The organism is Paraburkholderia terricola (genome assembly GCF_003330825.1).
Taxonomy (GTDB): Bacteria; Pseudomonadota; Gammaproteobacteria; order Burkholderiales; family Burkholderiaceae; genus Paraburkholderia; species Paraburkholderia terricola.
In genome coordinates, this window is record NZ_CP024942.1 from 1,548,548 (window position 1) to 1,605,915 (window position 57,368).

Genomic DNA, 57,368 nt, shown 5'->3' on the forward strand with positions numbered 1-57,368 from the left:
GTCGCGAAGCGCGGCTCGGCTGGCAGATCCGGGCGGCCGAGCACCTCGCACAGCGTGATGAACTGCTTGTCGCTCACCGCGCCGATGAAAAGCTGCTCGCCGTCCGCCAGCGTGAACACGTCGTAGACGCTCCACGCCGACACGCGCGCAGGCATTGGCGGCGGCGGCTCGCGGGTCATCGCGTATTGCTGCATGTGCTGCGCGCAGAGGAACACGCAGTTCTCGAAGAGTGCGCTCTGTACTTCCTGGCCTTGGCCGGTGCGTTCACGCTCGCGCAACGCGGCGAGCACGCCGATCGCGCCGAACATGCCGCCCATGATGTCGTTCACCGACGTCCCCGCGCGCAGCGGCCGACCGATCGGGCCCGTCATGTAGGAGAGGCCGCCCATCATCTGCACGACTTCATCGAGCGCGAGGCGCTTCTCGTACGGCCCTGGCAGAAAGCCCTTGTGCGACACGTAGATGAGGCCGGGGTATGGCTTCGACAGCGTGACGTAGTCGAGGCCCAGCTTTGTCATCAAACCGGGGCGGAAGTTTTCGAGCATCACGTCGCAGGTGCCGATCAGTTCCACCGCCGCTTCCTTGCCCTCCGGCGTGTTGATGTCGAGCACGACGCTCTTCTTGTTGCGGTTGAACGAGCGAAAGAAGCCGATCCCCAGACCCGGCAGCTTGCGGGTCTTGTCGCCGCCGGGCGGCTCGATCTTGATGACCTCGGCGCCGAGATCGGCGAGGATCATGCCGCACGTCGGCCCCATGACCATGTGCGTGAATTCGATGACGCGCACGCCGTCGAGGGGAAGTCGGGTGTCGTTGCTCATGATGTCCTCAAGCGTTGAGCGCAGCCGGAACCGCGAAGGTTTTGGGCAGTCCGGCGAGCCACAACGCGCCGTGAAGCGTTTCGCCTTCGAGCCATCGCGCGACCTTCGCGCGCAGTGCCAGCAAGGCGGGAATATCGATGCCGGTTTCGATGCCCATGTCGGCGAGCATGAACGCCAGGTCCTCGCTCGACGCGTTGCCGCTCGCGCCCGGCGCATGCGGACAACCGCCGATGCCGGCGAGCGTCGCATCGAAGCGTGCGACGCCGGTTTCGAGCGCCGCGTACACGTTGGCGAGCGCGAGGCCGCGCGTGTCGTGGAAGTGGCCGCACCAGAAGCGCTCGCCCGCAACCTTGCGGGCCTTCTCGAACAGATCGCGCACGGCGGCGGGTCCGGCGTAGCCGACCGTATCGGCGATGCTCACGCGATCCGCGCCTGCATCGAGCAAGGCCTGCATGCAGCGCAGCACCTCGGCCTGATCGACGCGGCCCTGGATCGTGCAGCCGAACGCCGTGCCGATGCCGCCTTCGATCAGCGTCTTCGAACCGGCGGCATCGCGTGCGGCCCGGATGCGCGCCACTTCGGCGACGACTTCATCGGGTGTCTTGCGCAGATTGGCGAGGCTGTGCTCGTGGCTCGCGGAGAGCGGCACGAGCAGCACGTCGGCTTCGCTATCGATGGCGCGCTCGGCGCCCTTGAGGTTCGGCACGAGCACCGAGACTACGAGGCCCGGCAGCGTCTTCGCGTAGGCGACGAGTTCAGCGGTGTCGGCGAGTTGCGGCAAAAGCCGCGCCGGCACGAACGAGCCGACTTCGATTTCGCGCTGGCCGGCGGCGTAGGCGTCGCCGATCCATTCGATCTTGTGTTTCGTGGGAAGCATCGTCTGGATGCTTTGCAGGCCGTCGCGCAGACCGACTTCGCGAATGACGACGTTCGTGGGGAACGAGGGCATTGAGTGCTGTCTCCGTTTGTCTCGTGCCGGTCGTCGGGTTGCCGGCGTTGTGCTAACTTTAGACATTCCAACGAAACCTTAAAGCGGTATTTTGGAACGGTTGGCGTTCCAATCGGGAATGTCTGAGCGAGCGACCTGGAGACTGCGAATGCGCGACATCGACCTCAAGACGCTGCGGCTTTTCGTGGCCGTGTGCGATCACCGCAATATCGCGCGGGCGGCGGACGAGGCGCACATCGAGCCGTCCGCGATCAGCAAGCGCATCGCGCAACTTGAGAGCGAACTGGGCGTGCCGCTGCTGTCGCGCTCGCGGCGCGGCGTCCAGCCAACGGCGGCGGGCATCGCCTTGCTCGAACACGCGCGCAACGTGCTCTTCACGATGGAGCGCATCGCAAGCGACGTCGCCGCATTCGGCGGCGGGTTGAAAGGACGCGTGAGCGTGTGCGCGTCGGCCTCCGCGATCGCGGAGGCGCTGCTCGACGACATCGCTTCATTCATGCGCGAACCCGAGTATCAGAACATCCGGGTCGATGTCGAGGAACGACTGTCGTCCGATCTCGTGCGGCAGTTACGCGAAGGCGCGGCGAGCATCGGCGTGTGCTGGGATAACGTCGACCTGCAAGGGCTTCAGCATCGTCCGTATCGGCAGGACCGGCTCGCGCTCGCGGTCCATCGCGATCATCCGCTCGCTGGCGAGGCGTCGCTGCGCTTCGATCAGACCTTGCAGTACGAGCATGTCGGATTGCTGCCGTCGACGGCCGTTCATACGATGCTGCAGCGCGCGGCGGCGAGCGCGGGCACGACCGTGTCCTACCGGGTGATCGTATCGAGCTTCGATGCGGCGTTTCGCGTGGTCGCGGCCGGGCTCGGGATCAGCGTCGTGCCGGTGGAGGTGGCCGAGACGTATCGGCCGGCGCTTGGAATCAGGATCATTCCTCTCACCGATGCCTGGGCACATCGCCGTTTCGTCGTGTGCTTCAAGAGTTTCGATGCGTTGCAGCCGGCCGCACAGCGCATGGTTGACTATCTGGTGAGCCGGGTCGAACGTCCGTCGACGGTGAAGTCCTGAGAGCCGCGACGATTGCGGTTCGAGATCGCATCGTGATGCCACGGCCCGTGCGCTGTAAATGAAACGATGTTGGAACGATGTTGCTCAGACGATCTCAAGCGCCAGCGCCGTGGCCTCGCCGCCACCGATGCACAGGCTCGCCACGCCGCGCCTCGCGCCGCGCTGGCGAAGCGCGCCCAGCAGCGTCACGATGAGGCGCGCGCCCGTTGCGCCGATCGGATGACCCAGCGCGCAGGCGCCGCCATGCACGTTCACGCGCTCGTGCGGCAGCGACAGTTCACGCATCGCGGCCATGACGACCACGGCGAATGCCTCGTTGATTTCCCACAGGTCCACGTCGCCCACCTGCCAGCCCACCTTGGCGAGCAACTTCTGGATCGCGCCCACGGGCGCAGTGGTGAACCAGGCCGGCTCCTGTGACTGTGTGGCGTGCCCACGGATGAGCGCCAGCGGTGCCAAACCACGCGCGCGCGCGGTGGACTGGCGCATCAGCACCAGGGCCGCCGCCCCATCCGCGATCGAACTGGAGTTCGCCGCCGTGACCGTGCCGTCCCTGGCGAAGGCGGGCTTGAGGGTGGGGATCTTGTCCAGTTGCGCCTTCGCTGGCGCCTCGTCGTCATCGATGCGTTTCTCGCCGCAGCGACCCGGCACGGTCACGGGCGTGATTTCCCAGCGGAACAGGCCGTCGCGCTGCGCCTGCTGCGCGCGCAGCGTGGAGGTGGAAGCATAGACGTCCTGCTCCTCACGCGTGAAACCGAAACGGCGCGCGCAGTCCTCGGCGAAGGTGCCCATCAGGCGGCCGTCGGAGGCGGCGCCGTAGTGATCCTCCAGGCCGTCGAAGAACATGTGGTCCAGCATCTGGCCGTGCCCCAGGCGCTGGCCCGAGCGGGCCTTGGGCAGCAGGTAGGGCGCGTTGCTCATGGATTCCATGCCGCCGGCCACGATCAGTTGTTGACTCCCTCCCAGCAGCAGGTCGTGCGCCAGCATGGTTGCCTTCATCCCCGAGCCGCAGACCTTGTTGATCGTGGTGCAGCCCGCCGAGACCGGCAAGCCCGCCGCCAGCGCCGCTTGACGGGCGGGCGCCTGGCCGAGGCCGGCGGGCAGCACGCAGCCCATGAGCACCTCGTCCACGGCCTCCGGCTGGAGCCCGGCCCGATGCACGGCGGCACGGATGGCGTTGGCGCCCAGTTGGGGCGCTGTCAGCGAGGCGAAGTTGCCCTGGAAACCACCCAGCGGCGTGCGGGTGGCGGCGACGATGACGACGGGATCATGGGAAGTCGAAAAGGCAGGCATGCGAGTCTCCATCCGCCGCTCGATGGCGGCGTTGCAAGGGGTGAGGAAAGTTTGGTGGTCGATGAATCAACTGACCCAATCCGGATTCGGCGAGTCGGGTTAACTGGAGCCGACCGAAGCCAACGAAAGCCAACGGAAGCAAGGCGGCAGCAGCAATCGCCATGCGTACGCCAGAGGCTGAATTCATCTGGCCGCCATGCGAATGGCGCCGTCAAGGCGAATCACCTCGCCGTTGAGGTAGGTGTTGTCGAGGATGTGCAGCACAAGGCCCGCAAACTCATCCGGCCGTCCAAGGCGCGCGGGAAAGGGGACCATCTTGCCGAGGGCGTCTTGTACCTCCGTGGGCATGCCTTTGAGCATCGGCGTCCCCATGATGCCGGGCGCGATGGTGACCACCCGAATGCCATGGCGGGCCAATTCGCGCGCGATAGGCAGCGTCATCGCCACGACGCCGCCTTTGGAGGCGGCGTAGCCCGCTTGCCCGATCTGACCATCGAAGGCCGCGACTGAAGCGGTATTGATGATGACCCCGCGCTCGCCATCGGTCTCCGGCATGTTCCCGGCCATGCAGGCCGCGGCCAGCCGCACCATGTTGAAGGCGCCGATCAGGTTGATCTGAACGGTGCGCGCGAAACTTTCTAGCGCGTGCGGGCCTTCACGTCCGAGCACTTTCTCGGCGGGTGCGACGCCTGCGCAATTGATCAGGCCATGCAGCGTGCCGAAGGTGTCGCGGAATGCGGCCAACGCACTCTCCGCGCTGGCTGCGTCGGATATGTCGGCCTTGGCGAAGCAAGCATGGCTGCCCAGTTCCGCCGCCAGGGCGGTCCCGGCGTCGTGGTTCAGGTCCACGAGCAGCACGCGGGCGCCGCCCGCCACCAGACGGCGCGCCGTGGCGGCGCCGAGCCCTGAGCCGCCGCCTGTGACGACGAAACCTTTATGTTGAATCCGCACTTCTGTCTCCCGGGAGTGAGCACACGTTCGCGACGATCTACTGGCTGGTGATGCTAAGCGTCAGGCGAGAGTAAGCCCATGCCCATGGACCTCTTCATGCATGAGCCTTTCGGACATGTCGTGGGATTCGATTGCCGCGATGCTCGTCGGCCGATGACTGGTGGCGCCCAGTCGTGGCAGGTTTCGCTGGCGCCCGGCAGCGATTAACATCAGTGCACTTCTGTGGGTGGAACCTGACCATGAATGACGCTCAAGACAAGGGCACAACGTCTATCGGCCTGGTGCGTGAAGCGATTCTGGTCGCCACGCAACGTAATCTGGATGTGCCGGCCGCACTGCAGCACGCCGGCATCGCGGCGGAATTGTTGAATGCCCCGAGAGCCCGCGTGCCCGCGTTAGCTTTTTCGCGCCTATGGGCGGCGCTGGCCGAATTGATGGACGACGAGTTTTTCGGTCTGGACAGCCATCCATTGCGCCGGGGCAGTTACGCGCTGATGTGCCACGCGGTTCTGCATGCCGAGAACCTGGAACACGCGTTGCGTCGCATGCTGAAGTTTCTGCGTGCGGTTCTCGACGACATTCATGGGGAGCTACGCTGCGAGGGCGAGCATGCATTGATCATCCTGCATGACGACGGCCTGACGCGCCGCCTGTTTGCCTACGGTACGTGGTTCATCCTCGTGCACGGGCTTGCGTGTTGGCTGGCACGCAGACGGATTCCGCTGATCGAGATGAGGTTTCGCGCTTGTGCGCCAATCGATGACAGCGACTACCGCATGCGCTTCTGCGAGGACGTGACATTCTCCGCCGACGAAACCCTGATCCGGTTCGATCGCAGTTTCCTCGATCTCAAACTGTCCGGGACGGAAACGAGCCTGCATGCGTTCCTGCAGAACGCGCCGGCCAATATCCTGGTTAAATATCGCAACGAATCCAGCACGACTGCCGTGGTAAGGCGCCGTTTGCGAAACCAGGTCCCTGACGAGTGGCCCGACCTCGACGCGCTATCGCAGTTGCTGAATCTGTCCTCGGCCACGCTGCAACGCCGCCTGCTGGCCGAAGGCACGAGCTACCGGCAACTGAAAGACGAATTGCGCCGCGACATCGCCATCGAGCTGTTTTCCAGCAGTTCTCTCACGGTCGCCGAAGTCGCCGCGCGCACCGGATTTCAGGAAACCAGTGCATTTCACCGGGCTTTCAGGAAGTGGACCGGGGCCAGCCCCGGAATGTATCGCCACGGCAGGGCGGCTTCCTCTGATTAGCGCGGCATGTCCAGAGACCTCATTCAAGCTGAAGTGCGCGGACATGGATCGCGAGACCAACCAGGCTGACACTGCGGTTGCAACGGTGCCAACGGTCCAGCCAACAACGACTTATTGCTGAGGATTCAGCGGTTGCCGCTGCGAAGAACGCGACATAACGAGCGTCACGCACGGAGACAACATGACTCTTATCAGCACGACTTCCACCAGTTCGGCAGGCCTGGTACATAAAGGCGCACACAGCGTTGGCCCGAGGGCTTTCGTTCGTTCCCGTCTCATTCCGGCTGCGGCTTGCCTGGTACTCGCGTCCTGTGGCGGTAACGACCTGGCAACCGGGGAGTCGGCAACGACTGCCGAAGCCGCCTGCAACGCGCTTCTGAACAAGCAGTTTGAAGGAGCCACGATCACGAAGGCCGCCCTGGTTCCCGCGGCCGGCTCCGTGCCCGAAGCCTGCGTTGTTCGCGGTGAACTGCCCAAGGAACTCGCCTTCGAAGTCCGAATGCCTACGACATGGAACAACCGTGTGCTTTTCATGGGCGGCGGCGGTTTCGACGGCATCATCTACGAGACGGCATATAGCCCCGGCGTCGCTGAGAAGGGCTACGCCACCATCGCGACGAACCACGGGCACGATGCGGCGAAACATCCCCAAGGCTCCTTCGCGCTCGACGCGCAGATGTTGGAGGACTATGCCTACGCTGCCGTGCCAAAAGTGCTCGCCTCCGCCAAGGCAATTCTGCACAAGCGCTATGGCGGTTCTCTCGACAACACCAGGTTCGTCTATGAGGGATGCTCGGGCGGCGGGCGGCAGGCTTTGATTCAGGCTCAACGCCACCCCGATCTGTTCGACGGCATCATCGCCAGAGCCCCTGCAAATGCGTACACAGGTCAATTTCTCTGGTACCAAAAGATCCTCAGGCAGCTTGCAAAGCCGGGCGCCGCCTTGAGCGTCGGCAAGGTGCGGACTATCGCCAACTTCATGCAATCCCGGTGCGACGAACTGGATGGACTGAAGGACAACATCATCAGCAGGCCGGAGGCCTGCAAGGTCGACCTGACGGCACTGAGGTGCAATGCCGCCGACTCGGACGCTTGTCTCACCGACGCGCAACTCGAGTCCGCCAGAACGTTGTACGAGCCGACAAGCGTCGCGGGCGGGCGATACACGTGGCCCGCTTTCCCCCAAGGAGGCGGGGAGACCGCTGACGACGCTTCATGGCAAGCCGTGGGCGGAACCACCTATCAGATCCTGGGTGGGGACTACATGCGGTATTTCGTTGCGCAGGATCCTTCGGTCGATCCACTGCTCGTGGAGCCCCAGGCATACGCCACGCGGCTCGACTATCTCGCGAACCTGATCGATGCGGTCAACCCCGATCTCGGCGGCTTCAGGGCTCGCAACGGAAAACTGATGCTCTTTCACGGAACGACGGACTGGCTGATCACCCTGAATAACACCACCGACTACTACAACAAGCTCGTTGTTTCGGCGGGCGGGCAATCCGCGGCGGATCAGTTCGTCGAGTACTACGTGCTTCCGGGGAATGATCATTGTGCCGCCACGCCCAACGGTGGCCGTGGACCCGACATGGTCGATCTCGTGAATCCGATGTTCGAGTGGATCGAGAAGGGGGTCAAGCCATCCAGCCGCAAGATCGTCGCCACGCGCAGCGTCGATCCCGGGAAAGGAATGGAGCGGCCGCTCTGCAGGTATCCGCGGTACCCGGCGTACAACGGGTCCGGCGACCCGAACGCAGCGTCCAGTTTTACGTGCGTATCGCCGGATTAGCAGCCAGGTCGCCGCAGGCGGTCGCAACGACGGCCATGTCCATTCGTCACGGGTGAACGCCGGCAACGCCGGTGTTCGGCGACCTCATTCAGATTGAAGTTGATGGACATGGACTGCCAGCCGCGTCCATCTCACACTGATTACAGCCGGGTACCAACGGCCGATCCGAGCCGCGACAAGGCCGCTCATCGAGGGCGCCGTTGGAGCCCGCGTGGACTTCATCCACGACATTAAACCGAAGGAGACGACATGAACCAGATAGACGTGCACTCACTCGCGGGTCAGGCCAGATTCAATGGCTTTCATACCCTTGTCCTGTTCTGGTGTGTGTTGATGCTGATACTCGACGGCTACGATCTTGCCGTCGTGGGTGCGGCACTGCCGTCGATCATGAAGGACATGCGCATCGACGCGACCAGCGCCGGCGTCATGGCCGGCTCGACGCTTTTCGGCGTCATGCTCGGGGCCATTTTCCTTGGCACGCTGGCTGACCGTTTCGGTCGACCCATGATGATGTGCGTGTGCGTGGCCCTGTTCAGTCTTTTCACGGCGGCCGCCGGGCTGACGAGCGATCCCATCAGTTTCAGCGTCACGCGATTCATCGCCGGCCTGGGCATTGGCGGAGTCTTGCCGATCGTCACCGCGCAGATGGCGGAGTTCTCGCCTAACGCGCTGCGTACGCGCTTGGTGACGCTGGTGTTCGCGGGATATTCCATTGGCGGGATTCTGGTGGCGCTGACCGCAAAGCAGCTTATCGGCAGCTATGGCTGGCAATCCGTCTTTTTTGCCGCGGGCCTGCCAGTGCTGCTGATCCCGTTCATCATCAAAACGATGCCGCACTCGATGACCTTCCTGGTCAAAAGCGGCCGGCGCGACGAACTGCGTGCGGTGATGAAGCGGTTGGTGCCCGACTATCCGTTGAGCGGTCAGGAGCAGTTTGCAGGGTCTTCGTCGGACAAAAGCAAGGACGCTTCGGTGCGACGGCTCTTCCAGGATGGCCGCGGCTTCAGTACCACGATGATCTGGGTCGCGTTCATGACGGGCCTCTTCATGGTCTACGCGCTCAGTTCGTGGTTGACCAAGCTGATGGCCATGGCGGGATATAGCCTGGGTTCGGCTTTGAACTTCGTGATCGTCTTCAACGTCGGCGCGATTGCCGGTGCGATCTTCGGCGGTTGGCTCAGCGACAAGGTCAACATCAAGCGGGTGCTGATTGCGTTTTACATCGTCGGGGCGGTTGCGCTGTCACTGATGGGCTACACGAAGTCGACCGTGTCGTTGTTTGCCGTTGTGTTCGTCGTCGGCGCATCGACGCTCGGTACGCAATTGCTGGCCTACGCTTATGCGGGCGACTTCTATCCTCATGCGATCCGCTCTACCGGTGTCGGCTTTGCTTCCGGCGTGGGCCGGGTCGGCGCCATCGTGGCTCCGGTGCTCATTGGTTGGCTCGTCTCCTTGAAGCTGCCGCTCGAACAGAATTTCATGGCAATCGGCGTGGCTGGCCTCATCGGTGCGGCGGCGGTGACGCTGATCAATCAGACACGCGCCGACTCGCATCGCTCGAACAGCGTGCCTGTTGTCGCGGTTCAGGGTAGCGCGGGGCGCTGACGTTTCCGTCCTATGCCGCTTCATGGCCGGGATGCGTGCGAACAACGCGGCTCGTATGGGGCTCTACCCTCGACAAACACGACATGGCTCAGTGCAGATCAACTTTCAATGCCGGCATCGAAATGGACCGTCTATCTCCTTCTCCCTTGAGCTCGCTTGCCGACGTGAACCGGGCCGTCGATTGGGCACTCGTCACGCGGCGCAGCGTCCGTGCTTTCCTGCCCACACCGGTTTCTCGCGGGCAAATCGAGTCCATCCTCGACGTTGCCCGTTTCAGCGCGACCGGCGTGAACATCCAGCCCTGGCATGTGCATGTCGTGACAGGCGCGACGAAGTCGCGCCTGTCTGCCGCCATCAACGAGATCAATGACGATCCTGCGCGCAGTTCCGATCTGGACGAGCCCTACGACTACTACCCACGCGAATGGATCGCACCGTATGTGGATCGCCGGCGTGAGGTCGGTTGGAACCTGTATGGCCTGCTGGGCATCGAGAAGGGCGACAAGGAGCGGATGCATGTGCAGCACGGCCGCAACTACCGCTTCTTCGACGCACCCGTCGGCCTGTTCTTCACGGTCGACCGGGTCATGCGTGAAGGCAGTCTGCTGGACACCGGTATGTTCCTGCAAAGCGTGATGATTGCGGCCCGGGCGCGAGGCCTCGACACCTGCCCGCAGGCGGCTTTCAACAAGTTCCACCGTGTCATCGCCAACGAACTGTCCATTCCCGACAACCACATGTTGGTGTGCGGAATGAGCCTGGGTTATGCGGATCACAACTGCATCGAGAACTCTCTCGTCACGGAGCGCAGTCCGGTCGGCGATTTCACTACTTTCTACCAAGAATGAATGGAGACAAAGTCATGAGTGCAACGGCCTATTCTCGAGGACTCGAGAAGAACGCGGCAAACCACGTTCCATTGACGCCACTGACCTTCCTCGATCGAACCGCCGACGTCTATCCGGATCGAACCGCGATCGTTCATGGCGGCTTCCGGCAGACGTGGGCGAGAACGCGCGAGCGTTGCTATCGCCTCGCGTCGGCGCTCGTTCAGTTGGGGATCGAACCGGGCGATACGGTGTCGATCATCGCGCCGAACACGCCGGCCATGCTCGAGGCACACTTCGGCGTGCCTCTCTCGGGGGCTGTGCTCAACGCCATCAATTGCCGCCTCGATGCCGACGGTGTTGCATTCATTCTGCGCCACGGAGAATGCAAGCTTCTGCTGGTGGACCGCGAACTGGCTCCGCTGGTCGAGAAAGCATTGCAGTCGGTTCCCAATCCGCCGCGTGTGATCGACATCAACGATCACGAAGCGCCTGACGGCCCCGCCATCGGGGAAACTGATTATGAGTCGCTGCTGGCGAGCGGTGATCCGGCATTTGCGGGCCGCCGTCCGCTCGACGAGTGGACGCCCATTGCATTGAACTACACCTCAGGCACAACCGGCGATCCGAAAGGCGTCGTTCCGAGCCACCGCGGCACCTATCTGATGAGCCTGTTGCAGATGACGAACTGGCCGCTCCCGCGTGCGCCGATTTACCTGTGGACGCTTCCCATGTTCCACGCGAACGGCTGGTGCTTCACATGGGCGATTACTGCGGCGGCGGGAACGCACGTCTGTTTGCGCAAGGTGAATGCCGCGAATATTCTCACCGCCATCGCCGAGCACGGGGTCGATCATTTTTGTGCGGCGCCGATCGTGCTCTCAGGCATCGCGAGCATGCCTCAATCGGAACGGCAGCCGCTGCCGCGTCGGGTGCGCGTCCTTACCGCCGGCTCGCCGGCGCCGGCAGCGGTTCTGGAGGCCGTGGGCGCGATGGGATTCGACGTCGACCATGTCTTTGGAATTACCGAGATCTCCGGCACGCCCATCAGCTGTGCCTGGCACGACGAGTGGGATACGTTGTCGCCGGAGCAACAAGGGAAACTGAAAGCGCGGCAAGGGGTACGCGCGGCGGCGTTCGAGAAAATGTCGGTCGCCGATCTCGCGACGCTCGAACCGGTGCCCGCCGATAGCAAGTCTTGCGGTGAAGTTCTGGTCCGGGGGAATACGGTGATGATGGGATACTTCAAGAATGCCGACGCAACGGCGAAAGCTTTCGCCGGCGGTTGGTTCCATACCGGCGATCTTGCTGTCGTTCATTCCGATGGCTATATCCAGATCACCGACCGCTCCAAGGACGTCATCATCTCGGGTGGAGAGAACATTTCGTCCGTCGAGGTGGAGGAGGTCATTTATCGCATCTCGGGCGTCCTGAACGCGGCCGTGGTCGCGCAGCCGGATGACAAATGGGGCGAGACGCCTTGTGCGTTTATCGAACTGAAGCCGGATGCCTCCCACATCACGGAGCAGGATGTCATCTTGTTCTGCCGGGAGCGACTGGCGCATTTCAAATGCCCGCGTCGCGTGATTTTCGGGGAATTGCCCAAGACCGCTACCGGGAAGATCCAGAAGTTTCGTCTGCGCGAGCAAGCGGGCAGCCGGGTAGCGATCACGAGGCTGGCGGGATGAAGCTGTGGGTCCGCTGAGCGCGCCATGCGCTGTAAAGTGCGACTACGGTCGGTCGAGTGCGGCCGTATTCGCGCGTATCGGTGCGGCGTATCGGTGCGGCGTATTGGTGCGCGCGCTGGTCATGATGTTCGAGAGGGAGGTAAAGCGTGCAAAGCTTCTCAGGAACAGCGTTCGATCTCGGCTCCTATGCGTTGGTCGATGAGCCGTTGCCAGAGCCCGAACACGGCCAACTGCGGATTCGCATCGAAGCAACGGCTCTTGGTTTCGTCGACGGGCTGATGATGCAAGGCCGCTATCAGATCAAGCCGCGCTTGCCTTACGTGCCGGGCGGAGAAATTGCCGGCGTGGTCGACGCCGTCGGTTCGGGCGTGACGGGGCAACTTGTCGGTGATCGCGTCGTCACGTGGCAGCTTGGCGGAGGCCTGGCGGAATACGTGGTGGTCGACGCCGCCGACGTGGACGTTGTCCCCGGCGAGCTGCCGATGCCCGTTGCCGCAGCCATGCTGGTGGACTATCAGACGGCACACTATGCGTTGTTCGATCAGGGACGGTTGACGGCCGCCGATACGTTGCTCGTGCTTGGCGCGGGTGGTGCGGTGTCGTCCGCCGCGATTCAGCTTGCCGTGCATGCCGGGGCGCGCGTGATCGCGGCGGCGTCGAGCGAGTTCAAGCGTCAAGCCGCATGCGAGCTGGGTGCAGTGGCTGCGATCGACTACAGCCTTCCGGATTGGCGGGAGGCGCTCAAGCGAGTCGCGCCGGAAGGCGTCGATGTCGTGCTCGACCCGGTCGGCGCAAACATGCTGGAGCCGGCGTTCCGCTCCCTGGCCAAAGGCGGCCGCTATCTCGTGATCGGGTTTGCGGGTGGCGCCATTCCGTCGCTTCCGGTCAACCTGGCGCTTCTCAAGAACGCGACCTTGCATGGCGTCGATATACGGTACTTCCTGGCCAACCGGCCGGAACAGGCGCGGCGTGTACGCACCGCGCTGTTCTCGATGGTTGCCCGCGGCCACCTTCGGCCGCCTGCGACCATCACTTTCGCTCTCGCAAATGCAAGAGACGCTGTGCTGGCAACATTCGACCGCGGCAGGCGCGGGAAAATCGTCGTGCTTCCCGGCGCGGCCGTCGGTGCGAGCGACGCTGGCTGACGCATGCCGCTCGATGCCGGGGGTTTGTTCACCGAGCGCCAGTGACCTGAACCGAACGGGGGCCGGGATGATTCATCGCCCTATCGGCGGACAGCATCACTGAGTTGCCCGATAACGCTCCGCAGCCTCTCCCTGACGGATGTCGGAGAGCAAAACCTGGCGTGCGGAGTCGAGCGCGTCCCAACGCTCGGCGACGTGAAGCGGCGGTATCGTGACCAATTCGCGGCGGTCGAAACCGACCAACGCCGCGTCGACCAGTTCACCCACTTCCATGACTTCGGGCAGCGTGTTGATGTCGATGCCGGCGCGCTCCCATATCTCGGTGCGCGTGGCCGCCGGCAACACGGCTTGAACATAAACGCCCTTGGGCGCCAGTTCCAGGCTCATGCCCTGCGACAGGAACAGCACGTACGCCTTGGTCGCGCCGTAGACCGACATGCCGAACTCCGGCGCGAGACCGACCACCGAGCCGATGTTGACGATCGCGCCTTCGCCGGCCTGCGCGAGGCGCGGGGCGATGGCGGCCGCAAGCCGCGTCAGGGCGGTGATATTGAGCGTCACCAGACGGTCGATGGCGTCGGCGGTCTGCTCGACGAAGCCGCCTGATTGAGCGAGGCCGGCATTGTTGATCAGGATGCGGATACCGGCGTCTTCGCGCAGACGGGATTCGACCGCAGCCAGATCGGACGGCTGCGTCAGGTCGGCCCGGAGCACCTCGACGTCGATTTTCGTTTCGTCGCGCAGGCGGGCAGCCAGTGCATCCAGCCGCGCCTTGTCGCGCGCGACGAGAACGAGAGGATGGCCGCGGCGCGCGAGGCGCTCGGCATAGATCGCGCCGATGCCGGAGGAGGCGCCGGTAATGAGGACAGTGGGGAGGGTGTTCATCTTGTCGGTTCCGTGGGTTGGGTGTGGACCGTCGCCGCCCAGCAATCGGGGCGGCCGTGCCGGTTGATTAACTAGTGCTGGCTTCGGCCAGCGTGGGGTAGTCGATATAGCCTTCGGCGCCGCCGCCGTAGAGTGTGGCCGGGTTCAACGTCGCCAGCGGCGCGCCGGCTTTAAGGCGCCCCACCAGATCCGGATTGCCGATGAACGGGCGGCCAAAGGCGAACAGATCGGCCTTGCCGTCATTGAGGCTGGCGGTGGCGAGGCCGAGGTCGTAGCCGTTGTTGGCGAGATAAGTCTGCTTGAAGCGGCTGCGCAGTGCGGCGTAGTCGAACGGCGCCACGTCGCGTGGGCCGCCGGTGGCCCCCTCGACGACATGCAGGTAGACGACGCCGAGCGCGCTGAGCTGCTCGACGATGTAGTCGTACTGTGGCTGCGGGTCACTGCAGGCGATGCCGTTGGCTGGCGACACCGGCGAGATGCGCACGCCCGTGCGGTCGGCGCCGATTTGCTGAACGACTGCGGCAGTGACTTCCAATAGAAGGCGCGCACGGTTCTCGATGGAACCGCCGTATGCGTCGGTGCGGTGATTCGCCCCGTCCTTGATGAACTGCTCCAGCAGATAGCCGTTGGCGCCGTGAATCTCGACGCCGTCGAAGCCCGCCTCGATCGCGTTGGCTGCGGCCTGGCGGAAGTCGTTCACGATGCCTGGCAGTTCGTCCAGTTGCAGCGCCCGCGGCTCGGAGACATCGGCAAAGCCGTTGTTGACGAAGGTCTTGGTCTCGGCGCGGATGGCCGAGGGCGCGACCGGCGCGGCGCCATCCGGCTGCAGATCGACGTGCGAGATGCGGCCGACATGCCACAACTGCACGAAGATGCGGCCGCCCTGGGCGTGGACCGCCTCGGTGACCTTGCGCCAGCCGTCGATCTGATGCTGGGTGTACAGGCCTGGGGTGTCCTGATAGCCCTGGGCCTGAGCGGAGACTTGGGTGGCCTCGGTGATGATCAGGCCCGCCGAGGCGCGCTGGGCATAGTAGGTGGCGGTCAGATCGGTGGGCACCAGCCCCTGGCCCGCACGATTGCGCGTCAACGGGGCCATGACGATACGGTTGGACAGCGTCAGCGCACCGAGAGTGCAGGAATCGAAGAGCGACTTGTGGGTCATGTCGTGCCTATAGCGTGGATGTCTGGAGAACCCGGGGCGCGGGATGCGCGCACATGTGAGCGCCGGAGTCGTTCTTCCGGCGCCGATAAACGAATGCATCGCCATTCCGATGCGATTCGCTTAATGATGATGCTCGTAATCAAAAATGTCAACGTCTTTGATGATGAGCGACATCAATGTATAGTGAGGACTTTAGCGTGGCGTTAGCCGAAGAGAGAGGCCCTGAACATGAAGGTCACTAAAGCGCAGGCGCAGGCGAACCGGGCGCACATCGTCGAGACCGCTTCGACGCTGTTTCGTGAGCGGGGCTACGACGGGGTGGGCGTGGCGGATTTGATGGCGGCCGCCGGCTTCACCCACGGCGGCTTCTATAAGCACTTCGGCTCCAAGGCCGACCTGATGGCGGAGGCCGCGGCCTGTGGTTTTTCGCAGTCGGCGGCCAAAACCGCGGGCGCCGACATTGCCGCGTTCATCAAGCAGTATTTGTCGCGAGAGCACCGTGACGATGCTGGCACCGGCTGCACGATGGCGGCGTTATCCGCGGACGCCGCGCGTCAGCCGAAGCAGGTCAAGCAAGCCTTTGCCGATGGTATTGAACGGCTGCTGGCGAGTTTTGAAAACGAACATGGCGCCAGGAAGGTGGCGGCTCGGCGAGAAGCGCGAGCGAGAGCAATCGACGCGATTGCGCAGGTCGTGGGCGCGGTCATGCTCTCACGAGCCTGTCCCGATGACTCGCCTCTGGCGGACGAAATTCTCGATGCCTGTCAGTCAGCAGCGCTTTCACGCCTGTGCGCGCCGAAGAAACCCTAGCGCGGTCGCAAGTCGGCAGCCGTGGTCGCTCAGCCGCGCTCCGTTAGAACGGCCTGCAGGTTTGCGGTAAAGCGGAAACCCCGCTTCGAATGATGCGCGTGCCGACCGAAGCACTCAACGAGACGTATGCCGCCGGCTCACAGGCCGTCGGCTCTCACGTTAAGTTCGCCGGTGCTCGAATCCAACCAATCATTGCACATAAGAAAATCAGCGGACGTTCGAATCCTGCTGCTCGCGCAGCGCGAAAAAGGCGCAAACGCGATTGCCGATTTGCATAGTCGAATTCGTCGTTTTGCACGCAGGAACGGCATGGCTACCATGCAAGGCTTCAGCCAAACCGGCAAGGAGGCCGCAGCCTTTTATGTCCACCCAGTCCGATTCGATCGCGGCGCGAGGCGAGGCCGGCGATACGGCTTCACGCGACGTCATCCGCGCCACCCTGATAGCCGGGCTCGCCGCGTTAGCCTGGTTGACCAGCGCGGCGCTGACCGAGTGGTGGCCGAGTCTCGACGACTGGCCGTACACGAACGAATTCATCGCGCTCAAACTGCTGCTCGCGGCATTCGCGGCGGCAACCGCGATCGCGGGATGGCGCGGTCCTTCCGCGACGGCGGCCACGCCCACGCGCATCGGCGCATGGCTTCGCGCGATGCCGTGGCTGCTCGCGCTGGCGCTCGGCGTGAGCGCATGGGAAGCCGTCACGGCGCAACTCGAATGGCTGCCGCGGCCGTTCTTCGCGCCGCCGCAAGCGCTGATCGGCGTGTATGCCGAGGACTATCCGCGGCTCGGCACGAGCGTCGTGCATTCGTTCGGTTTGCTCGCCTACGGCTATGTGCTCGGCGCGGCCGCGGGCTTCGTGACGGGCGTGAGCATCGGCTGGTCGCAGGCGGTGAGTTACTGGGTGCATCCGGTGCTGCGTCTGATCGGTCCGTTGCCGGCCACCGCATGGCTGCCGCTGGCGTTCTTCTTCTTTCCATCGAGCTTTAGCGCGAGCGTGTTCCTGATCGCGCTGGCGACCGCGTTCCCGGTCGCGGTGCTGACCTGGTCGGGCGTGGCCGGGGTGAATCCGGCTTATTACGACATCGCGCGCACGCTCGGCGCGAGACCCGCTTTTCTGATTCTGCGCGTGGCGATTCCGGCCGCGTTGCCATCGGTGTTCGTCGGTCTGTTCATGGGGCTGGGCGCGTCGTTCTCGGTGCTCATCGTCGCGGAAATGATGGGCGTGAAAGCGGGGCTCGGCTGGTATTTGCAGTGGGCTCAGGGCTGGGCCGCGTATTCGAATATGTATGCCGCGCTACTGGTGATGGCGCTGATGTGTTCCGGCCTGATCACGTTGCTGTTCCGTCTGCGTGACCGCTTGCTGGCCTGGCAAAAAGGATTGCTCAAATGGTAGCCGTAGCCGAAGCATTGAATCGGTCCGCCGCTGTCGCGGCTCCGCTCTCCGGCGGCGCGCGCATCGACGTGCGCCACGTCAGTCATCAATTCGCGTTGCGCGGCGCGGCGTTGCCGGTGCTGCACGATGTCAGCTTCACCGTGGAGCCGGGCGAGTTCGTCGCGCTGCTCGGCCCGAGCGGTTGCGGCAAGTCCACCTTGCTGCGGCTCGTGGCCGGACTCGATACGCCGACCCAAGGCAGCGTGCAGGCCGACGGCGCGGCGATCACGGGACCCGATCCGTCGCGCGTGGTGGTGTTCCAGGACCCCACGTTGTACCCGTGGCGCAAGGTACGCGGCAACGTGGGGATCGGTCCGCAGGCACAACGCGCACGCTTTGCATGGCGCGGCGGCGCGCAGGAAGAACAGGCGCAACGGCGCATCGACGCCGCGCTCGAACTGGTCGGTCTCAGCGATTTCGCCGAGGCGTTTCCGCATCAACTGTCGGGCGGCATGGCGCAGCGGGTCGCGCTGGCGCGCGCGCTCGTCAACGATCCGGCGCTGCTGGTGCTGGACGAGCCGTTCGGCAAGCTCGACTCTCTCACGCGCATCCGCATGCAAGGTGAACTGGCGCGGCTCTGGCAGGACGCTCGTTTTTCCGTACTGCTGGTGACGCACGACGTGGAAGAAGCGCTGCTGCTCGCCGCTCGCGTGATCGTCTTCAGCGAGCGGCCGGCGCGTGTGATTGCCGAAGTGCGCAACGACGCGCCGTATCCGCGCCACCGCGACGATCCGAAACTGGTGGCGCTGCGCCGCGAGGTGCTCGCGCAACTCGGACTCGACACCTGAACGGCTACCACAATCGATAAACGACCAGAGGAACAACCCGACCATGAACCACCCCTACGATCGATCTCCGCTCAGTCCGGCCCGCCGCGCATGGTTGCGCAACACGGCCTGGCGCGCGGGCGCGGCGGCACTCGGCGGCGCGTCGCTGAGCCTGTCGAACCCGCTTGCGCTGGCGCAAACGCCGCGGGCTCCGCTCAAGCCGCTCAAGCTCTCGTGGAATGCCGGCGCGATCTGCACCGCGCCGGTGGCCGTCGCGGTGAAGCAGGGCTTTTTCGAGCGGCACGGCTTGCAGGTCGAACTCGTGAACTTCTCGGGCTCCACCGACCAGTTGCTCGAGGCAATCGCGACGGGCAAGTCCGACGCGGGCGTCGGCATGGCGCTGCGCTGGATCAAGCCGCTGGAGCAGGGCTTCGACGTGAAACTCACGGCCGGGATTCATGGCGGCTGCATGCGTTTGCTGGCGACGCGCGCGTCGGGCATCGTGGATCTCGCGGGATTGAAGGGCCGTACGATCGGCGTCAGCGACATGGCGAGCCCGACCAAGAACTTCTTCGCGATCGTGTTGAAGAAGCTCGGCGTCGATCCCGAGCGCGACGTGAACTGGCGTCAGTATCCGGCGAATCTGCTGGGCGAGGCGCTGAAGAAGGGCGAAGTACAGGCCATCGCGGACGGCGATCCGACCATCTGGACGATCCGCGAATCCGATCATCTGCATGAGGTGTCGAACAATCTGTGCGGCGAATACCAGACGCGCTCGTGCTGCGTGCTCGGCGTGCGCGGTTCGCTGGTGCGCAAGGATCGCGCCACCGCGCAGTCGTTGACGCAGGCGTTGCTCGAAGCCACCGAGTGGACCGCCAATCATCCGGACGACGCAGCCGCGATCTTTTCGGCCTACACGCCGTCCGCCGATGTCGGGCAATTGGCTGCTATGCTGAAGAGCCACACCGATCGCCATCATCCGGGAGGCGATGCGTTCAAGAAGGAAATCTCGCTCTATGCCGACGATCTGAAGGCGGTCGGCGTGCTCAACAGCGGAACGGATTCGAATCGTCTGGCGGAGCGGGTGTTCTCGAACGTGCTGGCGTAGCGTCGCGTTTCGAGCGGCATGTTTCATATGCCGCTGTTTGACGTTATGCGTTCCCCTGCTAAGCATAGTTGAAACGCTCGCTTATCCGCGCGGCCCGGCATTGCTACGATCGCAGCTTCATCGTACCCATCAGAGCGGAATTTCGAGCCGTGACATTTTCCATCTTTCGATTGCTCGCGCGAGCGGCGCTGATTTCGCTGCTCGTCGTGGGCGCCGCCCATGCGCAAACCGCCGGCACTGCCGCAACGCCGGTCAAGCTGCGGATCGGCTATCAGAAGTCTTCGACGCTCATCACCATCCTCAAGGCGCGCGGCTCGCTGGAGCAGGCGCTCGCGCCGCTGGGCGTGAGCATTAGCTGGAACGAGTTCGCGAGCGGCTTGCCGCTGACCGAGGCGCTCAACGCGGACGCGGTCGACTTCAGCGCCGACGTGGCCGATACGGTCCCGGTGTTCGCTCAGGCCGCTCACGCAAACTTCGTGTACGTCGCGCAGGAAGCGCCGTCGCCCGGCGCGCAGGCCATCATCGTGAAGCGTGACGGGCCGCTGCATACGCTTGCCGATCTCAAGGGCCGGCGCATCGCGGTGACCAAGGCCGCGGGCAGCCATTACCTGCTGCTCGCCGCGCTCGCCAAGGCGGGTCTCGCACCCGCTGACGCGCGCATCAGCTATCTGACGCCCGCCGACGGACGCGCCGCGTTCGAGCGCGGCAGCGTGGATGCGTGGGTCACCTGGGACCCGTATGTCGCGGCGGTCGATAAAACGCCGGACGTGCGCATTCTCGCAAACGGCGACGGGCTCGCGTCGTATCAGCGGTACTACCTCGCGTCCAGCAGCTTTGCCGCGGCACACCCCGAGGTGATCAGCACCGTGTTCGCGCAGTTGTCGTCGGCGGGAGCCTGGGTTCGCAGCCACCCCGAGGATGCGGCGAAGCTGCTCGCGCCCATCTGGGGCCTGGACGCGGCGACGATCGAGCGTGCGAATGGACGCCGCAGTTATGCGGTGCATGCGGTGGACACGCGGAATTTCGGTGAGCAGCAAAAGATCGCCGACACCTTCTATCGAGCGGGGCTCTTGCCGGCGCCGGTCGAGACGGCCACGGCGCTGCGCTGGAACTTCACCACGAAGCGGGCCGAAGCGGCGGGCGCCGCGGTCACCGCTTCCGGCGGATAGAAGCGCAAGGGAACATAACGCACACGATGCGCTGAGGCGCATCGCACGTCGAGCGATGGAGCGGTGGAGTGTGCCGCGTCGTCAAGCATCCGGCGCGATTAGCGTTCGACAGGTTCTCCGAATAACAATCCACAAAAGCTTGTTTGCGCTCGCGTTTCCGGCTGGCTAGATTCGTTCGCATGGCAATGAATCGACGGAGGCCGCCGTGACCGCACTTTCAGCGACGCTTATCTGGGGCGCGCTTCGACATCCTGTGCGAAGCCTCGCGAAGCACTGGCCGAAGCGAGCGGCCTATACGGTTGCCAAGTCTGAATCATCTTCCGACGTGACAGCCGCGGCCTATCGTTGCCAATTGCCCGAGCGGCCCGAGCGGCCCGAGCGCCTCGAACGCATCGCCGCTTACGCACGCTGCGGCTATTTCCATATGGCGTACATGCCGGGCCTGTTTGTCGTGCCGCTCGAGATTCCGCCGGAGTGACGTGCCATCGGCGGCGGCAGCGTTCGAGCATTTTTCCTTGCTGACGTAACTTTTAGTAAGTTGGGCGGTACTTACGCACGCGACAACTTATTAAAAAGGAAAAACTCATGGCTCTCGTGCGTTCGACGCTATTCAAATTGACCCTATCCGCCGCGCTCGCTGCAAGCCTCGCCGGCTGCGGCGGCGACGGCAATTCCGTTCAACCGGTCGGCTACAAGTCGAGCGTCGTGGTATCGGACGGCGGTGTTCCCGCTTCGAACACCGACGCGAACCTCAAGGACGGCTGGGGGATCGCGTTCAACCCGCAAGGCTTCGTGTGGGTCGCCGACGCGGGCTCGCAAAAGTCCACGCTGTATGACGGCAACGGCGTTCCGCAACAACTGGTCGTTTCGATCCCGGCGGGAACGAACGGCCCGGCAGGACCGACGGGAATCGTGTTCAGCGGGGCGAACAACTTCGCGGTGAGCCAGAACGGCGTGTCGGGAACGAGCGCATTTGTCTTCGCGACGCTCGCGGGCACGATCGCCGCGTGGTCTCCGACAGTCAATCTCACGTCGGCAGTCACCGTCTACGATGACGCGGCCGGCGCAGCCGAGTACACCGGTCTCGCGATCGGCGCCGACAACGGCGCCGGCCGTCTCTACGCTGCCGATTTTCACAACAACAAGATCGACGTGTTCGACAGCGCGTTCAACAAGCTCACGACGAGCGGCCGCTTCGTCGACCCATCGTTGCCCGCCGGTTTCGCACCGTTCGGCATTCAGGCCATCGGCAACAGTCTCTTCGTTGCATACGCGAAGCAGGACAGCAGCGCCAGGAGGTCCGTGCACGCGGCGGGTCAAGGCGTGATCGATGTATATGACATGAGCGGCGCGTTGCAGAAACGTTTCGCAACGGGTGGCGATCTGAACGCACCGTGGGGCATCACGATCGCGCCGTCGAACTTCGGGCCGTTCAGCAACAAGCTGATCGTCGGCAATTTCGGTGACGGCACGCTCCATGCCTTCGATCCGCAGACCGGTGCGGCAGCAGGCGCGTTGACGCAAAGGAGCGGGGCGCCGATCACGATTGCGGGTCTGTGGGGCATCGCCTTCGGCAACGGATTGAACGCTCAACCCACCAATACGCTGTTTTTTGCCGCCGGTCCCAATAGCGGCAGCAACGGCGCTTACGGACGACTCGACGTCGATCAGTAACGCTCGCAAGCATCGGGTTCAAGGTTAGAACCTGGCAGCCGGTCTCGGCGTCGCAGTGCGGGCGCCGGCCGGATCTGAGCTGTTTTGCATAAGCAAACCGACACGCCTAACCTTCGCGGCAAGCACACAAAATTCGCCCGTCCGTTTCGCACAGCGCATTGCGCGCGATACGGTTGGAAGCCTCGACACCCTGTTCAATAACACGGAGGCGTCGATCAGTAGATCGGCGAGCAGAATAAAGTGATTTCGCGGCGGGAATTTGTCAGGAAGTTCGCCTTGGCGGCCTGCGCGGCGCCAGCTTTGGCGCCCTTCGATGCGCGAGCCGACAATGCGGCTAATGCGACGAATGCTGTGCCGACTCTTCTCTGGCTGAGGCGGGGTAGCGAGGAACGGCAGATCGACTATTCGACCGCCGAGGGATATCGCGCGGTTTCCTGGTTGATGCGGGATGTGAAAGCCAACGTGGTCGGCAATCCGGACTGGAGGCTTTTGCAGCAGTGGTCATGGATGCAGGCCTGGCTCGCCGCGTATGGCCATCATGCGCGATTCGACGTCCATTCGGGCCTGCGGACACCGGCCACGAATACTTATTTCGAGGGTAAGCGGGCATCCTTCCATCTGCCTGACAGGAATATGGTTTTTCGCGCAGGCGACTTCAGCACGCCCGCGGCGCCGAGCGAATACATGGGGCGGCTGGCTTACCTTTCGCAACAGGGTGGCGTGGGTTTCTATCAAACGCGTGACTTCATTCACACTGATGTGCGGGGTCGAGTTGTAACGTGGCGCGCCAGGTAGCAATCAAAATCGCGGTTCCCTACCTATGCGTGCACTGCCAGTGGAAAAATGCTGCTACAGTGCCGCGCTATTACTTCGTCATCCCTTCGACGACACATAACGTTCCGACGGATGTTCATGCGCAACCGTGTTGCCCGCTCTCTGCGTGAGCGAGTGCTTCCTTTGATCCATGCGATTGCCGCTGCATGCTGCGCGGCTGCCGCGGCGCCGCTCGCCGCTCACCCGCATGTGTGGATCACTTACGAGAGCGTCGCGCGGATGAATGGCTCATCACTGGACGCCGTGCAGGAGAAATGGACCTTCTCGCAAGGGTTTCCGGTATCGATCGTCGGCGATCTGAAAGATATGCCGAAATCGGGACCGCTCGGCCCGAAGTACATCCGTATCTTCAGGCAGCAGGCGTTTGATTCGCTGAAGGGGGCCGACTATTTCGTGCATGTCTTTATCGACGGCAAGGCCGCGCGTTTCGGCGAGGTCCGCGACTTCGCCGTCTCTATCGAAGGCGGACGGATTGTTTACACGTTTGTGTTGCCGCTCGCGGATAAGGTCGACGTGAAGTTCGCTCAGGTGCAACTCGGCACATGGGACGAAACTTTCTTCGTCGATTTTCAGGCGCCGTCCAGAAACGGGGCGCCCGTCGTCTTCGATGCGACAGCGCAAAAGAACTGCACCGCGCAACCGTTCGAAGACAAGGTTCACACGCTATTCGGCGGCGCGATTTCTCCGCTTTCCACGAGGCTTTCATGCTGATCCCTGACGGGCGCCGCGGTATTCGCCGTGGTGCGTTCGCGCTCATGTTCCTCATGATCACGGTCGTGCAGACCGCGAGTGCTGAGACAGTCGATGTATTTGGCAGGACATCGTCAGGGGCGCCAGGCGCCGCCAATGTACCGGCGCCGATGTCGCACAGAGGCGCTGAGCAGCCTGTCGCGATGCCGGAGCCCGTGCGACGCGCGATTGCGGCAAGTGTCGCGCTGCAAGGCCGCCTGAACGCCCAGCTTCAGGAACAACTCGTCGAGCAGCGCAACGGCGCGAGCATGCTGGCCGCGTGGACCCTCATGCTGCTGTCGTTCGGCTACGGCGTCCTGCATGCGCTCGGACCGGGGCATGGGAAGATAGTCGTGAGCGCGTATCTGATGTCGCATCGCGCTCGCGTTGGGCATGCCATCGCGCTAAGCGTATGGAGCGCCTGCGTGCAGGCGATCTCCGCGATTTGTCTGGTCGGCGGTGCGGCGTGGCTCGCGCGCGAGGGCGTGGGCGGCGTGCTGACGCGAGCGGCGGCGCTGGATCTCGTCAGCTATGTCTCGCTGCTTTGCGTCGGCCTTATCACTGTCTGGTCAATCGTCACGCGTCGCGACTGCTGCGACGAGCGGCGCATCACGCTGATCCCCAAACGTCGCGCGGGCCTGTTTGCAACCAGGCGCGACGATAGCAACCTTCAGCACGGCCGTTACCTTGGTGCAAGTTCGCTGACGAGCCGGCGCGCGCAAGCCTGGACGAATGTCAACGAAAACGCGGGCAACGTCTGGATCGCGCGGCAGATTGTCATGACGGGACTGGCGGTGGGCGTGCGGCCCTGTGTCGGCGCGATCTTTGTACTCATTGCGGCGCTCGCCAACGGCATTTTCATGGTGGGCGTGTTGTCGGCGCTCGCCATGGCCGCAGGGGTTTCGCTAACGGTATTGGCCGTGGGCCTGGCAAGCCTCGGCATCAACCGGGCGGTGTCGAGCCGTAGCCTTGCTCGCAGGCAGGTACTGGAAACGATCCGCACGCGCTTCGCGCTCGCGGGCGCACTGATCATCACGCTGTTCGCTGCATGGCAGGTGTTCGCGTTGCTGTCCGGCTTACAACTGGCTGCGCTCGCCTGAAAATCCGCAGCGCTTGCAGCGCACTCCCCGGTAAAATCCCGGACCTCTAAGCGGAGTAATTCTTGCGGAAACTGCTACCGTCGATCGTGCTGGCTATCTTGACTGCGTCGGCGATGATGTTGGGCCCGGTCGAGGCAGAAGCGCATCCTCACGTCTGGGTGCTGTACGCGCTGAACCTGCAGATGAACCGCGGTTCCGTGACCGCGATCGACGTGGAGTGGATGTTTACGAACGGCTTCCAGGCGCTGCTGCCGATCGACCTCTCCCGCTATCCGAAGAACGGTGTGCTGTCGGCGAAGGACATCGAATCGCTGCGTGCTTCGGCATTCCAGTCGCTCAAGAACGTTGGCTATTTCACGCATGCCTATGTGCAAGGACGCCCGGTTGCGCTTGGCGAGCCGCAACGCTTCAGCATTGCGATGCGCGACGGCAAGCTCGTGTATACGTTCAGGATGATGCTTGCGCAGCCTGTGGACACGACGCGCACGCCACTAGAACTGGGCGTCTGGGACGACGAGTTTTTCGTCGACTTCGAAATGAAAAAGGACGGTGTGAAGCCCGTCGCGGCCAGTGCGGCATGCCGGGTCTTCTATACCCCGGACGCCGATCACGCCGTCTATTACGGCACTTATGCGCCGATGGCCGCGACCGTGGCCTGCTGATCAGGCATCGCGCGTTCGCAAGATATAGCCCAATCCTCGCAAGGTCATGATCTGCGCGGTCGAAACGGACAGATGCTTGCGCAGGCGGTGAATATAAACGTCGATTGCGTCGACGCTCGGCTCATCGTCGAGACTGAATACGTTCTCCATTAGCGTCGCCTTGGATACGGTTTTCCCATGTCTCAGCATCAGCGTTTCGAGAATCGCATGTTCCCGGCGGCGTAATGGCAGCGGTGCGTCGTTATGACGGAATTCGCGGCTATTGAATTGATAGTGCAAATCGCCGCAAACGAGCGACACGTGTCTTTCGGAACACTGCCTTCGCACCAGCGCCTTGATGCGCGCAACGAGCTCGCGCGCATCGAACGGCTTGACGACATAGTCGTCCGCACCGGCTCCAAAGCAGTCGACCTTGTCGTCTATCGATCCATGCGCCGTCAGCATCAGTACAGGGACATTATCGCCGCGCCGTCGCAAACGGGTGAGCAAGTCCTTTCCGCTCATGGCGGGTAAGCGCATGTCGAGCAGCACGACGTCGTAGCTCTGGTTGGCCAATATCGCCTCGGCTCGCTCGGCATCGGGCACGCTGTCCATCACGAAGTTCTCCGCACGCAACAGTTTGACGATCCAATGTGCGAGTTCGGCGTTATCTTCCACGAGCAATAGTTTCATCGCGATGTCCTCAATGGCGCCATGCCGCCCGAGTCGATCGCGCGCGCAAGCTCAGCGTCAATCCAAATCTCCGTTTCATTTCTCGACCTTGATCGCTGAAGATCGCATGCCTCGCGTCCATGGCGCGATTCTATGAGGCCGAACCCTTCTCGATGCTTTCGCATGGCAACGCTTTTCGTACGGGATTTCCATGACGCGGTTTCTTTCATTTAGTAATTGGAATTAATGCTGTCGTTGCGACGCAACCAGAGCCTTGTCACGTCTATCAGTGAAATCACCGAGCGATACAAACGGCGCGGGAAAGGCGGGTGAAGGGTTGGCCTATTTAGGATTGCGCACTGCGATGCCGAGCCGACTATCAGCGGAGCGGCCACACGCAGAGGCCTGAATAAAAAGAGCAGGCTTTCAACGTAGCAATTCGAGGAGACGGACTTGAGGAAAACATACTTCACGCTGGCTGTCGCGGCCACCGTATTCGGGGCGAGCGGCGCGTACGCTCAATCGAGCGTCCAGCTCTATGGTCTGATGGACCTGAGCGTGCCGACTTACCAGTCGCATGCGGACGCGAACGGCAATCATGTCATCGGCATGGGGATCGGCGGCGAACCGTGGTTCAGCGGCAGCCGTTGGGGCCTCAAGGGCGCGGAGGATATCGGCGGCGGCACCAGGATCGTCTTCCGTCTGGAAAGCGAATACGTCGTGGCCAATGGCGAAATGGAAGACCCCGGCCAGATTTTCGATCGCGACGCATGGGTCGGCATTGAAAACGACACGCTCGGCAAGATTACGGCAGGCTTCCAGAATAGCATCGCGCGCGACGCAGCCGCGATCTATGGCGACCCGTACGGCAGCGCGCAGTTGACGACGGAAGAGGGCGGCTGGACGAACGCCAACAACTTCAAGCAGATGATTTTCTACGCGGCCAGCGCGACTGGCACGCGCTATAACAACGGCGTGGCGTGGAAAAAGCTCTTCGGCAATGGCATTTTTGCGAGCGCCGGTTACGCGTTCGGCAATTCGACCAGCTTCGGCGCGAATTCCAACTATCAGGCGGCGCTGGGTTACAACGGCGGCCCGTTCAACGTATCGGGCTTCTACAGTCACGTGAACCGTGCCGGCATAACGAATCAGTCGTTTTCGGTGGGCGGCAACTACACGTTCGGTATTCTGCGCGCCAATGCCGGCTACTTCCGCTATCTCGGCAATCAGGCCGCGCTGGGTCAGCGCCAGGACAACGCATGGACCGCGTCGCTCAAGCTGTCGCCGAAGGGGCCGCTCGATTACGAGCTTGGCTATCAGCAGATGCGCGTGAAAAACGCCGCGTACAACGCCGACGGCGATATTCCGAACGCGAACATCGGCGCCTTCGACCCGAGTTCGGGCTTGCATAACGGTTACAAGGAAACGCTGTACTGGTCCGCGTTCTATCATCTGTCCAGGCGCACGGAGGTGTACCTGGCCGGCGACTATATGAGGCTGCATGGCGGCTATACGGTCGGCGGCACGTTCGGCGCGTCGAACCAGGTTGAGTTGACCACGGGGGTTCGGACACGCTTCTGATCAGGCTTCGCGCGGCGGTGCCGGCGTAGCGTTTCGCTACCTTCGCCAACTCTTCGTCGCGCGAGCGGAAAAGGAAAGACCCGTCCGTCATTGTCATCATCAGACGAAAAAGGCTGGGCGTCCGCTCAGCCCCGGCGGAACCCCGACGCTACCGACACTCGAGGCAGAGTAAGGGTCCCGAATCCCAACTGCTGCCTAACGAGGTGAATGATGAGTCTGCAAATCAGTCCGACCAAGGTCGTCCCCACATCGGAGAACTGGCATTCCAGTGCTTCGAGATCCGGCGGCGCCGGTAACCAGGGGATCGAAGCGATCCTCCAGAAAATTTTGCGCCTTCTCCAGCAATTGGCATCGAATCAGAATGGTGGCAGCCAGTCGGGCGAATCCAATGGAGGCGGAAGCAAGGGGCATCATTCGCACGCATCGCACCACGAACACAAACATGCTCGCGATGCCAATCAGGACGACGCAAGCTCGGGCGACAACGGCAATCGGACGTCCGCGAATAACGGCGCCGCGAATGATCCGAACACCCATTCGAGCAAATCGTCAGCCTCACCAACCGACAACGCGCACGGCAACAAGAACTCGGGCGCGAACGACCGGCGAGTGTCCGCCACTCCCACGACCAGCACCGCCGCGCCGCAATACGTGGCTTCCGGGCCGCAAGCCACGCCGTCCTCCACGGCGGCAAGCTCGGGCGATCATTCGCGCGAAACCCTGGCGGCGGGGCACGGCTGGGGCGCACAGAACGGTGGCGTCACGGGCGGGTCGAAGGCCGATGCGGCGCACGTGTACACGGTGTCGACGCGTGAGCAACTGCTTGCCGCGCTCGGTGGAAACAATGCGACGAACGGCTCCAACGCCACTCCCAAGATCATCCAGATCAAAGGCAACATCGATCTGAACGTCGACAGCAACGGCAAGGAATTGGCTAAGGGCGATTTCGCGAACGAGAAAGCGCAATTGGCGCACGACATGCTGAACGTGGGCTCCAACACCACGATCATCGGCCTGGGCGCCAACGCGGGCATCAGCGGCGGCGGATTCAATCTGAGCAATCAGCACAACATCATCGTGCGCAATCTGGCGATGACCTCGCCATTCGATTTCTTCCCCGGCAAGGACGCTGAAGGCAATCCGCATGGGCGCGTTTACAGCATCGAGGCGAAGGGCACGCAGAACCTGTGGGTCGACCACAACACGTTCAAGGACGGCGCGACGCCATCGGGCGCCATCAGCGGAGATCAACTGGATTTTACGGACGGCGCGAACTATGCAACGGTCTCCTACAACCAGTTCCAGAGCCATAACAAATCAATCCTGATCGGATCGAGCGACGGCATGACGAGCGACCGCGGCAAACTCAACGTCACCATCGATCACAACCTGTTCGCCGGCGTATCGCAGCGCGATCCCCGCGTGCGCTTCGGCAACGTCGAGGTCGCCAACAATCTCTACCAGGACAGCTCATCGCAAGCGAATCGCTTCCAGTACAACCTGGGCGTCGGTGTCGAGTCGAAGATCACGTCGCAGAACAATGCGTTCGAAACGAACGGCGTCAATGAGGAAAATCTCGTGAAGCGCTTTGGCGCCTCGGGCCATCTGACCGATTCGGGTTCGCTGGTGAACGGCCGGTCCGTCAATCTGTCGTCTTCGCCGACTGGAAGCGGCCCGGGAGCAGGATCGATCGCGCATCTCGATCCCACCAACGAGGTTGCGGCAATCGTGTTGGCTCAGTCGGGTGCGGGCAAGATCGACCTTGGAGCATAAGTAAAGATCAGAGCCGCGCGGACACACGCAATGTTTATCCGCGCGGCGTCGCCGCAAAACAACGGCGCACGTCAGTACGGCGATATCCACGGATGCAAATGGCTGATACGCGCGCCTTGGCCGCGCACCCATTCGAGTGCGTACTGGCTCGTGCCGGTGCGCGATTCCTCGACGCCGCGCGTGCTGTTGCGCACGCCGTGGCCGATGGTTCGGCCGTGATGGCACAGCGCGTCGATGCGCCCGCCCGGATAGCCTTGCGCAATCTGCTCGAAGGCTCCACGGTCTTGCGCAAGCAGCGCCGAGCGGGGCTGTTCGATCTCGTGACGCGCGACTTCGGCAATGACACGCAGCACCCCGGCGCGTGAAACGAAGGTGCCCGTGCGCATCACCTTGTTCATCCGCGTGTGCATCTGTTCGGTTGTCTGCCCGACGTGCACCTTGACCACGCGTTCAAGCGCGCCGCGTGAGATCACCTGCAATAGCGCCGGCTCGCGTGTGGCTTTGTCCCAGAGTCGACCGATGCGGTTTTCGAGCTGTTCGCTCTGATTGCTCCGGGCAGCGCGCTCGCGTATTTGTGTCTTGCTTCCTTCGCGCAGATGCTTCAGTGTCTGGTGGTGAGCCGACAGTTGCTGACCGATATCCTCCACTTCATCGGATACGGTCATATGGCGTGCGCTGAGCTTTGCGTAATGCTCGAACTCTTTCTTGTGCTGCTCCGCGTATTGAAGTATTTCGCCTTGCAGACGCCCGATGCGGATTTCCAACTGATCGATATCGACACGGCTCGGACCTGCTCCAACCGTATCGAGCTCATCTGTCTTCGGCTTCGGCGCGCCTTCGCGCGTGAGCCTGTTGCGCTCGGCGTTCACTTCGTTGATCTTGTCTTTGTAGTAGGCGTCGAGCCGGGGCGCCACGCGCTGGCCCAGCGCTTCAATGTCGTCGATGTCGATGATCCCGGCGAAGCGTTTCTCCACCGCCTCGATCATGGCCTGAAACGCCGGGCGATTCGCGGTGAGCGCGGCGGTCACTCTCTCGACCTGCTCCGCCGCGAGCGCGATGTCCGGACCGATCAGGCGCAACTCACCGAACGTCACGCCGGGCGATTGACGTTGCACCGCGGCCTGGAGGTTCTGCTGCGCGTTCCTGAACGAGCGAAGTACCTCGCGTGTCGCGATTTGCGCGGGTGTCACGCCCAGCCAGCGGCGAAACCCATTCATGTAGTCCATTGTCTTGCCTTGCCGCCGCGCAACCGTCGCCACGCGCAAGCAACGGGCGAAGTCCTCCACCAGTAAAGCCTCGACGACGGGATACAACGGCTTGAGCCGCGGATGCAACACGAGCGCCATGAACGCCTGCAACGCTTGTTCCGCGTCGACTTGCGGTTGCGCAGCACCGCTTTGCGCGATGCGATCGAGCGCGGTGGCGAAAGACTCCTCGAACTGGCGCTCGAGATCCACCGGACGGCGCGACCTTCGGCCTTGCGCGGGCTGCAGAGCGTGCAGCCATTCGGTGACCTTGCCCGCAAGTTCGGGACTCACGGTATCGATCATTTCGAAGGCGCCGACGTCCGCCAATGCGCGCAGCGCGTCGCGGCTCGCGACGGCTTGCACTTCATGCGCCGCCTTGCCGCGGCTGCTCTTCAGGAGTTGGGCCTGTTGTCCCAATGCGGCGATGCGTTGCTCGTGCGCGGCGCGCAGCTCGGCGCGGCTCGTGGCGACTGGCGACGGACGAGGTGCGGTGGGCGCGTCGGCGGTACGGGCTTCATGCAATTGTTCGAGGCGGCTCGACTTTTCCTCGAGTGACGCGTTCAGTTTTTCGACGGCCGCACGCGCGTGTTCGCACTGTTTGCCGAGCGTGTCGACCGTGCGCCGCGCAATGTCGCGGCGGGCTTCGAGCCGCGTGATGGCCTGCTGCACGTCGGCTTGCGACATCTCGGGCGCATCGGGCGCATCGGCCGCATCGGCCTGAGGCGGCGCCTTCAAAGCGAGCAATTGAGCCTCGGCTTCGCGGATTTCGTTGGCGAGTGCCAGCACCGCGTCGATATCGCGTTGCCTCGCCGCGAGCACGGTCGCACGGCTCGCAGGCTCCGGCGCTTGCTGCGCGAGGGGCGTCGCGTCGATCGAGGACGATGACGACGCGCCTTCAGCCGCCGGCGCACGCGCCGGCAAGCCGGCGATGAGCGGGTTTGCGCCGGCGCGCAAGCCGCGTCCCCGTGGCGTGGGCTGCCGCGCGCCGGGTTGTGCTCCGCTCGTCGCGGCTTCTTGCTCCGGCACTTCGTGAGGTCGTTGCGGTGATCGAATCGGCTGAACCATATGCATCCTTTCGTCGGGCGGCGGCTCACCGATGCTGCCGCCCGAAAGCAGAGATATCCGCGACGCATGAGCCTATGACGCGCCCATTGTGATGGCCGGCATTCCGCAAGCAACGAAGAGGCGGCGAACAGGCGGCGACGGTGGCGAACCGCCGAGCGAGCATCGGGCGGCATCTTTGCCGACAGCGCAGCCGTACCGCGTCCGCACCAGCACCGAATAACGAACTGCGCACTGGAACTGTCCGCGGCCAATGCGAACGGCATGCCCCGGAATCCAAGGTTTACCTGCGCTGCATGGCCAAGCCGTGAACTGTCACAGGTACAGTTGGCTGTCTGTAGTCGCTAACTGTACCTTTCAAAAGGGTACAAACCACCTATTATTCGCGCATCCACTTCCGGCAGAACGAGAGCACCAGGAGAACGAAGATGATCGCGTATCCGACCCATCCATGTGACGCGCTGTTGGAATCATTCGAGCGGGATCGCGCCAGTTCGGCTCGCCTTCCGCGAAGTCTGCCGGTGCGGGTATGGGGCGTGTGCGCGGTACTGTTGGTGGCCGGCATGGGCGTCTATTGCGTGCGTCTGGAGGAAGTGTCCGCGTGGCCGGTGCGGGCGAGCATTGCTCTGCCGCTCATCGTGATGACTGTTCTCGCGATGAGCGTTGCCACTCTGGCGAGCCTGAAGGTGTCCGAGCTTCTGGACTGTCTGAAGCAGCTCACCGCCGCAATCGAGGCGGAGGATGGCGAGGGTACAGGGGCGGCGCTATCCGAACACGGTCCGCGGGCCGTTGCGGATCTGGCTCGCGCGATCAACCGCTCCGCACGTCATCGCGCGGGGCGACAGGCGGAATTGCTTCAGGTGCTCGCCGCCTACGCGCACGATCAGCGCACACCGCTGACACGGATGGGCATGCGCTGCGAACTGCTCGACGACCCGGCGGCGCGGGAAGCCTTGCAACGCGATCTCGCGGAGTTGGCCGAACTGGTCGAGGCCAGCCTCTCCTGCGCGCGCATGCAGTGCAGCGCTGGAGAAAAGACCCAGCGCGTCGACGCGGACGATCTGCTGGGCGCACTGATCGGCGACTACCAGGACGCGGGCCGCACGGTTGCGCTGGAGGGACGCGTGGGGCGTCCGGTCGTCACCTGCCCGCATGCGTTGCGCCGTGTGCTCATGAATCTGATCGACAACGCGCTGCGCTACGGCGGCGACGCGCGCCTGTGCGTCCGGGTCGAAGCGCGCCGGCTGGTGCTGGCCGTGGTGGACTCGGGACCCGGTATCGTCCCCGCGCAGATGGATGCGGTGTTCGCGCCGTGGTACAGGTCGCCGGAGACCGCCGCGCGTGCGCCGGGTTCGGGATTGGGGCTGGCTATCGCACGGCGTCTGACGCTGGCGATGCGCGGCGAGCTTCAACTGGAAAACCGGCGCACGGGAGGTCTCGAAGCGCGGCTCACCTTGCCGCTGGTCGCCGCCTGAGTGCGCTCGCTTCAATTCTTTTTATCCTGCTTTGTCACGCGATACGTTTCGATACGCCGCGGACATACACGAGATACATGACCCACTTCTAATGGCTACATGGCGTCGGTTTAGCCAGATCGACAACGGCTCCGCGCATTCTCAGCAATATCGATCGGAACAGATAAGGGAGCTTAAACATGAGTGGCAGCAAAACCTGGTTCATCACCGGCTGCTCAGGCGGCTTGGGTCGTCAGCTTGCCGAGGCCGTACTCGCTAGCGGTCATACGCTGGTGGCAACGGCGAGGGACGTGGCGCGTCTGAATAGTCTGGTGGACGCATATGGCGATCGGGTTCGCGTGATTCCATTGGATGTCACCGATCCCGCCGCGGCGCGCGGTGCTCTTAATGTCGCCGTGGAGCAATTCGGCCGCCTCGACGTGCTGGTGAACAACGCGGGCTACGCCGATCTTGCGTCGATAGAAGATGTCAGCGACAAGGCGCTGCGCGACCAGATGGAGGTCAACTTCTTCGGCGTGTGCAATGTCAGCCGCGCGGCGCTGCCGATCATGCGCCAGCAACGAGCCGGCCACATCATGCAGATCTCCTCGGTCGGCGGACGAGTGGCGGGTCCCGGACTCGCCGCCTATCAGGCAGCCAAATGGGCAGTGGGCGGTTTCTCCGAAGTGCTGGCCAAAGAGGTGCGCGATTTCGGCATCAAGGTAACGATCGTCGAGCCGGGTTCGATGCGAACCCAGTGGGCCGGTTCGTCGATGAACATTGCGCCGATCAGCGACGCGTACAAGCCGGTCATCGAACCGGTTGCCGCACGGCTGCGCCGCATCGACGGAAATCAGCCCGGCGATCCTGCGCGGATTGCCCGGGTGCTGCTCGACATTGCCGGCTCGCCGACGGCGCCCTTGCGATTGCTGATGGGCAGCGACGCCGTCGCGGCTGCCGGCGAAGCGGCAAGATTCCGCGCGGAAGAGGACGCCCAATGGCGTGAAGTGAGCGAATCGGTTGCGTATCCGCCGGTTCACGCTGAATGAAGCTGGCCGGATGATTTGCTGGTGGCAATGGTGTACTGGAACTCGAACGACTTTTTCTCATACCTCGAATAAAGGATCATGAAATCATGAAACTCAGACTACTCGCCATGAGCAGCGGCCTTGCTATCGCTGTCGCGGCTTTCGCGTACACGCCGGCATTCGCGGCGGACGCGGCGGCTGCCGCATCGGATACCACCGTTGCGGCCGGCACGCAGGCAACGCCGACCAGGAAGTCGGTTCGCGCGGCCAATCGCGCATTTTCCAAAACGGTCCAGAAGGCTATTTTCAAAACCGCGGGTCTGCAGGACACGACGATCGCCGTTTTCGGCAATGCGAAAACCGGGCACGTGACGCTGGCCGGTCAGATCTCAAGCGAGGATCAGGACGCGCTGGCTGTGGATGCCGCCAGGAAAGTGCAGGGCGTTAGCTCGGTTAGCAGCAAACTGACGTTGCGCGAGCAAGGCGGCGGTTAAACGGTAGCCGCGGCGGTAGCGGCGTCACCGATACGCGATATCCGCAACTGCAATTGCGGATATCGCGTTGCGCCGTTTACGGCGCCACCGCACGCAGAGCGTTGACGAATCGTTCGTCGGCGAGATAGCTGACGTTGAATCTGCAATATGCCGACACCTGATCCGATGCCGGCGAAAAAACGGCGCCGGGCGCGAGGATCACGCCCCGTTCGAGCATGGCCTTCGCGAGCTTCATCGAGTCGGGCCATTCGGGCAAGGACGCCCACAAGTACATGCTTTGCTCGCTTTCCTTGAAGATCTCCGCGCCCAGTTTCTTCAATGAATTCTTCGCGCTCGCTGTCGCGCGCCGCAGCTTTTCCTGAAGCTGATTCGTGTGCCGCAGGAAATGACCGTCGCTGACGATAGCGGCCAGGGTTCGCTCGCTGTATTCGGAACTGCTCACGTGAATCAGCATTTTCACGTCGGCAAGATCGCTCGCGAGTGCCGCATTGCATGCCAGAAAGCCGACGCGCAACGCGGCGGAGACCGACTTCGAAAAGCTGCCGATGTAAATGGTGCGGCGTAACTGGTCGAGTGTGGCGATGCGCGTCAATGCGCGCGGTTTCAGATCGGCGAACGCGTCGTTCTCCACAATCACGGTGTCGTGCATTTCGGCGAGTTGCAGAATGCGATATGCCTTTGCCGCGCTCGTATCCGTGGCCGTGGGATTGTGTCCCACCGATTGCGTGAAGAACAGCTTCGGCCGATATTCGATCATGCAGCGCTCGAGCTCGGCGAGGTTGGGGCCGTCGACTTCGCGCGGCACGCCGATGATGTTGGCGCCGCTCAATTTCAGTTTGCCGAAGAGCGGGTAGTAACCGGGATCGTCCACCAGCACCGCGTCGCCAGGCCGCACGAAGTAGCGCAATACGAGGTCCATTGCCTGATTCGCGCCATGAGTGAGGACGATCTGCGAAGGCGGGGCCTCGATTTCGTATCCCGACAATTTCTGTTGCAACGACTGGCGCAGCGGCAGATAGCCGTAGCGGCTCCCGTATCGAAAGAGCGACGCGACGCCGGTGCGTACCACCCGTTGATGGTACTGATCGAGACGGGTCGCTTCCAGCCATTCGATAGGCGGGAAGCCTTCGCCAAGATTGAGCACCTCGGGCTTGACCTGCAATTGTTCGCGCATCAGCCAGACGGTATCCATCGCCCGGTCGAGCACGCCTGTTTCATCGGCCTCGGTGGCGGCCTTCACTCGCCGCGCGACATAGAAGCCCGAGCCGCGACGCGGTTCTATCAAGCCCCTTGCCGTGAGCATTTCGAATGCGCTGATGACGGTGTTCTTGGAGCACCCCGATGCGTCGGCATATTCCCTGATCGAGGGTAGCTTGGCGCCGGTGGGAATAACGCCTTCTTCAATCTGTTTGGCGAGATTGTCTGCGATGGAACCGGATAGGCTGACATTGGCGCGCAGGCTCATCGTCGCTCCGCGGGAAATGGAAAGTGTTATGGGTATGGCGCTGGAACTGTAAGCTCAAACTGTACCTTTAAAAGGGGTACGGTCTGCCTATTATTGATCCTTTAATTCATGGTCGCAAGCGCGAATCAATTCAGCGACCGTCACCGGAGGACAATTAATGGCAATCGATTCGACGCTTCCGAATTTCCGCTCACTCAGTCCCGAAGAACGTCTTGCGCAGGTCTGCAAGGCGGCAGGTCTCGACGCTTCGCAGCACGCGCAATTGGCCGGGCCGGGTGCGCTCTCGCTCGAAACGGCCAACGGAATGATCGAAAACGTCATCGGCACTTTCCAGTTGCCCATGGCGGTAGCCGGCTATTTCCAGATCAACGGAAAAGACGTGATCGTGCCGATGGTGGTCGAGGAACCTTCCATCGTCGCCGCTGCTTCATTCATGGCGAAGCTCGCGCGAGTGGGCGGCGGCTTCCATACCTCGAGTACGGGACCACTGATGCGCGCACAGGTACAGGTGGTCGGCATAAGTGACCCGCATGGCGCGCGACTCGCGATTCTCCAACGCAAGAACGAACTGATCGGCCTCGCGAATAGCCGCGACAAAGTACTGCTCGGTTTGGGCGGCGGCTGTCGCGACATCGAGGTACAGGTCTTTCCGGATACGCCGTGCGGCCCGATGATCGTCGCGCATCTGATTGTCGACGTGCGCGATGCGATGGGCGCCAACACGGTCAACACGATGGCGGAGTCGGTCGCCGAGCGCGTCGAGATCATCACCGGCGGCAAGGTGCGCTTGCGCATTCTCTCCAATCTCGCCGACTTGCGACTCGCGCGCGCCTATGTGCGGTATTCGCCGGACACGCTCGCCACGAAAGAGTATTCAGGCGAAGAAGTCATCGACGGCGTGATCGAAGCGTATCTGCTGGCCGCCATCGACCCCTATCGCGCGGCGACGCATAACAAAGGCATCATGAACGGCATCGATCCGGTGATCGTCGCGACCGGGAACGACTGGCGCGCGGTGGAAGCGGGGGCTCACGCCTATGCGGCCCGGAGCGGCCGTTATTCATCGCTCACGATATGGGAGAAAGCGGAGAACGGCGATCTCGTCGGGACGATCGAGATGCCGATGGCGGTCGGGCTGGTTGGCGGTGCAACGAAGACGCATCCGCTCGCGCGTCTCGCGCTCAGGATAATGGACGTCGACTCCGCGCAGGAACTCGCGGAGATTGCGGTCGCCGTCGGCCTGGCCCAAAACATGGGAGCCCTGCGTGCACTGGCGACCGAGGGCATTCAACGCGGTCATATGACATTGCATGCGCGCAATATCGCCTTGGGCGCGGGCGCGACGGGTGGGGATGTTGACTGGCTAGTCCAGAAAATGATAACTTCAATGGACTTTCGCACCGACTTCGCAAAAGAAGTACTCAACGGTCCACGCGATGCATGACATTTTCGAGGGCTCGATTTGCCGGCATCCGCAACGGGCGGTCTCCGGCAAGCGGGCGCGGCCAACGCATGGGTCGCGTTCGTCACCCATCACGATTTCAGATGGTGTTGTATTCAGCAGGAACCGGAGAGCAATGTAGCGAAGTGTTTGTCCGTCTCCGCGAAGAATGCGTACGCTTTGAATAAACACTTCGATCAGGAGAGAGACAATTGGAACAACCCAGTGCCAGTGCAACGCCGGCCGCGAGAGACGGTTCCGGCATTCGCGCGCGCGCCGACGCATCGGCTTTCGTGCTCGCCGAAGTATGGGGCGACACGGTCGACCTCCGGCATCTGGCGTGGTCCGTGGTACTGGGTGTAGCCCTGAGTGTCGCGGCGTTCGAGGCCGGTCAAGCGGTGTTGTCCTCGGCTGCGCGCGATCCGGCAATCGTGCGTGCCTATGCCATGCTGATCGGACTCGGCGGATGCGTGGCGGCGGGCGCGCTCAGTGCCGTTTTCTTCCCGCCAAAGCGCGTCGTGATCGAACACACGGTCGACGAATCGGACCGGCTGCGGGTGCTCGATCAACTCGGTGAAGAATGCGGCGGCATCGGATCGCTCTCCGATCTTCCGGCTAGCGCCGTGGCCGAATTGAGGGAGCTGGGGCTGTACGATCCGTTTGCCGCCTACGAGGCTTCCCGAGTAGCCGGGCACGAGGGGAAGCGCTGATGGACTCGCTGCTTCACGCGCTACCCGTGGCTCTCGCAATGGGACTGATAGGCGCCGTCGTGTTCGCCGCGATCGGCCTCGTCTCAGGCACCGACGAAACCACGACCATCGCGCCGCTGACCTTGCTCGTGGCCTTGCTCGGCGTGCCGCCGGCCGGGGTATTCACATTTTTCATGTCGGGCGCGATAGCCAAGCATATGACGCACGCCATTCCCACCGCGTTGCTGGGCATTCCGGGCGACACGATGGCTGCGCCGCTTCTGCAGCAAGCCGCGATGCTGCGCTCGCTGGGCGTGCCGCATATCGCCTTGCGCAAGATGATATCCGGCGCGATCGTGGCGGCCTTGGTCGCGGTGCCTTTCGCCGTGCTGTTCGCGGTCATGCTCGCGCCCTTCGGCGGGGTGATCGCGAGCGCCGCGCCGTGGGTGTTCCTGTTCGCGGCAGTGTGCATCGCCTATTGTTCGATGGGTCGATGGGCTTCGGTGCTGTTGCTGATTCCGTTTGTCTTGCTGATCGTCGGGCTTCAGGCGCTGACGCGCAGTCATGGGGTCAACCTGAGCGTGAGCTATTTTCTCGGCATTGCCATTGGTCCCTTGATTACCGACCTGTTCTCGATACTCTCGCCGGCGGAAAGGCGGCGCATGCGTCGCGATAGCATGTCGAGATTCGCGCTGGCACCGGACCTCAAGGGTTGGCGCGGGTACTTTCCCAATCCGCTCAAGGTGCTCGACCGGCAGCAGATTGCCTATACCGTGGCGACGGCAGCAGTGTCGAGTGCAACGTTTGTTTTCAGCCCGGTCGCAATGACGGTGCTCATGGGCGAAGTCGTCGGCGCGCGAATCCGGCACGCGTACCAGCGTCTGACAACCGTCATCGCCGTGCGGAACGGCGTGACCGAAGCCACTTATATTGCCGAGGCGCTGATTCCGCTCATCGCGTTCGGCTTGCCGCTCAGCCCGGTGGCGGCGGGGCCCGCCGCGCCGCTCTTCAATGCGCCTCCGCGCTTTACTGTGAATGAAGCAACCGGACACATCGACAACCTGCATACGCTGATGTCGACGTGGCAGTTTCTGGTGTTCGGCTTGCTGTCGGTTCTTCTGGCGGCATTGATCGCTTATCCGCTCGCCATGAACCATGCGCACCGCGCGGCTTCCTTCGTCGCGCGCAAGCTGAGTCATGAGGCGATAATCGCGACGTTTTCCGGCCTGATCGCGGTGATCGGTCTCTGGGAAGGACAGTTGCTCGGGCTTGCCGTGATTCTCACCGTCGGCCTTTTTGGCGGATTGCTCGCCCGGCTGTTTGCGTTTAATACCGGCGTCCAGTTCATGGGCTATTACGCCGCCGTGCTAAGCGTGCCGGCGATCAGCAAGCTGTTCTGACGCGCACGCCTCACGCCGCTGGCGGAGGCGCTTCGTGCGCGTTCATCGGTTCGATTCGATACCGCTGCGAAATCAGCCTTGTTTTCTGTCGAGGCCGAGCAAGCCGCGGATCTTGCCTTCCGTTTCCGCATAGCGGCCCTCGCCGAAATGGCTGTACACCAGTTTGCCGTTCTGGTCGAACAGATACAGCGCGGGCCAGTATTGATTGCCGTACGCATCCCATGTCGCGTACTGGTTGTCCTGCGCGACCGGGTACTCGATGCCGAAGCGTTTCACCGCATTCTTCAGATTGCCGGTGTCGCGCTCGAACGAGTATTCGGGCGTATGCACGCCGACGACCACCAGTCCCTTGTCGTGATAGCGGGCGTACCAGTCCTTGACGTGCGGGAGCGTGTGCGCGCAGTTGATGCAATCGAATGTCCAGAAGTCGACGAGCACGACCTTGCCGCGCAATTGCGCCTTGTCGAGCGGCGCACTGTTGATCCAGGTGCCAATGCCCGTGAAAGCCGGCGCGGACGCTCCGGTTTGCAGCGAGGACGTCTGGCCGGTCGCGCCGCCGGTATAGGCGAAGCCGGCGAGCAAGGCTGCGCCGGCCACGCCCGCGACGATGGCGGCCATCTTGAGACGATCGAACATGAAGAATCTCCAATGAGTCAGTACCTGAGCGTATTGGAGCGCATGGAAGTATCTGGCTTGTGTCCGCCGCGGGCCGGTGTGAAATTCTTCGTGTCGCTAGCGCGGCCAGATACGTTCGGATACAACGAGGACGGCGGCCCGCGGCCGGATGGCGGCGCTTTGTATCGCCATGTGTCGCGGGCCGCAATCGATACATTGCGTTGCGCGTTGCCCGTTTGCTGAAATCCTTCCGATACATGAGAGCGGTGGAATACGGCTCATGGCCCGTTACGCCGTTTCACGCGGCGTTCGATGCCGGTCCGTCCAATTGCCTACTGTCTGGATACCGATCTCATGTTACTCATCGTCATCGCATTCCTCGCGGGCGTGTTCACTATCCTGAGCCCCTGCATTCTGCCCGTCGTGCCGTTCGTGTTCGCACGCTCCGACCGGCCGTTCGTGACGGACCGCCTGCCTCTTCTTGTCGGCCTCGCGGGCACCTTTGCGCTGGTGACCGGGCTCGGCACGGCCGGTCTGAGCGGCGCGGCGCAACTGAGCGAGTACGGGCGCTGGATATCGCTCGCACTTTTCGCGGTATTCGGCGCAGCGCTGCTGTTCCCGGAGATTGCGTCGCGCCTGTCGCGCCCGCTCTCCGGCCTCGCCGACCGCTTCGTCGCGAGTTCGCAAGGCCAGGGCGCGACGCGCCGGATCGGCTCGGCGGTGTTGCTCGGCGCGGCGACTGGCCTGCTGTGGGCACCGTGCGCGGGACCCATTCTCGGCCTGATCCTGACCGGCGCCGCGCTGCATGGCGCGAGCTGGCAAACCGGGGCGGCGCTCGCCGCCTACGCCGGCGGCGCAGCGTGCTCGCTGGCGGTCGTGTCCGGGCTGGGCAAGCGCTCGCTGGATCTGCTCAAGCGTTCTTTCGGCCTCGGCGAGGGATTGCGCCGTGCAATGGGCGCACTGGTGCTGCTCACCGTGGGAGCGATCGCGCTGGGCATCGACACGCGGATTCTCGCGTACGTTCCGTCGGCTCCGACCAACGCTATCGAGAGCAGGCTGGTCAATCTGCTCGCAACGAAAAAGCCGGTGCCCGCAGCCGCGCAAGCGGACCGCATCGTGCGCGTGTCGAGTACGTCGAACGTGTCGAGCGTGTCGAACGTGTCGGGTGCCTCGACGCCTGCCGCTCTGCCCGTGCAGGGCCGCCTGCCCTCGCTCGACGGCGCGACCTCATGGCTGAACAGCGCGCCGCTTTCCAGCGACGCGTTGCGCGGCAAGGTTGTCGTGGTCAACTTCTGGACCTACTCGTGCATCAACTGTTTGCGGACTTTGCCGTATCTGAACACATGGGCGCAGCGCTATCACGACGACGGCCTCGTCGTGATCGGCGTGCACACGCCGGAGTTCGGTTTCGAGCACGACGCGGGCAACGTCGAACGCGCGCTGGGCGACCTGAACATCCACTACCCGGTGGCGATCGATAACGGCTACCGCATCTGGCAGGCGTTCGGCAACCAGTACTGGCCGGCGTTTTATATCGTCGATGCGCAGGGCCGCATCCGCTATCACCACTTCGGCGAAGGCGGCTATGACGAAGCGGAACAGGCCATCCGGCAACTGCTGGCCGACCACGGCGGTTCGCTGCCCGCCGCGGCCCGGCAGCCGGTGCAGGCAACCGGCGCGCAAGCCGCCGCGGACCCGGCGGATGTCGGCTCGGGCGAGACCTACGTGGGTTACCGGGAGGCGCAGGGCTTCGCATCGTCACAGCGCGTGAAGCGCGATGCCGCGTTCGCCTATACGCTGCCCGCGCAACTGCCGCTCAACAACTGGGGGCTGGCGGGCGAGTGGAACATCGGCGCGGAGTCCGCCGTGCCGACCGCGCGGCAAGGGCGCATCGCTTATCGCTTCCATGCGCGCGACCTGCACCTGGTGCTGGCGCCGACCGCGGATGGCAAGCCCGTGCGCTTCCGGATCACCGTCGACGGAGCGGCGCCCGGCGCGGCGCACGGTGCCGATGTGGCCAGCGACGGTACGGGAGTGGTGACGAGCGCGCGTCTGTATCAGCTCGTGCGTCAGCCGGGTCCGGTGAATGACCGCACGTTCCAGATCGAATTTCTCGATCCAGGCGTGAAGGTGTTCAGCTTCACATTCGGTTGATCATGCGGCAGCCTGGCAATCGAGGTGCCGCGATGGAATAAACCGATACGCTCGATTGTTATACGAGGCTCGATCCGCGCTTTCGCGACACGGGACTGTCTATTCAAATGAGAGCAATCAACATGAATTCGTTTTTTTCGTCCGTGCTCAAGCCGCTCCACGCCGCTTGTCTGATCGCCGGCGTCTGGAGTCTTCAGGCGCATGCCGAAGTGAAAATCGGCGTAACCGTGTCGGCTACAGGGCCGGCTGCGTCGCTCGGCATTGCGCAGAAGAATACGATCGCCTTGCTGCCAAAAGAAATCGACGGGCAGAAGATCGACTACATTGTGCTGGACGACGCTTCCGATCCTACCCTCGCGGTCAAGAACACCCGCAAGCTCACTAGCGAGGATCACGTCGACGCATTGATCGGCTCGACCATCGTGCCCAATTCGCTGGCGATGATCGACGTCGCGGCGCGGAGTGAGACGCCGATGATCGCATTGGCCGCCGCTGCATCGATCGTCGAGCCGATGGATGCGAAGCGTGCGTGGATCTTCAAGACCCCGCAGAACGACGCGCTCATGGCCGGCGCGATCGTGCAGAACATGGTGGCGCATCACGTAAAGACCGTGGGCTTCATTGGTTTTTCCGATGCGTATGGCGAAAGCTGGCTCACTGAATTCAGAAAGGACGCTGAAAAGGCCAACATCAAGCTTGTCGCAAGCGAGCGCTTCGCGCGCAACGACACGTCGGTAACGGGACAGGTGCTGAAGATCGTCTCGCAGAACCCGGACGCCGTGCTGATCGCCGCGGCCGGCACACCCGCCGCGCTGCCGCAGAAGACGCTGAAAGAGCGCGGCTATAAAGGCGTCTATTACCAGACGCACGGCATCGCCAATAACGATTTCCTGCGGGTTTGCGGCAAGGATTGCGACGGCACGTTGCTGCCAGCCGGCCCGCTGCTGGTCTCCGATCAACTGTCGGATTCGAATCCCGTAAAGCGCAGCGCGCTTGCCTACCGGCAGGCATATGACACGGCATACGGCGCCAACACGGTATCGACGTTCGGCGGCAACGCATGGGACGCGGGCTTGCTGCTGCAACATGCCATACCGCAGGCGCTGAAAAAAGGCCAACCCGGTAGCGAGGCATTCCGCGAGGCGCTGCGCTCGGCGCTTGAAAACACCACCGATCTCCATACATCGCAGGGCGTCGTGAATATGACTGCGGCCGATCATTCCGGCCTCGACGAGCGAGCCCGCGTGATGGTGCGGATCGTTGGCGGCGCGTGGCGGCTCGCTGCGAACTGACGCCCGATGATCTATGTGCGCGGCTTGGCGGGCAGACCGTTTCGGCGCGACGCTACGCCAATGGCAGCGTCACCGTGATGATGGTCGACCCGCACAGACGTTCGGCCAGATCGAGATGAATCGGCCGTTCTCTCCACCAGCGGGCCAGTCCTTTCTGCGCGCGATGTCCGACTACGACGATGTCCGAATTGAAGCTCGCCGCATGCCGGGAAACCGCGTCGACGGTTCGTCCGAAAACGATGTGCCCATGCGCGGTAATGCCGTTGTCGGCCAGCTTGCAGATCGCGGTTCCCAGGGTATGGCGGGCGAGTTCCTCCAGGCGACTATAGGCAAGCTCGCCGAGCATGCCCGCGGAATGCGCGTTCGCGCTGACCGAATCGACGACCGACACGACGTCGACCCGTGCCGACAACGCCAGGGATAGCTCCGAGCAGCGTGTCAACGCGGCTTGCGCTTCTTCTGTTCCGTCGTACACGAGTAGCATTTTCGAAAAGGGTGACATGTTCTGTGTCTATTGCAGGTTGGGGCCGAGATCTGGCCGGAGCCCGATTTTTTCGCCGGCGCAAAGCGCGCGGTGGCTGACACAAAACACGTGATCCAATGGATTTATTCCCGACTGACCGAAGCCCCGCCGCAGAGCCCGCCCGCCATGAACGCTACTGCGAGCCACGGCGCCGCGGTGCGAAGGCGCGAGCGGTTCGAACGCACGGTGTGCGCCTGTGCGAGTTCGTCGATTTTGCGCGGGAGGCTATCCGGAACCGGCGGCAATGCCTGATGTTGAAACGCGCGTTGATACGGCAGCACCGACGCTTCGAGCAACGCAACGCGTTCCGCAATATCAGCCGATGTACTCATCGCCTTTTCGACTTCCTCGCGCTCCCGCGACGTAAGTTCGCCATCCACATAGGCCATGAGCACGATGTCGTCCATTTTCATGCTCCTTGGTCCTCGCTATCCGCCGCGCTTTGCACGCGCTGCTCTTTTTGATCGCTGAACAGGGCGCCGATGGCCTGGCGAGCCCGCGAAAGCCGGCTCATGATCGTGCCGATCGGCACGTCGAGCGCTTCGGCCGCCTCGTTGTAGCTGAGTCCCTCCACGCCCACCAGCAGCATCACCACGCGCTGCGCTTCGGGCAATTGCTGCACCGCCTTGACGATCTGCCCATGCATGGCCTGCTGTTCCGGCGTCCGCGCAGCCGGATCGGCGACGGTTTCGAGGAAGTCGTCGTCCCAATCCATGCCCGAGCGGCTACGCACGCTACGTGCGCGCAATTCGTTGATCCAGGTGGACTGCACGATCGAGAACATCCAGCTAAGCGGCGCGGTGCCGGGTTGCAATTGATGTGCGCGTTCGAGCGCGCGCACGCAGGCGCGTTGCACGAGATCTTCAGCGTCGTGACGGTCGCCCGAAATGCGCAGCGCAAATGCCCAAAGACGCGGGAGCATCGACGGAAGCATGGCGGACAGGTCGGCTGCGGTCATCGACGTTGGCCCTCGTCCGATGCACGGCAGCCGGCGTTCATCGGTCCTGCGGAGATACGCCTGCCCACGAGGCGAAAGCGCTGCCGTCGGCTTGATTCATATTGCGGGCCCGGCGTCGGCTTCGAGCTTCGACGCATTGGGACTGGTTGCACTATCGGGTGAGTGTCCATGAGTTCAGGCGAGTGGGGCGGGCAAGCCTGCCTGGCCGCGATTGCCGCGTTCCCATCCGCCGCGCTCAGGCGTGCGCGAGGAAGGGATAGGTGAACAAGCCGAACTGAAGCAGGTTCAGTCCGAAGTGCGTGAGCATCGCGGATCGCAACCCGCCGGCGCGATAGGCCAACCCATAGCCGATGCCGGACAGGCCTGCCAGCAGAACCAGTTGGGCGCCGCCCTGAAAGTGCGCGAGACCGAATAGAACCGCGCCGGCGACGAGCCCGAACCACTGGGCATGGCGTCGCGACTTCATCAGGCGGGTTATGCCTTCCTGGATATAGCCACGGAAAAAAGCTTCTTCGGCAAAGGCAACCAGCAGCAAATTGTTGAGTGCCCACAGCCACGCAAGATGCGGCCACTTCGGCGCCCACGCAATCGATCCGGCGTAAAACGCGATGGAGAGGCAGACAGCGGAAGTGACGGCGCAGGCAACGATCGCCGACATCGCCATAACGGAAAGTGGTTTCCTCGACTGCACCCACGGATAGGTCAGAAGCAGCCAGAATCCGATCAGCGGCTTGTCGAAGTTCAGGTACATCGTATAAGGCGCGGCATCCGGCGTGAAACGTGCGGCGTCGATGACTCTCAGGTTATGAAAGCCCGGCAGCCCATGTTGAAACAGACCGATTGCAACGACGACAAAAACGGCGTTGCAGAGCAACCTGCCGACCGGCGATGGATTGCGCCGCAGCAGAACACCCGTGCCAACCAGAAGCACGAGAGGAATAACCGCGAGTACCTGCAACTGTCCCAAGGCAAAGGCGAGTCCGTAGCCGATTGCCAGAAGACCCATCGTCAGTGAGCGAGGCGCTTGAAAAACCGCCGCGAAAGCGGCAAGAAACACGGCAATCCACGGCAATGCGGCCATTTGAAAAAACGTCCCGAGATTGATTAAGCGCTATTGATCGATCCGCGCCGTGTTGCCATGCGGCAAGACGGTCGTGCGATGGTAGCCGACTCCTTCATGAACCGGAGCGCTCACTCCAGCGCCGGTCGCGGCGATCGTCGCGACCGGCTGCCGGCCTAGCGCAGCGTGCGGAATGCCGAGCGCACTTCGGTGGCGAACAACTGCGGCTCTTCCCACGCCGCGAAGTGGCCGCCCTTGTTGACCTCGTTGAAATAGATGAGGTTGTGATACGCGCGCTCCGTCCAACTGCGCGGCGCCTGATAGATCTCTCCGGGGAAGATCGTCACGGCAGCCGGCATGGAGATGTCCACGGCATTGAAGTTGTTGGAATGATCTTCCCAATAGATTTGCGCCGCGGAGGTGGCGCTGTCCGTCAGCCAGTAGAGCGAGATGTCGTCCAGAATCTCGTCGCGCGTGAGTGAGCGTTCCGGTACGCCGCCGCTATAAGTCCATTGGGAAATCTTGTCGTACATCCATGCGGCCTGGCCCACGGGCGAATCGGCGAGCGCGTAGCCGACGGTCTGCGGCCGCGTCACCATCATCGCGGAATAGCCGCAATTGTCGCGATAGAAGACGTTCAGCGAGTCATAGGCGGCCTTCTCTTTCGGCGACAGATTGCGCGGCGCGGGTTCTCCGAGAGCCAGCAAGGTCGCGATATCCGGTGGCACGGTCGCGGGCATGTTGACATGAATGCCGATCAGGCCTTTCACCTTCTGCATGGCCATGCGGTGCGAAATCACCGAGCCGCAATCGCCGCCTTGCGAGACGAAGCGCGTATAGCCGAGTCGCGCCATCAGTTCGCCCCATGCGCGCGCGATATGGTTCGAATCCCAGCCGGTGGTCTTCGGCTGTTCGGTGAAACCGAAGCCGGGTAGCGACGGCACGACGATGTGAAATGCGTCGTCGGCGCTTCCGCCGTAGGCAGTGGGATCGGTCAGCGGCGCAATGACCTTGATCAGTTCGAAAATCGAGCCGGGCCAGCCGTGCGTCATGATCAGCGGCAGAGCGTGCTCATGACGGGAACGCACGTGAATGAACTGCACGTCGAGGCCGTCGATTTGCGTCATGAACATCGGCAGCGCGTTCAGTTTCGCTTCGCCCTTGCGCCAATCGTAGTCGGTGCCCCAATACTTCGCGAGCACCTGCATTCTGGCGAGCCGCACGCCTTGCGACTCATCGTTGACAGTCTCCTTGCCGGGCCAGCGCGTGGCCGCGATACGGCGGCGCAAATCGACGAGGTCGGCTTCGGGCACGTTGACCTTGAACGGGCGGATCGTGCTGTCGCCGGTGGCGGCGAACAAGGAGCCCGGAATCAGTCCCATCGCGCCGACTGCGACCGAAGCGGCGAGAACGTGACGTCGAGTTGGAGAAAACGGTGTTGATGACATGTTTGAAATCCTGGCGCTATGAAGGAGCCGGCGCACCGATCGCGACGCGCCGTGATGTTCACGAGGAGAGCGCCCCACTGCCGGGCTTGCCGATGGTCCGGCCGGCGTGGAGCGCTAGTCAGGCAACAGACGAATCGGCCGACCGTGACGAACGACCGGCGATCGACGATCAGTGATGCGCATACGGCGAGAGCGACGCGTCGGGCCCGATGCGCGCACCCGATTGCGACGTGGTGTCGTGCATGCCGCCATACGATTGCGCGGCGGCATCCGCACTGGCCATCGACTCGGCCTGTTCGGCATGGACGGTCAGCGCGCTTTGGCCGCGCTGCGACGCAGGTGCGCCGACGAGCGGATCGTAGTGAGGGGCGGGACCGTAGCCGCTGCTGGCGAAAGCGGGGGAGACGATTGCAGCGCCGGCGGAGAGAACCGCGGCGAGAACGAGACGCTTGATCATGATGAAACCTCCACGAATCGAATCGAAAGAGAAGTGCTTGGTGATGGGATCGGACAAGGTTGAAAAGACACTGCCGATCGTGAATGAATCCGCCTGACGGGGCGCGACTCAACTGCCTTGATAGAGCTTGTTGAGCGCCGCGAGTTGTCCGTCTTTCTCGGCGCGCACCAGTTCCTGACGAACCTCCGCACGCGTCTTTACTTTTTGAGCGCTCTGAACCGGCGCCCATTGATGAACTTGTTGAACGTCGTTCGCGCCGGCATTCACGTCGACGGAATTAGCCGCATAAGCGGAGGCGGTCGTGGCGAAAGCGGCAAAAGCCAAAACGATCATCGATACTTTCATGTCATTCTCCTGAAGCAAATCAAGTGGGAAGATCCGCCCGGGCATCTGGGAAGCGGCGGCATGCGGTGATGTCTGCTTGCGCCTTGATCAGATTCCGTCGTTGGAAGCATTAGAACCAGGCGACGTATCTGGCTTGTGTCGTGAGAACGGGCTATTGCAATGCTGTGTATCGGTTGCAACGTCGTACACATTGAGAAACAAATCGGGTGCTTACCGAGAGGCGAATAGATCGGGAATAGATATTCGGCGGCGCGTTGAACGACGTCCGAACGGCCGCGTTTGTATCCCAATGTATCTGAGCGCCGGCGCGTTACATAACGTTGCACCGGCGCGCATTGCGGACATAAGCCAGATACGTCCGCCGGGTTTAATTCATCCATGCCAGTTGATCTGGCCTGGCTGACCCGAAACGCAAACGGGCGTTTGCGTGAAAAGAACTTCTCTTGAGGCGGACATCATGAAAGTCATTCAATCGCTTATCGTCGCCGCGGCTGTTGCCGGCCCGATTTACGCCAGGCCGTAACGGCAAGCCTCGGGTTCAAACGCCGGCGCGCCGCGCCGACACCGTTCATATTCTTTCGTCCGCTTGTACTTGATTCGACCATCGGCTTGCTTCACCGCCCTGGTGGAGCGGGTCTCTCTCAAGTCCAAGCAGGCTTTTCGAAGCTCTCGTACATAAGGGGAAATAAACCATGTCTGAACAGATCAATACCCGGAGACGGCGTCTCCTCGGCACGACGGTTGCGGGCGTCGGCCTGATGGAGCTGGGATTGAGCGGACTCGCGCAGGCGCAGTCCAGCGGCATGAAGTCCGGGGCGAGCGCCGCTTCGTTCGACGACCTGCGGCAGATCAACGCCGGCACGCTCAACGTGGGCTACGCGGAAGCGGGTCCGCGCAACGGGCCCGTTGTGATTCTGCTGCACGGCTGGCCGTACGATATCTACAGCTACGCCGAAGTCACGCCGTTGCTGGTCGCCGCCGGCTATCGGGTCATCGTGCCGTATCTGCGGGGCTACGGCAGCACGCGGATTCTTTCCGCGGACACGCCGCGCAACGGCCAGCAGGCGGTTATCGCGGTCGACATCATCAACCTGATGGACGCGCTGAAGATCGACAAGGCGATCTTCGGCGGCTTCGACTGGGGCGCGCGCACGGTGAATATCATCGCCGCGCTGTGGCCGGAGCGCTGCAAGGCGATGGTGTCGGTGAGCGGTTATCTGATCGGCAGCCAGGCCGCCAACAAGGGACCGTTACCGCCGAAAGCGGAACTGGCATGGTGGTATCAGTTCTACTTCGCCACCGAGCGCGGCTACGCCGGCTACGATGCGAACCGCCGCGATTTCAACAAGCTGATCTGGCATACCGCTTCGCCGAAGTGGGATTTCGACGAAGCGACCTACGGGCGCTCGGCTGCATCGTTCGATAACCCGGACCATGTCGCGATCGTGATCCACAACTACCGGTGGCGTTTGGGGCTGGCGACGGGCGAGGCGAAATACGACGAGCTCGAAAAGCGTCTCGCGACCGGGCCGACCATCTCGGTGCCGACCATCACGATGGAAGGCGACGCCAACGGCGCGCCGCATCCCGAGCCGTCGGCCTATGCGAAAAAATTCACCGGCAAGTACGCGCACCGGAACATCGGCGGCGGCGTCGGGCATAACCTGCCGCAAGAAGCGCCGAAAGCATTCGCCGACGCCGTCATCGACGTCGCCCGTTTCTGAGCAGCGAACGGGAGACCGACAAATGCGAAGAATCCGGACTGCGCATGTCGTGCTCAACGCGGCGCTTCTGCTTGGCGCCGTGGCGAATCACGCCGTGGCCGAACCCGCGAAATCGGCGCCTTCGCCGATCTATGGCGTGACGATTCCCGAGGGTTACCGCAAATGGCAAATGATCGCGCCGGCCGAGGAAGCCGCGCCGCTCGACGAGCTACGCGTGGTGCTCGGCAACCCGGCCGCGATCAAGGCCATCGAGAACTCGACGCTGCCGTACCCTGACGGGACCATCCTGGTGAAACTCGCGTACAAGCGCAAGCAGTCGCCCGAGTTCCCATCGGCAACGATTCCCGGGACGCCCACCACGGTGCAGGTGATGGTGAAGGACTCGCGTCGTTATGCGTCGACAGGCGGCTGGGGCTTCGGCCGGTTCGTCAACGGACAACCGGTCGACGCCGCGCAACATCAAACCTGCTTCGCGTGCCATGCGGCCAGGGTGAAGGACCGCGACTACGTGTTCACGCGCTTCGCACCGTAGCCGCACCGGCGGGAAAGCGGCGGCGTGCAGCGACAAGCCGCCGCCGATCGTCAGGCTCGCACCGCTCAGGAACGCGAGGTGCGCGAAGTGCGCGACGAACGCATTACAAGCGCACTACGAGCGCGCGACCAGCCGCTCGAGCGCGAATTTCGCTATGCGCCGAAGCGCGGCCGGCGACATGCCTGCGCGGGCATTCAACTGAATGCCTTGCAGGGTGCTGCCGATGAACAGCGCCACGTCTTCCGCGTCCATGTGCGGATCGATCTCGCCGTTGCGCTGCGCCTCTCCGATGCGAGCCAGAAGAGGCTCCCTCAGCCGCTTCGCGCCCGCAGCCCGGATTGCGTTGACCTCGGCATCCGTTGCGCCGAATTCAGCGGCGCTATTGACGCCCATGCAGCCGTTCGCGCGCTCGGCGGCGTCGGCCGGTATCACGCCCAGCAAAAGCGACTTGATGCCGGCCAGCGCGGACGAACTGCGCGTCAACCGTTCGATGTGGGCCGCGACGCTGTATTGCTGATAACGATCGAGCGCTTCAAGGTACAGCTTGCGCTTGTCGCCGAACGCGTTGTAAAGACTCTGCCGGCCAATTTGCATGGCCGCGAGCAGCTCGTCCGTGGACGCTGCCGAATAACCCTTGGACCAGAACACGCGCATGGCGCGATCCAGGGCTTCGTCTCGATCGAATTCACGTGGTCTCACCATTTATCAAGCCCGATACTTGTGGACGATGCAGTCAATAAACGGAAATTATAGGCGCGGCGCTTTCCGCTTGCGCGATCCTTGCGCTCGCGCACTGGCGAACATCGGCATGCGCTCCTGAATCCACTTCAGCAATTCGAGCGGCCCGGCGGCAAGCGGCCGGTCGATCTTGACGAGCACCCTGGCCTGCGCGCTGTCGAACAGGGGATGTGCAATCGGCACGGTGGTCAGTTCGTTGTTTGCGAGTTCACGGTACGCGGCGAATTCCCCGATCAGCGTCATGAAATTTTCCGCTGTCACGAAGCGCTTTAGCGCGCTCAGCGAGTTGGTCGTGAGGGTGGGGCGAATCTTCACGTTCTCGGTCAGCTCCGCCATTGCCACGACATGGCCGATGCCGAATGTGGATGGCATGAGCGCCAGCGGATAACTTTGCAGATCGTCGAGGCTCGCCGGGCCACCCCGCCTGGCAAGAGGATGATCTTTTCTCAGCAGCAGCACAACCGGCTGTCGCGAACTGGCCCGATACTCGATTCGCGCGTGAGGCGGCGGATTAAAGGCGAGGCCGATGTGCGCCCGGTTTTCCGCCACTTCGTCCAGCAAGGCGTCCACCGCCAGCATGGTCATGCCGATTTCCAGACCGGGATAGCGCGTGCAGAACGGCGCCAGCACGTCGTCGACGAAGGTATCGACGAAGCCTTCGCTCACAGCCAGTTGAATCTGCCCGGTTTGAAGACCTTTCAACGCATGTAGCCGGTCTTCGAGCTTCTCCTGCTGCGAGCGGTAGCCGCGCCAGAATTCGAGCAGGTGAATGGCGGCTTCCGTCGGCCGGACTCCGCGCGCCTCGCGTTCGAACAGCACCGCGCCCAGTTCGTCTTCGAGCAGTTTGATCTGCCGCGTGATGACCGATGGCGACGTGTTGATGTGCTCCGCCGCGCCGCGGATGGTGCCGTGGGTGAGCACCTCGTGGAAATACCGCAGGCGCTGCTGGTTGATCTCGCGCATTTGATTGCTCCGACGCCGGAATTTTCAGGGTCCAAGGCATGGGCCGAGTGACGGCCAAGCGTTGCTCAGAAGGCAACGATACGTGAACTTAGTTGCTCTTGCTAGTCCCGTTTTGCGCTGCCACCATCGACTCAACCCCTGCGACGGGTCCAGTGAGGCAATCGGGAGACACCTATGTCAGCAATCCATCCATCGACCGCCGGCGATCCCGCCTCAGCGCTCTATAGCAAGCTCAACTGGCGGCTTCTGCCGTTTCTGGTGACCTGCTACATGTTCGCGTACCTGGACCGCGTCAACGTCGGGTTCGCCAAATTGCAGATGCAAACGGACCTCGGCTTTTCCGATGCCGCTTACGGTGTGGGCGCGGGCATTTTCTTCATCGGCTATGTGCTGTTCGAATTGCCGAGCAATCTGATGTTGCCGAAAGTCGGCGCCCGCAAGACCTTCAGCCGCATTCTCGTGCTGTGGGGCATCACGTCGGCCTGCATGCTGTTCGTGCGAAGCGTGCCGGCGTTTTACGCCATGCGCTTCCTGCTCGGCATATTCGAGGCGGGCTTCGCGCCGGGCATGATCTATTACCTGTCGCGCTGGTACGGGCCTGCCCGCATGGCGCGCGCCATTGCGCTGGTGTTCGTGGCCGGACCGCTCGGCGGCATTGTCGGCGGCCCTGTCTCGGCGTGGCTCATGACGAGTCTTGCCGGGGTCGGCGGTCTTGCCGGCTGGCAGTGGATGTTTCTCGTCGAAGGTCTGCCGTGCATCGTGCTCGGCGTGCTGACGCTGCGGGTGCTGTCCGACCGGCCCGCGGACGCGCGCTGGCTGACCGACCACGAAAAAGGCCTGCTCGAGCGCGAAACCGCACCGACCCGGCATGGCACGGATTCGTTCAGGGCGGTGCTGAAGAACCCCCGGATCTATGTACTCGCGCTCGCCTACTTCAGCATCATTTTCCCGATCTACGCGATCAGCTTCTGGCTGCCGACGCTGCTCAAGGAGCAGGGCGTCAAGGACACCATTCGCCTCGGCTGGTACACGGCGATTCCCTACGTGGCGGCCGCGGTCTGCATGTATCTCGCGGGCCGCAGTTCCGACCGGGCGGGCGAGCGGCGCTACCACTGCGCGATTCCCGCGCTCGGCGCGGCGCTCTGCATGATCGCCGCTGTTTTCGCCGATGGAAGCGCGATGCTCACGCTCCTCGCGCTGACCGTGGGAACCGCATGTCTGTGGATGGCCTACACGGTTTTCTGGGCGATACCGGCCCAGCTCGTCGAGGGGACGGCCGCGGCCGGCGGCATCGCGCTCATCAATACCGTGGGATTGTCCGGCGGATTCTGGGGGCCGGCGGTGGTCGGCTGGACCAAGGCCGGCACGGGCAGCATGCATGCCGGTCTGCTGGTCATGGCCTGCGCCGCCGCGCTGGCGGCCGTCCTGATACTGAAGTTCAAGTTGACGCTCAGGCGGGAACAGCCGGTTTTGCCACACAGTGCATTCGAGCAAGAGGTGAACACATGAAAATCCTGATCGCGGGTTTCCAGCATGAAACCAATACCTTCGCGCCCACCAAGGCGTCTTACGAGAGCTTCGTTCAGGGCGAGGGCTTTCCGCCGATGGTTCGCGGCGCCGACGTACTCGGGCTGCGCGATGTCAATGTGCCGATCGGCGGATTCATCAAGGTCATGCAAGCGCATGGACGCGAACTGAAACCGGTGATCTGGGCCGGCGCGAGCGCGTCGGCGCACGTCACGACGGATGCGTTCGAGCGGATTGGCGGCGAGATCATCGCCGCCGTCGAGCAAGGCGGTTTCGATGCGATCTATCTCGACCTGCACGGCGCGATGGTGACCGAGCAGCACGACGACGGCGAAGGCGAGTTGCTCGAACGCGTGCGGCGGATCGTCGGCGATCGCATGCCGGTGGTCGTGTCGCTGGACCTGCACGCCAACGTCACCGCGCGCATGTTCGCGCATGCCAGCGCGCTCGTGGCTTACCGGACCTATCCGCACGTCGATATGGCGGAAACCGGCGAACGCGCCGCGCGGATTCTCGAGGATCTGATGTGGGAGCAGCGCCCGTTGCATCGCGCGATGCGTCGCGTGCCCTTCCTCATTCCGGTGAACGGCATGTGCACGCTGGTCGAGCCCGCAAGGGGGATGGTTGGCATGCTGGCTGATCTGGAGACGCGGCCGGTCGTGTCGGTGTCGTTCGCGCCGGGCTTTCCGGCGGCCGATTTTCCCGAATGCGGTCCGACCATCTGGGCCTATTCGTTCGAGGAAGAAGTCGCCGAGCGAGCCGCCGACGCGCTGCTCGCGAAGATCGTCGGCGAGGAGTCGCGCTGGGAGGTGCCGTTTCTCGCGCCCGACGAAGCCGCGCTCGAAGCGATCCGGCTGAGCGCGTCCGCATCGCGACCGGTCATCATCGCGGACACGCAGGACAACCCCGGCGTGGGCGGCGATTCGAACACGATGGGGATGGTGCGCGCGTTGTTGCGCAACGGCGCAACGGACGCGGCGGTTGGTGTGATCTGGGACGCCGAGGCCGCGGCCGCCGCGCATCGGGCCGGCGTGGGCGCGCGCATTGCGCTGCGCCTCGGCGGTCGATCGGGTGTCGAGGGCGATTCGCCGCTCGAGGCGCTGTTCGAAGTCGAATACCTGTCGGACGGCCGCTTCCGTTTCGACGGCCCGATGCTCAACGGAATGGAAGGCGAGTTGGGACCGGTCGCCTGTTTGCGCGTCGAGGGCGTGAGGATTGCCGTGAGCTCGGTGAAGATGCAGGTGTTCGATCGCAATCTGTTCCGCGTGGCGGGCATCGAACCCGAACGGATGAAGATTCTCGTGAACAAGAGTTCGGTGCATTTTCGCGCGGACTTCGAGGCTATCGCCGAGGCCATTCTGGTGGCGAAAGCGCCCGGACCGATGGCCGCCGATCCGGCCGATCTTCCGTGGGAACGTCTCGATCCGGCCATGCGTGTCCGGCCGCTGGGTCCGTCGTTCAGCGAGTTGAGTCCGGTAGCCGGTTGATTCAAATGCGACGCGCTGGGGTCGGCAATCGTCCGCTGCATGGCGGCCGATTTGTACCGCAATGTATCCAGGCCGTACCGGGATAAACACGCTTGCATTGGAGGCGTTGGCGAAAACATTCCAGATACGTCGGCAGGTTCAAATGTCTTCACGCAAGGTTGATTCGCAACACTGCGTTCGAGTCCGGTGACACGGCGGCGCGCAGGTTTCGGCTTCCGCGCTTGTCATCCGAACTTCCGACCTTTGAATGCCGTCGTTTTCTGGAGAAAACTCATGAAGCTCGTTCAATCCCTCCTGGTGGCAGCGCTCGTTGCCGTTCCTGTCGCTTCGTTCGCCCAGTCGGACCACGCGTTGACGCGTGCCGACGTGCGCGCGGAACTGGTCCAGCTTCAGAAGGCCGGCTACAACCCGGCCAGCGACAACACCCAATATCCTCAGAACATCGAAGCCGCCGAGGCGCGTATCAATGCGCAGAAACATTCGGCGACAGCGGCATATGGCGGCGCCGAACAAGGCAGCTCGACTGCGGGCGCGCGCTCGACAATGACCCACACGTCGGCACCGGAGCAAGCCGTTGTCGGTCTCGGTTCGATCTATGCGCACTCGTAATCTCCATGACGACGGCGCGCGTTCGAGTGCGCCGTCATGGGGATGGTCGATTCAAAACCCATTCAACTCAGTCGAAAAATACCCATGACCACGCTTCTCAAGAAATGCCTCGGTTCCGCGCTGTTGCTCGGTGGACTGTTCGCATTGCAGGCTTCGCACGCAGCGCCGCCGCAGGATTTGAAGGGCAAGAACGTCGTGCTGGTGCACGGCGCATTTGCCGACGGTTCCAGTTGGGAGAAAGTGATTCCGTTGCTCGAAGCGCGCGGCCTTCACGTGGTGGCGGTTCAAAACCCGCTGAGTTCGCTGGCCGACGACGTTGCCGCGACGAAACGCGTGATCGACCAGCAGACCGGCCCGGTCGTTCTGGTCGGCCACTCGTGGGCGGGCGTCGTGATCAGCGAAGCCGGCAACGACGACAAGGTGAAGAACCTCGTCTATGTAGCCGCGTTCGCGCCCGACAGCGGCCAATCCATCGACGACGTGACGAAAGGCAAGCCGGCGCCCGCATGGGCCAGCGAATTGCAGAAGGACTCGGCCGGCAATCTGACGCTGTCGACCAAGGCGGTGCTGGAAGATTTCGCGCAGGACGTGCCTTTGCCGCAACGGCGTGTGATTGCGGCAACGCAAGGGCCGTGGGCTTCCGCATGTATCGGCCAGAAGGTCACGACGGCGGCGTGGCACGACAAGCCGTCCTTCTTCGTGGTGGCCGGTCAGGACCGGATGATCGATCCGAACCTGCAACGGAGCATGGCGAAGACCATCGGCGCGCACGTCACGATGGTCGATGCGAGCCACGTCGCGATGGTCAGCCAGCCGAAGGCAGTCGCCGACACGATCATTGCCGCTGCGAAAGCCGCGCAATAAGCGCGGCGAGATTGCCGTAGCGAGCCGCCAACGATCGACACCGCGCCCGGAAGCGA

53 protein-coding genes (1 of these 53 cut by a window edge) are annotated in these 57,368 nt (G+C 63.0%); 34 read left to right on the top strand and 19 right to left on the bottom strand.

The genetic code is table 11. The annotated features are described in order from the left end of the window. Nucleotides 1–818, bottom strand: the 5' portion of a protein-coding gene (locus CUJ90_RS25490; protein WP_083081551.1) for a CaiB/BaiF CoA transferase family protein. Its footprint begins 334 nt before the window's first position; the window shows 818 of its 1,152 coding nt (coding positions 1–818); it begins with the start codon at nt 816–818; its stop codon lies beyond the left edge, outside the window. Nucleotides 819–825: 7 nt separating this feature from the next. Beyond that, nucleotides 826–1,767, bottom strand: a complete 942-nt coding sequence (locus CUJ90_RS25495) for a hydroxymethylglutaryl-CoA lyase (protein ID WP_083081549.1) — start codon at nt 1,765–1,767, stop codon at nt 826–828. A gap of 148 nt (nt 1,768–1,915) precedes the next feature. On the opposite strand from CUJ90_RS25495, the gene CUJ90_RS25500 reads away from it, so the two are divergent. After that, the gene (locus CUJ90_RS25500; RefSeq protein WP_073428980.1) at nt 1,916–2,836 is read left to right on the top strand and encodes a LysR family transcriptional regulator; all 921 of its coding nucleotides are present in this window, start codon (nt 1,916–1,918) and stop codon (nt 2,834–2,836) included. An 84-nt stretch (nt 2,837–2,920) separates the two neighbouring features. Here the strand turns inward: CUJ90_RS25500 and CUJ90_RS25505 are convergent, their stop codons facing one another. Both CUJ90_RS25505 and CUJ90_RS25510 read right to left on the bottom strand, forming a co-directional pair. Next, nucleotides 2,921–4,129 carry an acetyl-CoA C-acyltransferase gene (locus CUJ90_RS25505; protein WP_083081547.1) on the bottom strand — a complete coding sequence of 403 codons (1,209 nt, stop codon included), beginning with the start codon at nt 4,127–4,129 and terminating at the stop codon, nt 2,921–2,923. Nucleotides 4,130–4,312: 183 nt separating this feature from the next. Further along, nucleotides 4,313–5,080 carry an SDR family NAD(P)-dependent oxidoreductase gene (locus CUJ90_RS25510; protein WP_083081545.1) on the bottom strand — a complete coding sequence of 256 codons (768 nt, stop codon included), beginning with the start codon at nt 5,078–5,080 and terminating at the stop codon, nt 4,313–4,315. Between the two features lie 239 nt (nt 5,081–5,319). Here CUJ90_RS25510 and CUJ90_RS25515 point away from each other — a divergent pair, with 239 nt between their 5' ends. The 6 genes from CUJ90_RS25515 (at nt 5,320) to CUJ90_RS25540 (ending at nt 13,399) form a co-directional block, all read left to right on the top strand. Then, nucleotides 5,320–6,342 (top strand): AraC family transcriptional regulator, encoded by a 1,023-nt coding sequence (locus tag CUJ90_RS25515; protein WP_083081543.1) that lies wholly within the window; start codon nt 5,320–5,322, stop codon nt 6,340–6,342. A gap of 181 nt (nt 6,343–6,523) precedes the next feature. Next, a complete protein-coding gene (locus CUJ90_RS25520) occupies nt 6,524–8,131 on the top strand; it encodes a tannase/feruloyl esterase family alpha/beta hydrolase (RefSeq protein WP_073428976.1) in 1,608 nt (535 codons plus the stop codon). Between the two features lie 249 nt (nt 8,132–8,380). Then, on the top strand, nt 8,381–9,739 hold the full coding sequence (locus tag CUJ90_RS25525; RefSeq protein ID WP_114164152.1) for an MFS transporter: 1,359 nt from the start codon (nt 8,381–8,383) through the stop codon (nt 9,737–9,739). Nucleotides 9,740–9,861: 122 nt separating this feature from the next. Further along, nucleotides 9,862–10,587, top strand: a complete 726-nt coding sequence (locus tag CUJ90_RS25530; RefSeq protein ID WP_244220035.1) for a nitroreductase — start codon at nt 9,862–9,864, stop codon at nt 10,585–10,587. Nucleotides 10,588–10,601: 14 nt separating this feature from the next. Further along, nucleotides 10,602–12,254 (top strand): AMP-binding protein, encoded by a 1,653-nt coding sequence (locus CUJ90_RS25535; RefSeq protein WP_114164154.1) that lies wholly within the window; start codon nt 10,602–10,604, stop codon nt 12,252–12,254. 191 nt (nt 12,255–12,445) lie between these two features. Next, on the top strand, nt 12,446–13,399 hold the full coding sequence (locus CUJ90_RS25540) for an NADPH:quinone oxidoreductase family protein (protein WP_244220036.1): 954 nt from the start codon (nt 12,446–12,448) through the stop codon (nt 13,397–13,399). Nucleotides 13,400–13,495: 96 nt separating this feature from the next. Here the strand turns inward: CUJ90_RS25540 and CUJ90_RS25545 are convergent, their stop codons facing one another. Beyond that, complete coding sequence (locus CUJ90_RS25545) at nt 13,496–14,284, bottom strand: SDR family NAD(P)-dependent oxidoreductase (protein WP_114164156.1); 789 nt, start codon at nt 14,282–14,284, stop codon at nt 13,496–13,498. 67 nt (nt 14,285–14,351) lie between these two features. Then, nucleotides 14,352–15,446 (bottom strand): alkene reductase, encoded by a 1,095-nt coding sequence (locus tag CUJ90_RS25550; RefSeq protein ID WP_114164157.1) that lies wholly within the window; start codon nt 15,444–15,446, stop codon nt 14,352–14,354. A 228-nt stretch (nt 15,447–15,674) separates the two neighbouring features. On the opposite strand from CUJ90_RS25550, the gene CUJ90_RS25555 reads away from it, so the two are divergent. The 11 genes from CUJ90_RS25555 to CUJ90_RS25605 all read left to right on the top strand — a co-directional run bounded on the left by CUJ90_RS25555 (nt 15,675) and on the right by CUJ90_RS25605 (nt 25,731). Next, entirely contained in the window at nt 15,675–16,256 is a 582-nt protein-coding gene (locus CUJ90_RS25555; protein WP_073428969.1) for a TetR/AcrR family transcriptional regulator, read from the top strand. 361 nt (nt 16,257–16,617) lie between these two features. Next, on the top strand, nt 16,618–17,649 hold the full coding sequence (locus tag CUJ90_RS25560) for an ABC transporter permease (RefSeq protein ID WP_114164158.1): 1,032 nt from the start codon (nt 16,618–16,620) through the stop codon (nt 17,647–17,649). Then, nucleotides 17,643–18,476, top strand: a complete 834-nt coding sequence (locus CUJ90_RS25565) for an ABC transporter ATP-binding protein (RefSeq protein WP_114164159.1) — start codon at nt 17,643–17,645, stop codon at nt 18,474–18,476. The genes CUJ90_RS25560 and CUJ90_RS25565 overlap by 7 nt, the downstream gene beginning before the upstream one ends. A 43-nt stretch (nt 18,477–18,519) precedes the next feature. Continuing rightward, the gene (locus CUJ90_RS25570) at nt 18,520–19,563 is read left to right on the top strand and encodes an ABC transporter substrate-binding protein (protein WP_114164160.1); all 1,044 of its coding nucleotides are present in this window, start codon (nt 18,520–18,522) and stop codon (nt 19,561–19,563) included. A 161-nt stretch (nt 19,564–19,724) separates the two neighbouring features. After that, nucleotides 19,725–20,732, top strand: a complete 1,008-nt coding sequence (locus CUJ90_RS25575; RefSeq protein ID WP_412534861.1) for an aliphatic sulfonate ABC transporter substrate-binding protein — start codon at nt 19,725–19,727, stop codon at nt 20,730–20,732. A gap of 205 nt (nt 20,733–20,937) precedes the next feature. Continuing rightward, nucleotides 20,938–21,210, top strand: a complete 273-nt coding sequence (locus CUJ90_RS25580; RefSeq protein WP_073428965.1) for a hypothetical protein — start codon at nt 20,938–20,940, stop codon at nt 21,208–21,210. Between the two features lie 107 nt (nt 21,211–21,317). Continuing rightward, on the top strand, nt 21,318–22,406 hold the full coding sequence (locus CUJ90_RS25585) for a TIGR03118 family protein (RefSeq protein ID WP_073428964.1): 1,089 nt from the start codon (nt 21,318–21,320) through the stop codon (nt 22,404–22,406). A 240-nt stretch (nt 22,407–22,646) separates the two neighbouring features. Beyond that, a complete protein-coding gene (locus CUJ90_RS25590; RefSeq protein ID WP_073428963.1) occupies nt 22,647–23,201 on the top strand; it encodes a YcbK family protein in 555 nt (184 codons plus the stop codon). Between the two features lie 162 nt (nt 23,202–23,363). Beyond that, nucleotides 23,364–23,951 carry a DUF1007 family protein gene (locus CUJ90_RS25595; protein WP_159442562.1) on the top strand — a complete coding sequence of 196 codons (588 nt, stop codon included), beginning with the start codon at nt 23,364–23,366 and terminating at the stop codon, nt 23,949–23,951. A 194-nt stretch (nt 23,952–24,145) separates the two neighbouring features. Next, on the top strand, nt 24,146–25,069 hold the full coding sequence (locus tag CUJ90_RS25600; RefSeq protein ID WP_161553722.1) for a nickel/cobalt transporter: 924 nt from the start codon (nt 24,146–24,148) through the stop codon (nt 25,067–25,069). 62 nt (nt 25,070–25,131) lie between these two features. After that, nucleotides 25,132–25,731 (top strand): DUF1007 family protein, encoded by a 600-nt coding sequence (locus tag CUJ90_RS25605; protein WP_114164161.1) that lies wholly within the window; start codon nt 25,132–25,134, stop codon nt 25,729–25,731. On the opposite strand, the gene CUJ90_RS25610 is transcribed toward CUJ90_RS25605, so the two are convergent. Next, nucleotides 25,732–26,403 (bottom strand): response regulator, encoded by a 672-nt coding sequence (locus CUJ90_RS25610; protein ID WP_073428959.1) that lies wholly within the window; start codon nt 26,401–26,403, stop codon nt 25,732–25,734. 432 nt (nt 26,404–26,835) lie between these two features. Between CUJ90_RS25610 and CUJ90_RS25615 the strand changes: the two genes are divergently transcribed. Together CUJ90_RS25615 and CUJ90_RS25620 are read left to right on the top strand one after the other, a co-directional pair. After that, a complete protein-coding gene (locus CUJ90_RS25615) occupies nt 26,836–27,963 on the top strand; it encodes a porin (RefSeq protein ID WP_073428958.1) in 1,128 nt (375 codons plus the stop codon). Nucleotides 27,964–28,572: 609 nt separating this feature from the next. Then, the gene (locus CUJ90_RS25620) at nt 28,573–29,736 is read left to right on the top strand and encodes a pectate lyase family protein (RefSeq protein WP_159442559.1); all 1,164 of its coding nucleotides are present in this window, start codon (nt 28,573–28,575) and stop codon (nt 29,734–29,736) included. A gap of 71 nt (nt 29,737–29,807) precedes the next feature. On the opposite strand, the gene CUJ90_RS25625 is transcribed toward CUJ90_RS25620, so the two are convergent. Further along, nucleotides 29,808–32,048, bottom strand: a complete 2,241-nt coding sequence (locus CUJ90_RS25625; protein ID WP_161553723.1) for a coiled-coil domain-containing protein — start codon at nt 32,046–32,048, stop codon at nt 29,808–29,810. Nucleotides 32,049–32,473: 425 nt separating this feature from the next. Here CUJ90_RS25625 and CUJ90_RS25630 point away from each other — a divergent pair, with 425 nt between their 5' ends. The 3 genes from CUJ90_RS25630 to CUJ90_RS25640 all read left to right on the top strand — a co-directional run bounded on the left by CUJ90_RS25630 (nt 32,474) and on the right by CUJ90_RS25640 (nt 35,021). Next, the gene (locus tag CUJ90_RS25630; RefSeq protein WP_073428955.1) at nt 32,474–33,520 is read left to right on the top strand and encodes a sensor histidine kinase; all 1,047 of its coding nucleotides are present in this window, start codon (nt 32,474–32,476) and stop codon (nt 33,518–33,520) included. 179 nt (nt 33,521–33,699) lie between these two features. Further along, nucleotides 33,700–34,548: an oxidoreductase gene (locus tag CUJ90_RS25635; protein ID WP_073428954.1), complete on the top strand. Its 849-nt coding sequence runs from the start codon at nt 33,700–33,702 to the stop codon at nt 34,546–34,548. A gap of 86 nt (nt 34,549–34,634) precedes the next feature. Then, a complete protein-coding gene (locus CUJ90_RS25640) occupies nt 34,635–35,021 on the top strand; it encodes a BON domain-containing protein (RefSeq protein ID WP_083081529.1) in 387 nt (128 codons plus the stop codon). Between the two features lie 76 nt (nt 35,022–35,097). Here the strand turns inward: CUJ90_RS25640 and CUJ90_RS25645 are convergent, their stop codons facing one another. Then, nucleotides 35,098–36,486 carry an aminotransferase-like domain-containing protein gene (locus CUJ90_RS25645; protein ID WP_073428952.1) on the bottom strand — a complete coding sequence of 463 codons (1,389 nt, stop codon included), beginning with the start codon at nt 36,484–36,486 and terminating at the stop codon, nt 35,098–35,100. Nucleotides 36,487–36,643: 157 nt separating this feature from the next. Between CUJ90_RS25645 and CUJ90_RS25650 the strand changes: the two genes are divergently transcribed. From CUJ90_RS25650 to CUJ90_RS25660, 3 genes are all read left to right on the top strand, one after another. Continuing rightward, nucleotides 36,644–37,930 carry a hydroxymethylglutaryl-CoA reductase, degradative gene (locus CUJ90_RS25650; protein WP_083081527.1) on the top strand — a complete coding sequence of 429 codons (1,287 nt, stop codon included), beginning with the start codon at nt 36,644–36,646 and terminating at the stop codon, nt 37,928–37,930. 209 nt (nt 37,931–38,139) lie between these two features. Continuing rightward, nucleotides 38,140–38,637, top strand: coding sequence for a hypothetical protein (locus CUJ90_RS25655; RefSeq protein WP_083081525.1), 498 nt, complete (start codon nt 38,140–38,142; stop codon nt 38,635–38,637). After that, complete coding sequence (locus CUJ90_RS25660; RefSeq protein WP_083081523.1) at nt 38,637–40,016, top strand: tripartite tricarboxylate transporter permease; 1,380 nt, start codon at nt 38,637–38,639, stop codon at nt 40,014–40,016. The genes CUJ90_RS25655 and CUJ90_RS25660 overlap by 1 nt, the downstream gene beginning before the upstream one ends. A 72-nt stretch (nt 40,017–40,088) precedes the next feature. On the opposite strand, the gene CUJ90_RS25665 is transcribed toward CUJ90_RS25660, so the two are convergent. Next, complete coding sequence (locus CUJ90_RS25665) at nt 40,089–40,652, bottom strand: thioredoxin family protein (protein ID WP_073428949.1); 564 nt, start codon at nt 40,650–40,652, stop codon at nt 40,089–40,091. A 333-nt stretch (nt 40,653–40,985) separates the two neighbouring features. On the opposite strand from CUJ90_RS25665, the gene CUJ90_RS25670 reads away from it, so the two are divergent. After that, nucleotides 40,986–42,785, top strand: coding sequence for a cytochrome c biogenesis protein DipZ (locus CUJ90_RS25670; protein WP_083082983.1), 1,800 nt, complete (start codon nt 40,986–40,988; stop codon nt 42,783–42,785). A gap of 122 nt (nt 42,786–42,907) precedes the next feature. Then, the gene (locus CUJ90_RS25675; RefSeq protein ID WP_083081521.1) at nt 42,908–44,077 is read left to right on the top strand and encodes an ABC transporter substrate-binding protein; all 1,170 of its coding nucleotides are present in this window, start codon (nt 42,908–42,910) and stop codon (nt 44,075–44,077) included. Between the two features lie 52 nt (nt 44,078–44,129). On the opposite strand, the gene CUJ90_RS25680 is transcribed toward CUJ90_RS25675, so the two are convergent. The 7 genes from CUJ90_RS25680 to CUJ90_RS25710 form a co-directional block, all read right to left on the bottom strand. Further along, nucleotides 44,130–44,579: a universal stress protein gene (locus tag CUJ90_RS25680; RefSeq protein ID WP_227470468.1), complete on the bottom strand. Its 450-nt coding sequence runs from the start codon at nt 44,577–44,579 to the stop codon at nt 44,130–44,132. Nucleotides 44,580–44,683: 104 nt separating this feature from the next. Next, nucleotides 44,684–45,007, bottom strand: coding sequence for an anti-sigma factor family protein (locus tag CUJ90_RS25685; protein WP_227470466.1), 324 nt, complete (start codon nt 45,005–45,007; stop codon nt 44,684–44,686). Between the two features lie 2 nt (nt 45,008–45,009). Next, the gene (locus tag CUJ90_RS25690) at nt 45,010–45,558 is read right to left on the bottom strand and encodes an RNA polymerase sigma factor (RefSeq protein ID WP_083081517.1); all 549 of its coding nucleotides are present in this window, start codon (nt 45,556–45,558) and stop codon (nt 45,010–45,012) included. A gap of 235 nt (nt 45,559–45,793) precedes the next feature. After that, nucleotides 45,794–46,639 (bottom strand): CPBP family intramembrane glutamic endopeptidase, encoded by an 846-nt coding sequence (locus tag CUJ90_RS25695; RefSeq protein WP_083081515.1) that lies wholly within the window; start codon nt 46,637–46,639, stop codon nt 45,794–45,796. Nucleotides 46,640–46,794: 155 nt separating this feature from the next. Beyond that, complete coding sequence (locus CUJ90_RS25700) at nt 46,795–48,066, bottom strand: epoxide hydrolase family protein (protein ID WP_083081513.1); 1,272 nt, start codon at nt 48,064–48,066, stop codon at nt 46,795–46,797. A 169-nt stretch (nt 48,067–48,235) separates the two neighbouring features. After that, on the bottom strand, nt 48,236–48,523 hold the full coding sequence (locus tag CUJ90_RS25705) for a hypothetical protein (protein WP_083082982.1): 288 nt from the start codon (nt 48,521–48,523) through the stop codon (nt 48,236–48,238). A gap of 108 nt (nt 48,524–48,631) precedes the next feature. Further along, nucleotides 48,632–48,868 (bottom strand): DUF4148 domain-containing protein, encoded by a 237-nt coding sequence (locus CUJ90_RS25710; protein WP_083081511.1) that lies wholly within the window; start codon nt 48,866–48,868, stop codon nt 48,632–48,634. 692 nt (nt 48,869–49,560) lie between these two features. Between CUJ90_RS25710 and CUJ90_RS25715 the strand changes: the two genes are divergently transcribed. Together CUJ90_RS25715 and CUJ90_RS25720 are read left to right on the top strand one after the other, a co-directional pair. Beyond that, nucleotides 49,561–50,592, top strand: coding sequence for an alpha/beta fold hydrolase (locus CUJ90_RS25715; protein WP_083081509.1), 1,032 nt, complete (start codon nt 49,561–49,563; stop codon nt 50,590–50,592). Between the two features lie 22 nt (nt 50,593–50,614). Further along, entirely contained in the window at nt 50,615–51,124 is a 510-nt protein-coding gene (locus CUJ90_RS25720; protein ID WP_083081508.1) for a cytochrome P460 family protein, read from the top strand. Between the two features lie 114 nt (nt 51,125–51,238). On the opposite strand, the gene CUJ90_RS25725 is transcribed toward CUJ90_RS25720, so the two are convergent. Both CUJ90_RS25725 and CUJ90_RS25730 read right to left on the bottom strand, forming a co-directional pair. After that, nucleotides 51,239–51,826, bottom strand: coding sequence for a TetR/AcrR family transcriptional regulator (locus CUJ90_RS25725; protein ID WP_073428939.1), 588 nt, complete (start codon nt 51,824–51,826; stop codon nt 51,239–51,241). 45 nt (nt 51,827–51,871) lie between these two features. Next, on the bottom strand, nt 51,872–52,825 hold the full coding sequence (locus CUJ90_RS25730) for a LysR family transcriptional regulator (RefSeq protein WP_083081506.1): 954 nt from the start codon (nt 52,823–52,825) through the stop codon (nt 51,872–51,874). A 174-nt stretch (nt 52,826–52,999) separates the two neighbouring features. Here CUJ90_RS25730 and CUJ90_RS25735 point away from each other — a divergent pair, with 174 nt between their 5' ends. The 4 genes from CUJ90_RS25735 (at nt 53,000) to CUJ90_RS25750 (ending at nt 57,312) form a co-directional block, all read left to right on the top strand. Beyond that, nucleotides 53,000–54,334 carry an MFS transporter gene (locus CUJ90_RS25735; protein WP_083081505.1) on the top strand — a complete coding sequence of 445 codons (1,335 nt, stop codon included), beginning with the start codon at nt 53,000–53,002 and terminating at the stop codon, nt 54,332–54,334. Further along, nucleotides 54,331–55,839 carry a M81 family metallopeptidase gene (locus CUJ90_RS25740; protein ID WP_083081504.1) on the top strand — a complete coding sequence of 503 codons (1,509 nt, stop codon included), beginning with the start codon at nt 54,331–54,333 and terminating at the stop codon, nt 55,837–55,839. Before CUJ90_RS25735 ends, CUJ90_RS25740 begins: the two co-directional genes overlap by 4 nt. A 273-nt stretch (nt 55,840–56,112) precedes the next feature. Further along, nucleotides 56,113–56,448, top strand: a complete 336-nt coding sequence (locus CUJ90_RS25745; RefSeq protein ID WP_083081503.1) for a DUF4148 domain-containing protein — start codon at nt 56,113–56,115, stop codon at nt 56,446–56,448. An 84-nt stretch (nt 56,449–56,532) separates the two neighbouring features. Beyond that, a complete protein-coding gene (locus tag CUJ90_RS25750; protein WP_083081502.1) occupies nt 56,533–57,312 on the top strand; it encodes an alpha/beta fold hydrolase in 780 nt (259 codons plus the stop codon). Nucleotides 57,313–57,368 lie beyond the last annotated feature (56 nt).

Coding starts and splice junctions, on each gene's coding strand:
- CUJ90_RS25680 (WP_227470468.1), bottom strand. CDS start 44,579: ATGTCACCCTTTTCGAAAATGCTACTCGTGTACGACGGAACAGAAGAA.
- CUJ90_RS25550 (WP_114164157.1), bottom strand. CDS start 15,446: ATGACCCACAAGTCGCTCTTCGATTCCTGCACTCTCGGTGCGCTGACG.
- CUJ90_RS25500 (WP_073428980.1), top strand. CDS start 1,916: ATGCGCGACATCGACCTCAAGACGCTGCGGCTTTTCGTGGCCGTGTGC.
- CUJ90_RS25650 (WP_083081527.1), top strand. CDS start 36,644: ATGGCAATCGATTCGACGCTTCCGAATTTCCGCTCACTCAGTCCCGAA.
- CUJ90_RS25725 (WP_073428939.1), bottom strand. CDS start 51,826: ATGGTGAGACCACGTGAATTCGATCGAGACGAAGCCCTGGATCGCGCC.
- CUJ90_RS25690 (WP_083081517.1), bottom strand. CDS start 45,558: ATGACCGCAGCCGACCTGTCCGCCATGCTTCCGTCGATGCTCCCGCGT.
- CUJ90_RS25570 (WP_114164160.1), top strand. CDS start 18,520: ATGAACCACCCCTACGATCGATCTCCGCTCAGTCCGGCCCGCCGCGCA.
- CUJ90_RS25705 (WP_083082982.1), bottom strand. CDS start 48,523: ATGATCAAGCGTCTCGTTCTCGCCGCGGTTCTCTCCGCCGGCGCTGCA.
- CUJ90_RS25530 (WP_244220035.1), top strand. CDS start 9,862: ATGGACCGTCTATCTCCTTCTCCCTTGAGCTCGCTTGCCGACGTGAAC.
- CUJ90_RS25630 (WP_073428955.1), top strand. CDS start 32,474: ATGATCGCGTATCCGACCCATCCATGTGACGCGCTGTTGGAATCATTC.
- CUJ90_RS25750 (WP_083081502.1), top strand. CDS start 56,533: ATGACCACGCTTCTCAAGAAATGCCTCGGTTCCGCGCTGTTGCTCGGT.
- CUJ90_RS25495 (WP_083081549.1), bottom strand. CDS start 1,767: ATGCCCTCGTTCCCCACGAACGTCGTCATTCGCGAAGTCGGTCTGCGC.
- CUJ90_RS25710 (WP_083081511.1), bottom strand. CDS start 48,868: ATGAAAGTATCGATGATCGTTTTGGCTTTTGCCGCTTTCGCCACGACC.
- CUJ90_RS25515 (WP_083081543.1), top strand. CDS start 5,320: ATGAATGACGCTCAAGACAAGGGCACAACGTCTATCGGCCTGGTGCGT.
- CUJ90_RS25715 (WP_083081509.1), top strand. CDS start 49,561: ATGTCTGAACAGATCAATACCCGGAGACGGCGTCTCCTCGGCACGACG.
- CUJ90_RS25610 (WP_073428959.1), bottom strand. CDS start 26,403: ATGAAACTATTGCTCGTGGAAGATAACGCCGAACTCGCACATTGGATC.
- CUJ90_RS25720 (WP_083081508.1), top strand. CDS start 50,615: ATGCGAAGAATCCGGACTGCGCATGTCGTGCTCAACGCGGCGCTTCTG.
- CUJ90_RS25700 (WP_083081513.1), bottom strand. CDS start 48,066: ATGTCATCAACACCGTTTTCTCCAACTCGACGTCACGTTCTCGCCGCT.
- CUJ90_RS25645 (WP_073428952.1), bottom strand. CDS start 36,486: ATGAGCCTGCGCGCCAATGTCAGCCTATCCGGTTCCATCGCAGACAAT.
- CUJ90_RS25585 (WP_073428964.1), top strand. CDS start 21,318: ATGGCTCTCGTGCGTTCGACGCTATTCAAATTGACCCTATCCGCCGCG.
- CUJ90_RS25525 (WP_114164152.1), top strand. CDS start 8,381: ATGAACCAGATAGACGTGCACTCACTCGCGGGTCAGGCCAGATTCAAT.
- CUJ90_RS25505 (WP_083081547.1), bottom strand. CDS start 4,129: ATGCCTGCCTTTTCGACTTCCCATGATCCCGTCGTCATCGTCGCCGCC.
- CUJ90_RS25670 (WP_083082983.1), top strand. CDS start 40,986: ATGTTACTCATCGTCATCGCATTCCTCGCGGGCGTGTTCACTATCCTG.
- CUJ90_RS25555 (WP_073428969.1), top strand. CDS start 15,675: ATGAAGGTCACTAAAGCGCAGGCGCAGGCGAACCGGGCGCACATCGTC.
- CUJ90_RS25745 (WP_083081503.1), top strand. CDS start 56,113: ATGAAGCTCGTTCAATCCCTCCTGGTGGCAGCGCTCGTTGCCGTTCCT.
- CUJ90_RS25730 (WP_083081506.1), bottom strand. CDS start 52,825: ATGCGCGAGATCAACCAGCAGCGCCTGCGGTATTTCCACGAGGTGCTC.
- CUJ90_RS25565 (WP_114164159.1), top strand. CDS start 17,643: ATGGTAGCCGTAGCCGAAGCATTGAATCGGTCCGCCGCTGTCGCGGCT.
- CUJ90_RS25635 (WP_073428954.1), top strand. CDS start 33,700: ATGAGTGGCAGCAAAACCTGGTTCATCACCGGCTGCTCAGGCGGCTTG.
- CUJ90_RS25685 (WP_227470466.1), bottom strand. CDS start 45,007: ATGGACGACATCGTGCTCATGGCCTATGTGGATGGCGAACTTACGTCG.
- CUJ90_RS25740 (WP_083081504.1), top strand. CDS start 54,331: ATGAAAATCCTGATCGCGGGTTTCCAGCATGAAACCAATACCTTCGCG.
- CUJ90_RS25520 (WP_073428976.1), top strand. CDS start 6,524: ATGACTCTTATCAGCACGACTTCCACCAGTTCGGCAGGCCTGGTACAT.
- CUJ90_RS25535 (WP_114164154.1), top strand. CDS start 10,602: ATGAGTGCAACGGCCTATTCTCGAGGACTCGAGAAGAACGCGGCAAAC.
- CUJ90_RS25625 (WP_161553723.1), bottom strand. CDS start 32,048: ATGGTTCAGCCGATTCGATCACCGCAACGACCTCACGAAGTGCCGGAG.
- CUJ90_RS25695 (WP_083081515.1), bottom strand. CDS start 46,639: ATGGCCGCATTGCCGTGGATTGCCGTGTTTCTTGCCGCTTTCGCGGCG.
- CUJ90_RS25675 (WP_083081521.1), top strand. CDS start 42,908: ATGAATTCGTTTTTTTCGTCCGTGCTCAAGCCGCTCCACGCCGCTTGT.
- CUJ90_RS25660 (WP_083081523.1), top strand. CDS start 38,637: ATGGACTCGCTGCTTCACGCGCTACCCGTGGCTCTCGCAATGGGACTG.
- CUJ90_RS25560 (WP_114164158.1), top strand. CDS start 16,618: ATGTCCACCCAGTCCGATTCGATCGCGGCGCGAGGCGAGGCCGGCGAT.
- CUJ90_RS25735 (WP_083081505.1), top strand. CDS start 53,000: ATGTCAGCAATCCATCCATCGACCGCCGGCGATCCCGCCTCAGCGCTC.
- CUJ90_RS25545 (WP_114164156.1), bottom strand. CDS start 14,284: ATGAACACCCTCCCCACTGTCCTCATTACCGGCGCCTCCTCCGGCATC.
- CUJ90_RS25665 (WP_073428949.1), bottom strand. CDS start 40,652: ATGTTCGATCGTCTCAAGATGGCCGCCATCGTCGCGGGCGTGGCCGGC.
- CUJ90_RS25640 (WP_083081529.1), top strand. CDS start 34,635: ATGAAACTCAGACTACTCGCCATGAGCAGCGGCCTTGCTATCGCTGTC.